Origin of the sequence: Paenibacillus sp. Lou8.1, from assembly GCF_024213565.1 — a bacterium.
Lineage (GTDB): Bacteria > Bacillota > Bacilli > Paenibacillales > Paenibacillaceae > Paenibacillus > Paenibacillus polymyxa_B.
In genome coordinates this window covers 1-57,098 of record NZ_JANAVN010000019.1, presented here as the reverse complement: position 1 = coordinate 57,098, position 57,098 = coordinate 1, and the positions used below count along the sequence as shown (strand labels likewise).

General features: G+C 42.6%; 59 protein-coding genes and 3 pseudogenes (1 of these 62 running past the window's edge). 33 read left to right on the top strand and 29 right to left on the bottom strand.

Annotated elements, in window-relative coordinates:
* Positions 1-737, top strand: the 3' portion of a protein-coding gene (locus NLX78_RS23390; RefSeq protein ID WP_254351668.1) for an aminoglycoside phosphotransferase family protein. Its footprint begins 184 nt before the window's first position; the window shows 737 of its 921 coding nt (coding positions 185-921); its start codon lies beyond the left edge, outside the window; its stop codon occupies positions 735-737.
* A gap of 59 nt (positions 738-796) precedes the next feature.
* Here the strand turns inward: NLX78_RS23390 and NLX78_RS23385 are convergent, their stop codons facing one another.
* The 3 genes from NLX78_RS23385 to NLX78_RS23375 form a co-directional block, all read right to left on the bottom strand.
* The gene (locus tag NLX78_RS23385; RefSeq protein WP_254351667.1) at positions 797-1,681 is read right to left on the bottom strand and encodes an IS3 family transposase; all 885 of its coding nucleotides are present in this window, start codon (positions 1,679-1,681) and stop codon (positions 797-799) included.
* Positions 1,636-1,950, bottom strand: a complete 315-nt coding sequence (locus NLX78_RS23380; RefSeq protein ID WP_238807613.1) for a helix-turn-helix domain-containing protein — start codon at positions 1,948-1,950, stop codon at positions 1,636-1,638. Before NLX78_RS23380 ends, NLX78_RS23385 begins: the two co-directional genes overlap by 46 nt.
* Positions 1,951-2,052: 102 nt before the next feature.
* Positions 2,053-2,484, bottom strand: coding sequence for a hypothetical protein (locus tag NLX78_RS23375; protein ID WP_254351666.1), 432 nt, complete (start codon positions 2,482-2,484; stop codon positions 2,053-2,055).
* 179 nt (positions 2,485-2,663) lie between these two features.
* Between NLX78_RS23375 and NLX78_RS23370 the strand changes: the two genes are divergently transcribed.
* The 4 genes from NLX78_RS23370 (at position 2,664) to NLX78_RS23355 (ending at position 6,293) form a co-directional block, all read left to right on the top strand.
* Positions 2,664-3,113: an Imm63 family immunity protein gene (locus NLX78_RS23370; protein WP_061830167.1), complete on the top strand. Its 450-nt coding sequence runs from the start codon at positions 2,664-2,666 to the stop codon at positions 3,111-3,113.
* A 133-nt stretch (positions 3,114-3,246) separates the two neighbouring features.
* Positions 3,247-4,230 carry an ABC transporter substrate-binding protein gene (locus NLX78_RS23365; RefSeq protein ID WP_254351665.1) on the top strand — a complete coding sequence of 328 codons (984 nt, stop codon included), beginning with the start codon at positions 3,247-3,249 and terminating at the stop codon, positions 4,228-4,230.
* Positions 4,231-4,263: 33 nt separating this feature from the next.
* The gene (locus tag NLX78_RS23360) at positions 4,264-5,289 is read left to right on the top strand and encodes a FecCD family ABC transporter permease (protein WP_235306290.1); all 1,026 of its coding nucleotides are present in this window, start codon (positions 4,264-4,266) and stop codon (positions 5,287-5,289) included.
* On the top strand, positions 5,286-6,293 hold the full coding sequence (locus NLX78_RS23355; protein WP_061830170.1) for a FecCD family ABC transporter permease: 1,008 nt from the start codon (positions 5,286-5,288) through the stop codon (positions 6,291-6,293). Before NLX78_RS23360 ends, NLX78_RS23355 begins: the two co-directional genes overlap by 4 nt.
* 63 nt (positions 6,294-6,356) lie before the next feature.
* Here the strand turns inward: NLX78_RS23355 and NLX78_RS23350 are convergent, their stop codons facing one another.
* From NLX78_RS23350 to NLX78_RS23340, 3 genes are all read right to left on the bottom strand, one after another.
* The gene (locus NLX78_RS23350) at positions 6,357-6,791 is read right to left on the bottom strand and encodes a VOC family protein (RefSeq protein WP_250261433.1); all 435 of its coding nucleotides are present in this window, start codon (positions 6,789-6,791) and stop codon (positions 6,357-6,359) included.
* 218 nt (positions 6,792-7,009) lie between these two features.
* Positions 7,010-8,422 (bottom strand): hypothetical protein, encoded by a 1,413-nt coding sequence (locus NLX78_RS23345; protein WP_254351664.1) that lies wholly within the window; start codon positions 8,420-8,422, stop codon positions 7,010-7,012.
* Positions 8,423-8,465: 43 nt separating this feature from the next.
* The gene (locus NLX78_RS23340) at positions 8,466-8,966 is read right to left on the bottom strand and encodes a histidine phosphatase family protein (protein WP_254351663.1); all 501 of its coding nucleotides are present in this window, start codon (positions 8,964-8,966) and stop codon (positions 8,466-8,468) included.
* Positions 8,967-9,183: 217 nt separating this feature from the next.
* Between NLX78_RS23340 and NLX78_RS23335 the strand changes: the two genes are divergently transcribed.
* Positions 9,184-9,381 (top strand): DUF3934 family protein, encoded by a 198-nt coding sequence (locus tag NLX78_RS23335; protein WP_013310240.1) that lies wholly within the window; start codon positions 9,184-9,186, stop codon positions 9,379-9,381.
* A gap of 114 nt (positions 9,382-9,495) precedes the next feature.
* A complete protein-coding gene (locus tag NLX78_RS23330) occupies positions 9,496-10,188 on the top strand; it encodes a pseudouridine synthase (RefSeq protein WP_254351662.1) in 693 nt (230 codons plus the stop codon).
* Positions 10,189-10,242: 54 nt separating this feature from the next.
* Here NLX78_RS23330 and NLX78_RS23325 read toward each other — a convergent pair whose 3' ends face one another.
* From NLX78_RS23325 to NLX78_RS23310, 4 genes are read right to left on the bottom strand one after another with little or no spacing between them, the layout of a single operon-like run.
* On the bottom strand, positions 10,243-11,337 hold the full coding sequence (locus NLX78_RS23325) for a GerAB/ArcD/ProY family transporter (RefSeq protein WP_254351661.1): 1,095 nt from the start codon (positions 11,335-11,337) through the stop codon (positions 10,243-10,245).
* A 14-nt stretch (positions 11,338-11,351) separates the two neighbouring features.
* Positions 11,352-11,579, bottom strand: coding sequence for a hypothetical protein (locus tag NLX78_RS23320; RefSeq protein WP_061830176.1), 228 nt, complete (start codon positions 11,577-11,579; stop codon positions 11,352-11,354).
* Positions 11,580-11,584: 5 nt separating this feature from the next.
* Entirely contained in the window at positions 11,585-12,793 is a 1,209-nt protein-coding gene (locus tag NLX78_RS23315) for a Ger(x)C family spore germination protein (RefSeq protein WP_302057482.1), read from the bottom strand.
* A gap of 14 nt (positions 12,794-12,807) precedes the next feature.
* Positions 12,808-14,238 (bottom strand): spore germination protein, encoded by a 1,431-nt coding sequence (locus tag NLX78_RS23310; RefSeq protein WP_254351659.1) that lies wholly within the window; start codon positions 14,236-14,238, stop codon positions 12,808-12,810.
* 212 nt (positions 14,239-14,450) lie between these two features.
* Between NLX78_RS23310 and NLX78_RS23305 the strand changes: the two are divergent.
* Positions 14,451-14,564, top strand: a pseudogene (locus NLX78_RS23305) (AraC family transcriptional regulator); the annotation flags it as partial.
* A 245-nt stretch (positions 14,565-14,809) separates the two neighbouring features.
* Positions 14,810-15,652 (top strand): alpha/beta fold macrolide esterase, encoded by an 843-nt coding sequence (gene mle, locus NLX78_RS23300; RefSeq protein WP_235306284.1) that lies wholly within the window; start codon positions 14,810-14,812, stop codon positions 15,650-15,652.
* A gap of 139 nt (positions 15,653-15,791) precedes the next feature.
* On the opposite strand, the gene NLX78_RS23295 is transcribed toward mle, so the two are convergent.
* Positions 15,792-16,394, bottom strand: coding sequence for a TetR/AcrR family transcriptional regulator (locus tag NLX78_RS23295; RefSeq protein ID WP_254327442.1), 603 nt, complete (start codon positions 16,392-16,394; stop codon positions 15,792-15,794).
* A 188-nt stretch (positions 16,395-16,582) separates the two neighbouring features.
* On the opposite strand from NLX78_RS23295, the gene NLX78_RS23290 reads away from it, so the two are divergent.
* Positions 16,583-17,788: an MFS transporter gene (locus NLX78_RS23290; RefSeq protein WP_254351658.1), complete on the top strand. Its 1,206-nt coding sequence runs from the start codon at positions 16,583-16,585 to the stop codon at positions 17,786-17,788.
* Positions 17,789-17,840: 52 nt separating this feature from the next.
* Here the strand turns inward: NLX78_RS23290 and NLX78_RS23285 are convergent, their stop codons facing one another.
* On the bottom strand, positions 17,841-18,008 hold the full coding sequence (locus tag NLX78_RS23285) for a hypothetical protein (RefSeq protein WP_254351657.1): 168 nt from the start codon (positions 18,006-18,008) through the stop codon (positions 17,841-17,843).
* A 260-nt stretch (positions 18,009-18,268) separates the two neighbouring features.
* Entirely contained in the window at positions 18,269-18,487 is a 219-nt protein-coding gene (locus NLX78_RS23280; RefSeq protein WP_250262078.1) for a helix-turn-helix domain-containing protein, read from the bottom strand.
* A 114-nt stretch (positions 18,488-18,601) separates the two neighbouring features.
* Between NLX78_RS23280 and NLX78_RS23275 the strand changes: the two genes are divergently transcribed.
* On the top strand, positions 18,602-18,880 hold the full coding sequence (locus NLX78_RS23275; RefSeq protein ID WP_254351656.1) for a DUF6809 family protein: 279 nt from the start codon (positions 18,602-18,604) through the stop codon (positions 18,878-18,880).
* A gap of 91 nt (positions 18,881-18,971) precedes the next feature.
* Here the strand turns inward: NLX78_RS23275 and NLX78_RS23270 are convergent, their stop codons facing one another.
* Positions 18,972-19,190, bottom strand: coding sequence for a helix-turn-helix domain-containing protein (locus NLX78_RS23270; protein ID WP_044645949.1), 219 nt, complete (start codon positions 19,188-19,190; stop codon positions 18,972-18,974).
* A 545-nt stretch (positions 19,191-19,735) separates the two neighbouring features.
* Between NLX78_RS23270 and NLX78_RS23265 the strand changes: the two genes are divergently transcribed.
* The gene (locus NLX78_RS23265; protein ID WP_250261425.1) at positions 19,736-20,311 is read left to right on the top strand and encodes a hypothetical protein; all 576 of its coding nucleotides are present in this window, start codon (positions 19,736-19,738) and stop codon (positions 20,309-20,311) included.
* 536 nt (positions 20,312-20,847) lie between these two features.
* Here the strand turns inward: NLX78_RS23265 and NLX78_RS23260 are convergent.
* Positions 20,848-21,117, bottom strand: coding sequence for a hypothetical protein (locus NLX78_RS23260; protein WP_254351655.1), 270 nt, complete (start codon positions 21,115-21,117; stop codon positions 20,848-20,850).
* 315 nt (positions 21,118-21,432) lie between these two features.
* On the opposite strand from NLX78_RS23260, the gene NLX78_RS23255 reads away from it, so the two are divergent.
* From NLX78_RS23255 to NLX78_RS23240, 6 genes are all read left to right on the top strand, one after another.
* Entirely contained in the window at positions 21,433-22,635 is a 1,203-nt protein-coding gene (locus tag NLX78_RS23255) for a WXG100 family type VII secretion target (protein WP_250261423.1), read from the top strand.
* Between the two features lie 5 nt (positions 22,636-22,640).
* Entirely contained in the window at positions 22,641-22,892 is a 252-nt protein-coding gene (locus NLX78_RS23250) for a hypothetical protein (RefSeq protein WP_250261422.1), read from the top strand.
* An 812-nt stretch (positions 22,893-23,704) separates the two neighbouring features.
* Complete coding sequence (locus NLX78_RS23245) at positions 23,705-24,397, top strand: ABC-three component system protein (protein ID WP_254351654.1); 693 nt, start codon at positions 23,705-23,707, stop codon at positions 24,395-24,397.
* Between the two features lies 1 nt (position 24,398).
* On the top strand, positions 24,399-24,443 hold the full coding sequence (locus NLX78_RS26935) for a hypothetical protein (RefSeq protein WP_483311693.1): 45 nt from the start codon (positions 24,399-24,401) through the stop codon (positions 24,441-24,443).
* Entirely contained in the window at positions 24,440-24,673 is a 234-nt protein-coding gene (locus tag NLX78_RS26815) for an ABC-three component system middle component 7 (RefSeq protein ID WP_323873418.1), read from the top strand. The genes NLX78_RS26935 and NLX78_RS26815 overlap by 4 nt, the downstream gene beginning before the upstream one ends.
* Before the next feature lie 83 nt (positions 24,674-24,756).
* The gene (locus NLX78_RS23240) at positions 24,757-25,122 is read left to right on the top strand and encodes a hypothetical protein (protein ID WP_254351653.1); all 366 of its coding nucleotides are present in this window, start codon (positions 24,757-24,759) and stop codon (positions 25,120-25,122) included.
* Positions 25,123-25,394: 272 nt separating this feature from the next.
* On the opposite strand, the gene NLX78_RS23235 is transcribed toward NLX78_RS23240, so the two are convergent.
* Positions 25,395-26,141 carry a class I SAM-dependent DNA methyltransferase gene (locus NLX78_RS23235; RefSeq protein ID WP_081112457.1) on the bottom strand — a complete coding sequence of 249 codons (747 nt, stop codon included), beginning with the start codon at positions 26,139-26,141 and terminating at the stop codon, positions 25,395-25,397.
* A 629-nt stretch (positions 26,142-26,770) separates the two neighbouring features.
* On the bottom strand, positions 26,771-27,883 hold the full coding sequence (locus NLX78_RS23230) for an alpha/beta fold hydrolase (RefSeq protein WP_254351652.1): 1,113 nt from the start codon (positions 27,881-27,883) through the stop codon (positions 26,771-26,773).
* Between the two features lie 146 nt (positions 27,884-28,029).
* Between NLX78_RS23230 and NLX78_RS23225 the strand changes: the two genes are divergently transcribed.
* Positions 28,030-28,605 carry a TetR/AcrR family transcriptional regulator gene (locus NLX78_RS23225; protein ID WP_254351651.1) on the top strand — a complete coding sequence of 192 codons (576 nt, stop codon included), beginning with the start codon at positions 28,030-28,032 and terminating at the stop codon, positions 28,603-28,605.
* Between the two features lie 165 nt (positions 28,606-28,770).
* On the opposite strand, the gene NLX78_RS23220 is transcribed toward NLX78_RS23225, so the two are convergent.
* Genes NLX78_RS23220 through clpP form a run of 3 tightly spaced genes read right to left on the bottom strand, consistent with a single transcriptional unit; the run spans position 28,771 to position 30,336 of the window.
* Positions 28,771-29,436, bottom strand: a complete 666-nt coding sequence (locus tag NLX78_RS23220; RefSeq protein ID WP_254351650.1) for an MBL fold metallo-hydrolase — start codon at positions 29,434-29,436, stop codon at positions 28,771-28,773.
* Between the two features lie 49 nt (positions 29,437-29,485).
* Positions 29,486-29,692: a hypothetical protein gene (locus tag NLX78_RS23215; protein ID WP_254351649.1), complete on the bottom strand. Its 207-nt coding sequence runs from the start codon at positions 29,690-29,692 to the stop codon at positions 29,486-29,488.
* Positions 29,693-29,751: 59 nt separating this feature from the next.
* Positions 29,752-30,336, bottom strand: coding sequence for an ATP-dependent Clp endopeptidase proteolytic subunit ClpP (gene clpP / locus NLX78_RS23210; protein ID WP_254351648.1), 585 nt, complete (start codon positions 30,334-30,336; stop codon positions 29,752-29,754).
* A 223-nt stretch (positions 30,337-30,559) separates the two neighbouring features.
* Here clpP and NLX78_RS23205 point away from each other — a divergent pair, with 223 nt between their 5' ends.
* A complete protein-coding gene (locus NLX78_RS23205) occupies positions 30,560-31,261 on the top strand; it encodes an RNA polymerase sigma factor (RefSeq protein ID WP_254351647.1) in 702 nt (233 codons plus the stop codon).
* 185 nt (positions 31,262-31,446) lie between these two features.
* On the opposite strand, the gene NLX78_RS23200 is transcribed toward NLX78_RS23205, so the two are convergent.
* Positions 31,447-31,977: a DUF4303 domain-containing protein gene (locus NLX78_RS23200; RefSeq protein ID WP_254351646.1), complete on the bottom strand. Its 531-nt coding sequence runs from the start codon at positions 31,975-31,977 to the stop codon at positions 31,447-31,449.
* 184 nt (positions 31,978-32,161) lie between these two features.
* On the opposite strand from NLX78_RS23200, the gene NLX78_RS23195 reads away from it, so the two are divergent.
* Positions 32,162-32,665 (top strand): DUF2798 domain-containing protein, encoded by a 504-nt coding sequence (locus NLX78_RS23195; RefSeq protein ID WP_254351645.1) that lies wholly within the window; start codon positions 32,162-32,164, stop codon positions 32,663-32,665.
* A gap of 209 nt (positions 32,666-32,874) precedes the next feature.
* On the opposite strand, the gene map is transcribed toward NLX78_RS23195, so the two are convergent.
* Positions 32,875-33,621 (bottom strand): type I methionyl aminopeptidase, encoded by a 747-nt coding sequence (gene map, locus NLX78_RS23190; RefSeq protein ID WP_254351644.1) that lies wholly within the window; start codon positions 33,619-33,621, stop codon positions 32,875-32,877.
* Between the two features lie 26 nt (positions 33,622-33,647).
* Complete coding sequence (locus NLX78_RS23185) at positions 33,648-34,370, bottom strand: TetR/AcrR family transcriptional regulator (protein WP_254351643.1); 723 nt, start codon at positions 34,368-34,370, stop codon at positions 33,648-33,650.
* A gap of 398 nt (positions 34,371-34,768) precedes the next feature.
* On the opposite strand from NLX78_RS23185, the gene NLX78_RS23180 reads away from it, so the two are divergent.
* The 5 genes from NLX78_RS23180 (at position 34,769) to NLX78_RS23160 (ending at position 43,891) form a co-directional block, all read left to right on the top strand.
* Positions 34,769-35,041, top strand: a complete 273-nt coding sequence (locus NLX78_RS23180; RefSeq protein ID WP_076161227.1) for a CD3324 family protein — start codon at positions 34,769-34,771, stop codon at positions 35,039-35,041.
* 421 nt (positions 35,042-35,462) lie between these two features.
* Positions 35,463-36,452 (top strand): alpha/beta hydrolase fold domain-containing protein, encoded by a 990-nt coding sequence (locus NLX78_RS23175; RefSeq protein WP_250261409.1) that lies wholly within the window; start codon positions 35,463-35,465, stop codon positions 36,450-36,452.
* Between the two features lie 264 nt (positions 36,453-36,716).
* A complete protein-coding gene (locus NLX78_RS23170) occupies positions 36,717-38,783 on the top strand; it encodes a thioredoxin domain-containing protein (protein WP_254351642.1) in 2,067 nt (688 codons plus the stop codon).
* A 399-nt stretch (positions 38,784-39,182) separates the two neighbouring features.
* Complete coding sequence (locus NLX78_RS23165) at positions 39,183-41,183, top strand: methyl-accepting chemotaxis protein (RefSeq protein WP_254351641.1); 2,001 nt, start codon at positions 39,183-39,185, stop codon at positions 41,181-41,183.
* Between the two features lie 146 nt (positions 41,184-41,329).
* Positions 41,330-43,891, top strand: coding sequence for a response regulator (locus tag NLX78_RS23160; protein ID WP_254351640.1), 2,562 nt, complete (start codon positions 41,330-41,332; stop codon positions 43,889-43,891).
* Between the two features lie 5 nt (positions 43,892-43,896).
* On the opposite strand, the gene NLX78_RS23155 is transcribed toward NLX78_RS23160, so the two are convergent.
* On the bottom strand, positions 43,897-44,583 hold the full coding sequence (locus NLX78_RS23155; protein WP_254351639.1) for a response regulator transcription factor: 687 nt from the start codon (positions 44,581-44,583) through the stop codon (positions 43,897-43,899).
* Between the two features lie 591 nt (positions 44,584-45,174).
* Between NLX78_RS23155 and ectB the strand changes: the two genes are divergently transcribed.
* A complete protein-coding gene (gene ectB, locus NLX78_RS23150) occupies positions 45,175-46,437 on the top strand; it encodes a diaminobutyrate--2-oxoglutarate transaminase (protein ID WP_254351638.1) in 1,263 nt (420 codons plus the stop codon).
* A gap of 88 nt (positions 46,438-46,525) precedes the next feature.
* Here the strand turns inward: ectB and NLX78_RS23145 are convergent, their stop codons facing one another.
* From NLX78_RS23145 to NLX78_RS23135, 3 genes and pseudogenes are all read right to left on the bottom strand, one after another.
* Positions 46,526-47,044, bottom strand: coding sequence for an NAD(P)H-dependent oxidoreductase (locus NLX78_RS23145; protein ID WP_028541334.1), 519 nt, complete (start codon positions 47,042-47,044; stop codon positions 46,526-46,528).
* A 170-nt stretch (positions 47,045-47,214) separates the two neighbouring features.
* Complete coding sequence (locus NLX78_RS23140; protein ID WP_254351637.1) at positions 47,215-48,339, bottom strand: GGDEF domain-containing protein; 1,125 nt, start codon at positions 48,337-48,339, stop codon at positions 47,215-47,217.
* A 95-nt stretch (positions 48,340-48,434) separates the two neighbouring features.
* A pseudogene (locus NLX78_RS23135) lies at positions 48,435-48,722 on the bottom strand (glycosyl transferase); the annotation flags it as partial.
* A gap of 192 nt (positions 48,723-48,914) precedes the next feature.
* On the opposite strand from NLX78_RS23135, the gene NLX78_RS23130 reads away from it, so the two are divergent.
* Positions 48,915-49,649, top strand: coding sequence for a thioesterase II family protein (locus NLX78_RS23130; protein ID WP_250268270.1), 735 nt, complete (start codon positions 48,915-48,917; stop codon positions 49,647-49,649).
* 19 nt (positions 49,650-49,668) lie between these two features.
* Positions 49,669-50,523 carry a sugar phosphate isomerase/epimerase family protein gene (locus tag NLX78_RS23125; RefSeq protein ID WP_061831661.1) on the top strand — a complete coding sequence of 285 codons (855 nt, stop codon included), beginning with the start codon at positions 49,669-49,671 and terminating at the stop codon, positions 50,521-50,523.
* A 91-nt stretch (positions 50,524-50,614) separates the two neighbouring features.
* Here NLX78_RS23125 and NLX78_RS23120 read toward each other — a convergent pair whose 3' ends face one another.
* Positions 50,615-50,983: a DUF423 domain-containing protein gene (locus tag NLX78_RS23120; RefSeq protein ID WP_254351636.1), complete on the bottom strand. Its 369-nt coding sequence runs from the start codon at positions 50,981-50,983 to the stop codon at positions 50,615-50,617.
* Between the two features lie 316 nt (positions 50,984-51,299).
* Here NLX78_RS23120 and NLX78_RS23115 point away from each other — a divergent pair, with 316 nt between their 5' ends.
* The 4 genes and pseudogenes from NLX78_RS23115 (at position 51,300) to NLX78_RS23100 (ending at position 56,897) form a co-directional block, all read left to right on the top strand.
* The gene (locus tag NLX78_RS23115) at positions 51,300-54,248 is read left to right on the top strand and encodes a glycoside hydrolase family 48 protein (protein ID WP_254351696.1); all 2,949 of its coding nucleotides are present in this window, start codon (positions 51,300-51,302) and stop codon (positions 54,246-54,248) included.
* A gap of 134 nt (positions 54,249-54,382) precedes the next feature.
* On the top strand, positions 54,383-54,886 hold the full coding sequence (locus NLX78_RS23110) for a ferritin (protein WP_013310291.1): 504 nt from the start codon (positions 54,383-54,385) through the stop codon (positions 54,884-54,886).
* Between the two features lie 288 nt (positions 54,887-55,174).
* Positions 55,175-55,723, top strand: coding sequence for a GNAT family N-acetyltransferase (locus NLX78_RS23105; protein ID WP_254351635.1), 549 nt, complete (start codon positions 55,175-55,177; stop codon positions 55,721-55,723).
* A 79-nt stretch (positions 55,724-55,802) separates the two neighbouring features.
* Positions 55,803-56,897 (top strand): annotated as a pseudogene (locus NLX78_RS23100) (LLM class flavin-dependent oxidoreductase).
* A gap of 96 nt (positions 56,898-56,993) precedes the next feature.
* Here the strand turns inward: NLX78_RS23100 and NLX78_RS23095 are convergent.
* Positions 56,994-57,089 carry an IS3 family transposase gene (locus NLX78_RS23095; protein WP_367988664.1) on the bottom strand — a complete coding sequence of 32 codons (96 nt, stop codon included), beginning with the start codon at positions 57,087-57,089 and terminating at the stop codon, positions 56,994-56,996.
* Positions 57,090-57,098: the final 9 nt, after the last annotated feature.

Genomic DNA, 57,098 nt, shown 5'->3' with positions numbered 1-57,098 from the left:
AGCTGAACCACGTGGAGAATCTGTTCATGTCCCGGCCGCTTGAATTTGGGATTTGTCATGATGGTCAATCTGTATATTCCCTGTTCACCTGGATCGAAGGGAAAGATGCTGAAGAGATTATCCCTACGTTGACCGCAGCACAACAGTATCAACTCGGGGTTCAAGCAGGAGATGCATTGAAAAAAATGCATGAGATTCATGCGGAGCAAGATCGAGTCCCATGGGGTGAACATTATAATGGCAAAATAAACAGATATATTACAAACTATAAGTCATGCGGTATTCCCCTAAAGGGAGCAGATCAAGCCATAAGCTTTATTGAGCAAAATCGTCAGCTATTAGAAAATCGTCCACAGACTTTTCAGCATGGGGATTATCATGTGGGCAATATGGTGGTTACCCCATCCGGTGAACTGGGTATCATCGATTTTAATAGAATGGATTATGGTGATCCTTGGGAGGAATTCAATAGAATTACCTGGTGTGCAGCGTTAAGTCCTTTATTCGCTTCGGGCCGTATCCACGGTTATTTTAATAACCATGTACCTGATTTATTTTTTAGATTAATGGCTCTGTATATTGCAAGCAATCAGCTTTCATCGGTTCACTGGGCCATTCCATTTGGCAAAAAAGAGGTGGACGATATGGTGCAACGAGCTGAAGAGGTTTTGGAAGCGTATGATTACTTTCAAACCTATATACCGAAATGGTATGTGCCCAGTTACCGCGACTTGTAAAAGCGAAGACCGCCCCTCCTGTGGTCAAGACCCCATTTTATAGACACTAAAAAAAGACCCTAGGCTATAAGCTGCTTCCGATACTCTTTCGGAGGCAGCTTATTTAACTTTCGTTGTGGTCGACACTGGTTGTAAAATTGGATATATTCTTTTATTCTCCTTTGTGCCTCGTCCATATTTCGGATATCATATGGGTAGAGCCCTTCCGTTTTGAGATGCGAGAAGAAGCTCTCCATCGAGGCATTATCATAACAATTGCCTCGGCGAGACATGCTGATTCGGGCGCCAACCTTTGGCAGCATGTCGTGGTACGCATGGGACGTGTACTGGAATCCCTGGTCGCTGTGAACGATGAGGCCAGTCACGTCTTTTTGCTGTTTCCAGGCTTGTCGAAACGTCTGTAAAACCAGTTCGTTATCATTTCTATGGCTCATCTGGTACGCGATAATTTCGTTATTGAACAAGTCTTTAATCGCAGACAGATATAGCCAGCAATCCCCCACACGATATTGCGTGATATCTGTGACCCATTTTTGGTTAGGTTTGTCCGCCTTGAAATCCTGATTTAGCAGATTTTTCGCCACACGACCTTCTGTAGAAGAAGCATAGTTACAGCGATGCTTCCGGCGAATTTGTGAGCGGCTCCCCAAGACCTGCATGAGCCGGAGTACCTTTTTATGGTTCATCCAGACTCCATGATCGTGCTGCAAAAATAGTTGAATTTGGCGATAGCCGTAGACTCCGTTATACTGCTCATACACTTTCTTCACAAGAGCTTTCGCGTCCTGATCCCGATCAGTTCCTCTCCGTTTTAAGAAGGAGTAATATCCACTTCTAGAGACCTTAAACAGCTTACAGAGTTCGCTAACTGGATACTCTTTAGCGGCCTTCTCAATCGTTACATACTTGTGCTCCTCATCTCCTGCATCCAGATTTCCAAACACTTTTTTAGCATATCATTTTCCCGTTTTAACTTTTGGACGTACCTGTCCTGGTCCATATATTCCTTCCGTCGTCCTCGTTGGTCCATAAGTCCGAATTCACCGAGTTCCTTGTACTTCCGCATCCATTCTTTCAACCGATGTCGATCTGCAATCCCGAACTTCTCCATGAGTTTACGATATGTCCAACCTTCTTCGATATGAAGCCGTATGGCCTCTACTTTGGTTTCAAACGTATATTCTTTAAACTTCTGTCCTTTTTTCGCTGGCATAAAAAATGCACCCCCTAGAAATTCATCGGATAAACCAGGGGTTTATTCCAATGTCTATTCTAAGGGGTGCACTTCACTGGGAGTGACGGTCTATTTTTTCTATTATTGTTTCTTAATCTTATACGTAAATTCCCAAACGGCTTGATGACCTGAGTAACGTCCACGGTTTTCAGTAACCGTCACTCTTAGCTTAACGGTAGAACCTTTGGCAGAAACAGAGGAGACCTTTACATTCTTGGTGGCTTCACCATCATCAGGAATTTTGTCTTGTTCTTCGGCATACGCATACAGCTTAATGCTGCCCCCTGATTTGACCTTTACCTTTACGCTGTTGCCTTCACTAATGGATTGGCCCGCCACCTGGGCAGCAATGGCCCATTCGTTGCCTACGTGATCGTTGGATACCAAGGTTGCTTGTTGAAACGTAACGATATACGTTGATGTTGCTGAAGCTGCGAGCGCGTACGTTCCATTGAACATCAGGGATATTACTACCAATAGAATAGCCGATGCTTTCGTCCATACTCTATTCATTCGCCTGTCTCCTTCAGTTGGATATATTGAGGGAAATCCCTCTATTCTAATTATCGTTTGCATCAAACAAAATTGTTAATGGTTGGTAAAAAAAGAGTTTGACTTCTTATTGCATCACTTGTGATCTAATTTAACTATGACTTGAATTTATTTAGCAGAGAAAGGCAAGGGAAAATCTGATGAAAAAAATATACAGTGAACAAGAAATCATAGATATGACTATTAAGCTGCTTGAACAAACTTCAATATATGAAGAGCAGTATGAGCAATATGTAAGACGACCTTTCCGTACGGATTTTTATGATGATCTTAGTCCGTATGTGCAAGTAGGCAAGCGGGGTTATACGCTCCAGATGTATGAAAGAGGCATACAGATGCTAAACAAGCTTACGAAAGATGTAGAGGATGTGATTTATTGGATTATCGAAGATACGATTCACATCATTGCTCATCTAAATCTGCTTCGCAAATATAAAGTGGATAACATAAATACTCATTTAAAATATACCAAGGAGATCATGAAGGAGCTGACAACTGTAATGAACAAAGCCTTTTATGAAATTGGAGGAATCTATCAGGAATGGCATGAAGCAAATAGAAGAGGGGAGCTGGAGAACCCATTAAAGTAAAACATAAAACTTAAAGAAACAGTTGACAATCAGTGAGGTAAAATTTACAATTTGATATTAGTGATAATGATTATCAATATCACTAATTTTAAGTATGTTTTGCACTTACTATATTTCAAAGGAGATTTACAACATGCATCGTATGATGAATAAGAAGTTTCACATGATTTTATGTGCACTATTCGTAGTGATTTTCGTTATTTCAGGTTGCGGGAATGCTGGCAGTTCCTCTGATTCATCTGCTAAACCCGCGTCGTCCGCGAAGGAAGAGGCAAGCAGTGATTCTGATACGCGTACAGTCTCTACGGTAAAAGGAGACGTGAAGGTGCCCGCTAATCCTCAACGGGTAGTCGTGAACTGGTATGTTGGCGATGTATTTACACTAGGGATTAAGCCGGCCGCAGTCATGGGGTGGAAACAAGAAACGATGCCTTTTTACGATAAATTTAACGACATCCCCAATATTGAAAAGTGGGAAACTGAGGAAATTATGAAGTATGATCCTGATCTCATCATTACATATGATACAAAGGATTATGATAAGTTGTCTAAAATTGCGCCTGTTCTTGTGATACCTGAGGATAAAATGACCTCTATAGAACGTTTGAAATTCCTTGGTCAGGCCACAGGACATGAAGCAGAAGCAGACAAAGTGATTTCACTGTTTGAAAGCAAGCTGAGTCAGGCCAAAGAAAAACTAAATTCCGACATATTCAAGGACAAAACGTTTAGCATTTTCGAGGATTGGGGCAGTGGCTCTTACGGAATATATTATGAAACAGGCTCACGTGGAGGAACGTTGCTTTACAATTATCTGGGACTTCACAAACCGGAAAAGCTCAACACATTGGTTAAAAATTCCGGAGAGAGTCGGGGTTCTTTATCCTACGAGGTAGCTGCTGAATACTTTGGAGATTATGTCCTTTGGTTTAAGCAGGAAGGCAAGGAATCTGAATATGCGAAGACAAAAATCTGGAGCAGTATTCCAGCCGTTAAAAACGGACATATCATCGAAATTCCAGCGAAATATGCAGGACTGTTCTATTATTCGGACGTTGCTAGTATGACGGGACAGCTAGATTATATTATTAGCAAATTGCTGGAACAGACTAAGTAACGATGCATAATTGACCAACTAAGGGTGTAATCGATGTCTACTCACAAAGAACCAAATAAAAAAGGAATATTTCATTTTGTAAGCTACATGATCGTGGGCGTGTTCCTGCTCCTGCTGGTTACCGCAGCATCTATTACCTTTGGTGCTGCGGAAATGAGCCTGAAGCTGGCATGGGGTGCTATATTTCAGTTTGATCCCAACATTACAGAACATCAGATTATTCACACCTTGCGTTTTCCACGAACCGTGGCAGATATCATTGTAGGGTGCAGCTTGGCTGTGTGTGGGGCAATTATGCAGGGAACCACTCGTAATCCACTAGCGGATTCGGGACTCATTGGCATAAGTTCTGGCTCGACATTTGCTATTGCGTTATGTATGGCCTTTTTGCCTGGTCGCACCTACGGAGAAACCATGCTGTATTCTTGTCTAGGTGCAGCAATCACTACAGGCATTACGTATTACATCGCATCTATAGGCAAGCGAGGAATGACGCCTCAGCGACTGGTGCTGGCAGGAATGTCCATCTCCATGCTTTTTGGTGCGTTTAGTACGTTTATCGCTATTAAGTATGAGATTGGCCAAGCCCTTGATTACTGGTCTGCTGGTGGTACAGCCAGTGCCAAGTGGGGTGAATTAGCTTTCATTGCGCCACTGTTTGTAGTGGGTTTGATCTGTGCCATCGTGCTTTCTCCCTCGATTACGATTTTGAGCTTCGGGGAGGATGTGGCATCAGGCTTGGGTATTCGTGCAAACAGGATTAAGTTGTTTTCAACCTTAATTGTATTAATTCTAACGGGGTTATCGGTTATTGTGGTCGGCCCTGTTGGCTTCGTTGGTTTGATCGTGCCACACATTATGCGCCATCTGGTCGGAACGGATTATCGGTATATTATCCCGGCCTCAGCTTTGTATGGAGCAGTCTTTCTGTTGGCGGCGGATTTACTCGGACGTCTGATCAATCGTCCTCACGAAACACCCCTTGGCATTATTTTTGCCTTGGTGGGCGTACCCTATTTTCTCTACCTTGTGCGCAAGCAGAGGAGGGAGTTTAGTTGAAACTGTCCCGTAATACCAGGGGGATTAGCATTATTTTACTGTTAGTAGTGCTGACGCTGCTAGTGGCTGTACTTAGTATGAATGTTGGGAAAATGAACCTAACTCCACTCGAAGTTTTCAAGGTCATCATTGGCGAAGGAACGAGCAAACAGAACCTGATCGTGTTTGACTTTCGACTGCCACGTATTGTGCTTTCTATATTGGTAGGTATTGGCATGGGGATATCAGGCTGTATTATGCAAAGCTTGCTCAAAAACGACATGGCCAGTCCGGGAACACTCGGCATCAGCTCAGGCTCAGGGTTATTTGTACTTATGTATATTACGTTGTTCGCTAGTGAAGGATTGCTATCGCCTATTCTTCTTCCTGGGCTGGCTTTTGCAGGCGGCCTTACGGCAGCATTTTTGATTTTTATGTTTGCTTTCAGGCGGGGAAGAGACATCTCGCCTACAGGCTTAATTTTAACTGGTGTCGCTATGGGCAGTGGCTACAGCGCATTATCTCTGATGTTGACACTCCGGCTAGACAAGCAACAGTATGACTTTGCTTTGAGATGGCAGGCTGGAGACCTGTGGGGGGACGACTGGAGCTATATTATGGTGCTGCTCCCGTGGGTGCTTATCATCTGTATTTACGTTTTTTACAGGTCTAACACACTCAATACGTTGAATTTGGGGAATCAGACAGCATCGGGCCTCGGCGTAGCAATTAAAAGGGAGTTTATCGGCTTGACGATTGCTGCCGTTGCGCTTGCTTCTGGTAGCGTGGCACTTGGCGGAAATTTCTTTTTTGTAGGCATGGTCAGCCCCCATCTAGCGCGCAAGCTAGTAGGGCCCAATCATAAGCTATTGCTACCTACGACGGCATTCGTTGGTGCACTCGTCATTTTGATTGCTGACACACTTACTCGGACGATTAGTTTTGGGGCAGATATTCCAACCGGAATTATTATCACCATACTGGTCACCCCTTATTTCCTTTACTTACTGTCGAAAGCCAGTTAAATGCAGATAAATGAAAAGACGCTAACCCATGTCCATGCAAAATATGGCTGGGTTAACGCTTTTTTATTTTTCTTTGAGCGATTCTTCATTGTCATAGCTTAATTGCCATTCAATTCCAAACTTATCTTTAAGGCTACCGTAACATTTGCTCCAGAATGTTTCTTGAAGTTCCATGCTTACGGTTCCTCCTTCTTTTAACTTATGAAAGTACGATCGAATTTTCTCTTCGTCCTTATTGACGATGGCGAGGCTGATGTTGTTTCCGGCTACGAAAGGCATACCAGGAAAAACGTCTGAGAACATGACATTACTACCATCAATTTGAAGCCGCGTATGCATGACCAAATTTTTGGCTTCTTCAGGGAGAGGATAATCGGGATTGGGTGGTGCTTCACCGAACGTCATGATTTGTGGTTTCTCAGTCCCAAATGTCTCTGCGTAAAACTCCGCTGCTTCACGACAATTTCCATTAAAGTTGAGATAAACATCAACAGACATGTGTTTCACTCCCTTATGGCTGATTTTTTTACTTGCAAATTCTCACCTATCATTATTAGCCTGTGCAGAAGCAAAAATACCAAGTGTTCATGGACTTTCTAACGTGTAGCCGTTGAGGGGGATGTTAGCGTCTTTTTAAGGGATTAGAATTAAACTAACCCGCAAAAAGGCTGCTTGTCCTTAAGCAAACTATTTTGCGGGTTCTGATTATGGCTTGCTTAGAGGGAAATCAGGTTTGAAGTGGCAGGGTGATAGAGCAGATGACGTGAAATATCGCCGGGATGCTGTACGAAAAGTGGTCCCCAAGCAGGATTGGTATCGTGCATCAGCTTTAACAGCGACAGCATCCGATTAAATATAACCTGCAGATCCGCTTCCCGGGAAAGTCCCTCAGTAACAGCAGCAGCTACCACATGCGCGGCGTAGAAGCCAGAGCGGTGCTCGTCGGTAAGGGAACCGGTGGTTTGCAGCAAGGTACGTAAAAGTGCGGCGACGCTCTCATCCTCGTTTCTCCAGTTTTGGATTTCATCCAGACTGTGATTTTCAAGGCTTGCAAGTTTAGTCTTCATAATGGCTTCAGCTACAATTCGTGCAGAACGTTTTGCTGTATTAGCGTCGATGGCTCTGCCGTTAAGCTTAATATTTGTCAGATCCTTGTCGGTTTCCGATTCAATGACTTCTGCCCATGCTCCAGCTTGGTCGAATTCCAAAAGGGCAGTGGCGTAGGCACCCAAATATCCCCGTAAAATATCTGCGGCATGTGGATCACGGGTAGGTCCTTCATTTCGAAGTTGAGTTCTTCCCGAAAAGGCGGCATTCATACCCCGGAAATAACCGATTAAGCCAATGGCAGCTGCTGGTCCCAGATTAAGGACACCCAATACATCCGACGCGGTTTCATCGATGCGGGAAGCCCAGTAGTCCGGTAGTCCTTGTCCGATGTTTTCGCTGTTTAATCTGTTTCTAACGACATTGGCCAACTCTTGAAGTAGACCCAGATCAGCATGCAAAATGTCATGACCACATACTTCATGCGGGATGCTGGACCAAGCCAGTAGTCCATTTGTCGCATGCGCAGGAGGAAGACTGACAATCGCTGCTTGCACTTTAAATACTGCTGTGGCATCAGCGGGCCATGTGTACGGGCCATTTTCCGGCTCTCCCCATTTAACAAGTGCTGGAATAATACTGAGATCCGGTTCTTTTATTCCTTCACGATCTTCTGCGCTAAGGAAACCGTCATACAGGTCACTCACAATCTCCTGAAAAGCATCGGTCGCAAGTGCAATGTAGCCTTCTCCGTTTTGCAAAATGCTCTGAGCGATATCCAGCATGAGTCCGGCAGCTCTAGTTCTACTTGGGTCCTGAATCAAAATTTCAGTAAAGCCCTGTTGCCCAAAATTGTCCAATTCCTTAATAAACGGAATCGCGACCGTTTCCTGATATATTTTCGGCAGTTTGGCTTTTGCCGCATGGAGTCTTCCCATCAATTGGTGATAATCCGTAGGCGCTGGCGGCCCCTGAAGATTGGAGAGCACAGCCTTTTTCACATTTTCGATACAAGCAGACATGTTGGATACATCCGGTTTGGTAATAGCGGTGATGCGATTTCTTTCCAGCATTCCTTGCATAATTAGATGACCTCCCAGTTTTTTTGAATTAAATTACAACAGTCTACTCTGTACTCCACAAATGCTTTGCCTGACATTTTCCATCACTAAACGTTAAAAGATAAAGATCCGGATTCGTGATTTCCTCCAGAATAAAATCTGGAGCATAATGATGCAGCATGAGTGTTATGATCAAGCGATGGGTGACTAACAGAAAGGTGTGTCGACCGCTCTGCAGCAATTCTTCCGTTAAGGCAGTGACCCGGGTGTTAACCATTTCTTCAGACTCTTCATCCGTAACTTCGGGCACCCCTCGTTCTCTAAGACGATCTTCAGGTGGATCAAGTCTGATGTTTAATCGTTCTTCAATGATTTCCGCTGTCTGCCAAGCTCGTTTATACGGACTGGAAATCAAACGGTCTACATGCAAGCCATCCATATGCAGTAGAAAATCGGCCACCTGCTTGGCTTGCTCGAAGCCCTCTGGAACTTTGAGCGTAGCATCCGGCTCATTACCAGTCCCAATACCGTGACGAACCACAAACAGCCTTACTTCATTATTCATCCTGTATCCTTCTTTTCTAGAGGAAATTAGCCGTTTAAGTGGGGAGAATGAAAGCTTTTTTCGCGGCCTACAATAACATGTGTGAGCTCTCACATGATTATGTGCTCCTTTATTTGGCACAGTTTATACTTCAATTTTTAAAAGAAATGGGCATGATGATCAAAGTAATGGTATGATAGCTTAGTTAAATCTGAACGACTAGTAATGGAGTGATCATATGGGTGGAAAAAGCAAGGGCGGCGGAACCGGCAGAGGTACAGGTAGTAAGGGCTGGACACGCTGGAACAAAACTGCGAAGCCAGTAAGGACAAAAAGCGCTTCTACAAGCGCACCGGGAAGCAAAGCGGCAGGTGGCACAAAAGGCGGCACAGCCAAACCAACAAGGAATAAAAGCGGCGGCAACAGTAGCAAATAAGCGGGAAAGTATAAGTTGTCGTAAACGTCGAACATCTGATTAAGCAAGAACAATCAGGTGTTTTTTTAATTATTTTACTTAAACTCGCATATTATAATCAGAAGCAGGTGAATTGTGAGAATTAACAAGTACATCAGTGAGACAGGATTTTGCTCACGTCGGGAAACCAACAGGCTGATTGCAGCAGGACGAATTACAATTAATGGGAATGTTTGTGAAGCGAGCGCGGAAGTAGAGCCACAGGATATCGTGCTGATTGATGGAGAAGCTATTCCGCTTAATTCCAGTGAACCTGTATATTTGGCTCTGAATAAGCCTATAGGCATTGTTTGTACCGCAGCGGAGCAAGTGGCTGGCAATATTATTAGTTATGTCAATTATCCTTCGCGGATTTTTGCCATCGGCAGGCTGGATAAAGCGTCAGAGGGACTCATTCTATTAACCAACGATGGAAGCATTGTCAATCAAATGATGCGTTCCGAACATGGTCATGAGAAGGAGTATGTAGTGACTGTAGACCAACCTGTTACAAACGAGTTTACGCATGCCATGTCTTGTGGCGTTGAAATATTGAACGTCATTACCAAACCGTGCAAGGTTGATCGTACGAGCGAATACGAGTTCCGCATTATTTTGACGCAGGGTCTGAACTTGCAAATTCGCAGAATGTGCAAGGCCTTGGGGTACAGGGTGCTAAAGCTGGAACGTGTTCGAATTATGAATATTACCTTGGATCATCTGGAACGTGGGCAATGGAGACATCTTGAAAGGGAGGAATTGGAGTTGCTTCTTGCTAAATTGCAATAATGAGTACAACAAAAGTTTATTTGAGAACAGTATGTTCATATAGCCAACGCAACTTTAGTGATACTTTTTACGTAAATTCAACGATACCTTACCCACCAGCCATAGCACAATAGGAAACACGATACCGAAAATCATGGCGTAAAAAGGCCATACTGAAAAAAACTTGATTAAAAATTGCATATTTGGCCAAATAGAATGAACCATTGCCAATGCGATTAGGATCAGAGGAACTATGAGAGAGTTAGCGCTTCGAAGACGAAAAGCATCTGCAAGCCCTTGCGCTGAAACATATAAAAGCAGTGCGAGTCGGAAAAAAATGGTGACAAACCAGAACACTGCAACGAAAATTTCAAACCGTTGAAGAAACTCTCCGTTACTGATTGTTCGGTTAATAAAAAAAGTAGGAAATGTCAAATTAGATACAACACCTTCACTCATCACGGCGATTATTTGTAGAACCATGAAAAAATACATGCCGCCGCTAATCAAAGCACAAGTTATCACTGTCTTTCTCCACTTTTTTGGATCGGGGATGTACTGTGCAAAAAAAAGATACAGAATTGCCTCAAGGTAGGGAAAGGCAAACAAATTGAACGAAGCGAGAACGATAGGGTTCAAACCATACTCAAAAATAGGGAGCACATTATCTATGGTGGTATCAGAAAGAAGGGTAAACCTGACCAAAAGATACAGAACCAGAAGGAAAAAAAATAGGATTTCCGCACAACGGCCAATTACAGCAGGGCCTGATCGAACGGCAAAATAAATGACTATAAGCATGATGAAATATATCGCGTCGGAGGGAGTTTCCGGCATAATAGCTATCGTGATAAAGTCGCCCAGATTTCGAAGTGTCATAATGAACACAAGAAAGGGAAAGAAAAAAATGAAAACGATGCTGATCGTCCCGCCCAAGGGACCGAAGAGGCAACGGAGATGCTCTACGAAAGATTTCCCCTGCATTTGCCTAGCGATGGAGGCATATAAAGGTATCAATAACAGATGGAAACCTAAGGAGACTGGGATGGAGAGCCAGGCATCTTGTTTAGCGACAGCGGTAATTACCGCTGGGAGCACCAGATATGCGCTTCCTATTTGATACAATGCAAACCACAAAATAGCTTGTCGAACCGTCAAATTGGAATTCATTCCAATACCCCCCCTTAAGATAACATTTCTGTAAGTAACCGACTTATTGGTTGAAATAGGATTTGAATGCCCGTCAGTGGAGTCGGCAGTTTAATGTTGGCGATCCGTAGGATAATCAATATAACGCCTATAATCAACAATATCGAGCTGAATACAATTTCACGCACATATTGTTTCTCCTTGAATTTTTTAAACTCATACAAAGATGTTAAAATGGAAGTTACGAGAATCACATAAAGCATTGCATTCACTCCTGATTGTGTATTCCCATATCGATTGGACTGGTAATGTCTCCGAACCGGACTAAACGATAATTGAGCTGAATATCCACTTTAAGCGTTTGAAATTTTTGTGGCCAATCCTCTTTCCATTTATGCCATTCACGTGGGAACTTGCGGTGAAAAGCTTCTCCAAACCCGAATATATCGGAACCGATTTGTTGTGCGTACGAAATGCCTTCCTTCAAAGACTGTTCCAGATGCTCTTTAGCTGATTCTTGAAGATCTCTAAATGTCTCTTCATTCTTAAGGTTGGCATTGCACGAGACTGTTCCGATATTGGATTCTGTATCCACAATAAGAGAAATGTGCGGCTCATGGTCTATTATTTTTGGACGCATCTTTACTTTGGAACGGATTACTTCAACAACAAATTTTCCTTTGGAATTCGGACAATCGATGGAAGCAACGGTGCTGGAAACACGGTTGGATATATAGGTAAAGGCTTTACTTTGTGAATCATCCATCCAATTGATAAGTCGGTCGCCCTTGAAAACACCAATTCCAGTAAAAAAATATTTAACATGTTGGGGCGACTTTGTCACATTATCAATAGTTAGACCTTTTTCTAGGTTTGTCAGTCGAATACCGGTGAGCACCGGTTCAATGCCATCATCTGTGAAATTCTGTAAAATATCTTTCACATTGACCGCGGAAGTTGGAGCCCATGCTTTTTCAGAAAGCCTTAATGCCTTATACATATCCATTGCAGGCAAGACCTCGGTTGGAGTTACAAAAGTAACGGCCTCCTTTGCCGTGTTTCCTCTGACAACGGCCAAATAGAAATCAGGCCGAACTTCATGATCACGGAACAGAAAGTCCAGCGGCTCCTTTATTCCTTTTTTTGCTGTTTTTTCATCAAAAATGACAAACTTTAAGTGAGACATATACATTTTTCGGGACGATTCCGTTGTTAATTTTCGAATAGCTTCAAATATGGTATCGGCGCGTTTGGAAAAAACGATCGTTGGCGTCCGTTCCATGGGGGAGTTCTGAGACATTTGCGATGGGTCAACCACTTGTAAACTGACTTCATATTGGTCATCAACTGCATCAATGCCCAGAGCCATCACGACGGAAATTGCGCTCAATTCCTTACTGTTCCAGCAACCCGTAAGAAACACCATTAGCCAGATGCACATAATCAGTAATAAAATGGTGGATCGATACGAGTTCATGATGGTCTACTCCTTTAGTTTTTGCGATGTTTTTTGTTAGTTCTATATGGAAAACGCAATATGGCGTCCCTCTGCTCAGACGATTTGTAATTGGCAAAGGGACTTAAATACGGTACACCGAATGAATGAAGCCCATTGAGATGCACAAAGAGCATGAGAATACCAACAGTCAATCCGTACACACCAAACATAGCGGCTATGCCTATGAAAGCGAAACGTAATATCCGGATTGGAATGGCAAAGGTGTACGAGGGAATGACAAAGCTCGAAATGGCAGTTATTGCAACAACAATGACCATAACAGCCGAAACGATGTTTGCTTCTACAGCAGCCTGGCCGATCACTATTGACCCGACAATAGAAACAGCTTGACCGACCGTCCGTGGCATACGAAGCCCTGCCTCCCTCAGAATTTCAAAAACCACTTCCATGATCATCGCCTCAATAAATGCTGGAAACGGAACTCCTTCACGTTGCGCGGATAAGCTTAATAACAAAACTGTTGGAATCATATCCTGATGGAATGTCGTTAATGCGACATAAATGGCCGGAGCCAACATACAGATTGCCAGGCATATGTACCTTAATATTCGAATGATACTACTGTAAATAAAGGATTGATAATAATCTTCTGCGGATTGAAGAAAATCTACAAACACCGCAGGTGCAAGGATGGCGAAGGGAGATCCATCCACAAATATCGCAATTTTCCCCTCCATAATTCCTGCTGCAATAGAGTCTGGGCGATCAGAATTATAAAAGATCGGAAATATCGTGAGTTGTTTATCTTCATGGAGACATTCTTCCAAATATTCGCTTTCAAGTACGCCTTCTACATGCATGTTCTTTAACTTGGATATCATGTCCTGCACCTTTTTTGGGTCAGCGACCCCATGTAAATACATGACCGATATATCGGTCTTGGTTTTTTCGCCAACTTTTATGGTAGTTAGACGTACTCTTGTATCCTTCACCCTTCGACGAACCATAGTTGTATTCGTACGTAAAGTTTCTGTAAACGACTCTTGCGGACCTCTGACCACAGGCTGTGTCTTCGAATCTGTAATGCTGCGTTCTTCCCATCCAGGCAAAGAAATGATCAATCCTTCATCCATATCGTCCAGGAGTAGGAGAAGACCACCTGAGAGGATCTGTTCCAAAGCATCTTCAAAGTTTTGAGTAAAGCTTGCTTCACCAATGTCCAAAATTGCGTTTTTCAATAACGGTAAAGTGATCTCGTCAGAGGAGACACGATCATGCAACGGACGGATCACATTGTCCTGTACCTTTTGCATGTCAGTCATTCCGTCCAAATAAAAAAGTGCGGCGTGTTTATGGCCAGCTGTGATTTCACGAACAATAAAATCCGAACTGTTTCCCATGAAGTCACAAATGAGATCGATATTCCGGCATAATTGTCTTGAAAATTTGGTATGTAACTTCATTTTCACCCTCCTCAGATACGTAGTATTAACAATAATCCAAAATAATACCACAATAATCCATAAATGTGTTTGTTGTCGGTAAGGTCAATGACATCTTAACGGTGGAGGATTCGGGCTAAGTAATTTTTAAAAGACAGCTGCGGATAACAAGAAACTCTTGGATAAGGGGAATTTTGATATAGCAAACAGCGTGAAAGAAACCAATTGTGTGAGATATTTATTCAGCAGTTGCAGAATGTGGCTTAGTTGACTTAACCCATTTAAATAAACACTTTAAAAGTGTATATGGAACAACAGCATTTGAATATATGTCCCATTTAAATTGAGGAGGAGGGCATTGAATCCGTTTATATTAGAGTCCATTCAAGCTTAAACTGCTGATGTAGAAAATAAACGTTTTCCTGAAGAAAAACATACATTTACGATGAAGAAGAGGAACTGAAAGTACTTTATGGAGGTAAGTGATGAAGATAATTCGCATTCATTTCTAAATTATTTTTCGATTACTGTAAACATAGACTAATATTCTGTGTTTTTTTGTTTTATATATCATTGAGGGGAGGAATTCTACATGAACGAACAACTCATAAAAAGCGATGGAATAGTAATTTGTACTGACAGTTTTGGAAAGCAAGTTAACCCGGCAATATTACTGATTATGGGGGCTCAATCCTCACTGGTCTGGTGGGAGGAAGAATTCTGCCAGCGTTTAGCAGAGACAGGTCGCTTTGTCGTTCGCTATGATAACCGAGATGTTGGACGTTCTACAACCTATGAACCTGGGCAACCGGACTATACTTTCGAAGACATGGCAGATGATGCTATTCGAGTATTGGATGCGTATAAGATTGAGCAAGCGCATATTGTGGGCATGTCCATGGGCGGCATGCTGACTCAAATGATAGCTCTGCGATATCCAGGCAGAGTTCTAACCGTTACCCTCGTATCAACGTCCAATTTTGCTCCCGATCTTCCACCGATGGAGGAAAAGGTTATGGACTATTTCTCGAATATGGGAGCAATAGATTGGACGAACGAACAATCGGTGGTCGATTTTGTGATAGGTAGATCAAGAATTCTAGTAGGTTCAAAACACGCTTTCGATGAGAAAAAAGTTTATAAATTAGCAAAAGAAGAATGGAAAAGAAGCAACAATATAGCCAGCATGAACAATCACGCAATGCTGTCAGGTGGAGAATCCTATCTGTCTAGGACAAGGGAAATAACCGTCCCTGCTCTGGTTATACACGGTACTGAAGATCCGATTATCCCTTATGAACACGGAATCAATCTTGCTAACGAAATTCCAGGTGCGGTTTTACTGACATTGGAAGGTACTGGACATGAACTTCACTACGACGATTGGGATTTAATAATCGATTCTATTTCAAATCACACTTCGATACCCAATTAAGTCAAACTGATGTGTAGGATAGGCTGAATAAAGCCCTTTTTGAGAGAAGCAATCTTACTGAATAAAAAGGCAATCTCCTTTTTTAGGAGGATTGCCTTTTCTATTTGTATGCCCTTATTTCATGAAAACTGAGCCAGTCTCAGGCACAAGTATCCCAAAGCTCCATCAATTTGGTTATGGCTGCATCAATGTTGTCTAGGGGCACACCATCTCTGGCTTCCGTAGATATACCTTCTAGAAAGGTAACGAATAGTGTGGTTAACATGCTAACATTTGTGGATTCTTGAAGTTCTCCGTTCTTGGTAGCTCGCTCAATACGAGCATGGAACTTGTTCCTAGTCACTGCTCTTTGCCTGGTCAATAGTTCTCGAATATGAGTGTTTTCCGGCGAACAAGTATTTGCAGAGAATATGACTAAACAACCCAAGGGATGGGTCTGCTCAGTCTGCATGATTGCTGAACATCTTAAGGCTAATTCAATAGCTGTGCGCGATGAAAGTGAATAGTTTGTAAGGCTTGTCGATACTTGTCCGTATGTAGCCAAATACTGGTCCAGCGCTTCTTTGAATAATGCGTCTTTTGATTCAAAAGCTGCATAAAAGCTGGCTGAGGAGATGCCGCCCATCGCCTTTTTGAGCTGAGCCAAAGAGGTTGATTCAAATCCATGCTCCCAAAACAACATCATAGCTTGGGAGATCGCTTCGTCGCGACTGAATTTACGTGGTCTTCCGGTTCTAACCATGGAGTCGCCTCCTTTTATCTTGTACTTATATACTAATCGATCCAAAAGTAATTGACAAGACCGAGAGGCATCTTTAAAATATGGAATGATTGATCCATAATTGAAATAAAAGGAGGGCAAATCATTGGTATATGTGCTTGATTTTTCGCTTGAACTTGTTTTGAAATCGATATTAAGGAGCTGCGCTAATGTCCAGCAATAATTCTTCTACTACTGCAAAGATTGCTTCTTCCGTCTCATCTGAGCGCTTTCCCTGGCTTGGCCTGCTCGCTTTGGCTATGACAGGATTCATCTGTATTATGACGGAAACGATTCCGGCTGGTTTGCTTCCGCAAATAAGCAAGGGACTTTATATTTCAGACGCAATGGCTGGTCAACTGGTCACTGTCTATGCCATCGGTTCTTTAGTGGCTGCCATCCCTGTAGCTATAGTTACCCGCCAATGGCGGAGGCGTCCGCTGTTACTTCTGGCTATCTGCGGGTTCCTGGTTTTTAACAGTGTCACCGCAATTTCCTCCAGCTACATACTGACGCTGGCTGCCCGTCTGCTGGCAGGAGTTTCGGCTGGAGTTCTATGGGGTATGATCGGCGGTTACGCTCTCCGCATGGTCTCTGCTACATTGAAGGGGAGGGGGATGGCGGTTGCCATGGTTGGAACGCCCATCGCCTTGGCTATTGGTGTCCCGGCGGGAACGTTTCTGGGGAACCTTATGGGTTGGCGTTCTGTTTTTGGAATCATGTCGCTACTGACTGTTATACTGATCGCGTGGGTGCTTTGGAAGGTGCCGGACTATCCGGGACAGTCCTCCGATAAGCAAGCTTCGATCTATGCAGTCTTCCTTACACCGGGGATTCGGCCCATACTATTGGTTGTACTGACCTGGATGACAGCCCATAATATTCTTTACACTTATATTGTTCCATTTCTTGCGGCCAATGGGATGGGGGAGAGAGTGAGTCTGGCGCTGGCTTTCTTTGGCATTGCTGCTCTTGTAGGTATATGGATAACTGGCGTATTCATCGACCGTTGGCTGCGTAAGCTTGTCCTTATTAGTCTTATTTCCTTCGTCTTAATTTCTATTGCCATGAGCTTTAGCAACTCCAATGTCCTTATCATCTATATCATTGTTACGGTATGGGGTTTAACTTTCGGCGGCGCAGCAACGCTATTGCAAACGGCGCTTGCTCAGGCTGCAGGGGAGAGCAAAGTGGATATGGTGATGCCGATTAACACGACCGTATGGAATCTGGCTATCGCTGGCGGCGGGATGGCTGGGGGTATTTTGCTTGAAACTTTTGGTGCGGGATCATTTTCATGGGCATTATTCACGCTCTTATTCCTTGCGCTTCTCGTGGCTTGGGGTGGCAAAAAGTATTCGTTCCCTCCACAGTAATCTGTAATTAGTGAGGCTTTTTTAAAAAATTCGCTTGTTATGACTTCTAACGTTAATGAGTAGAAGATGCTGTCCCCTGGGCAGTTGCTATAAAATAAAGAGCATTGTCCAAGCCGATGTTATCGACAGGGCAATGCTCCTTGTGTTTGAATTCGATTTTACTATAAAAATTAAGTGCATTCCGCACCAGACTGGCAGCCTGTAAGTTCGACTTTACCATCCTCCAGAACTAGGAGCAAATGATGCTCTGTGTCTGCGAACGGCTTGTCGCCTAAGGGAAGTTGGGTATGTACATAGACTATACTATGATGGTCCCTCCTCGTTCCTTCGTAAAGCCAATAAAATGACCCATACTCTTGGTGTAAAACTGATTACGGAGGATGGGAAATCTACAATAAGAGAGAATTTTACGTTGGTTGAAAAACATTTATTGAAATAATGCACAATTAGATTAAGCCTAATATTTATTTCTTAGAAATGTTATCCCGCCGGGTAGGGCTTTATTTGTTTCGTTCTATTTAGTAAATAGTCTGTGCTTGTATGGTGGAAATTAGCTAGTCTAATTAAAATCTCCGTTGGAATGTCTATTTCCCCACGTTCATAATTGCTGTATATCCGCTGGCTACAATTCAGATAATCCGCCATTTGAGTTTGAGTCAAATCTTTATCTTCACGTAAATCTCGAATCCGTTGATACATCATATTCACCTCGAACTAAGAATATCTTAGCGAAATAATCGCTATTGATTTTTAGCGAATAATTCGCTAAAATTAGTCAGAGGGTTAATAATACATATCAAGAAGGAGTAGATCATGAGTATCTTGGAGAACTTTTATTACGGAAAATGTAACCCAAGTGAACGAATCAAATCGAAAGACACTGAGTTTGAACTGGTCTCTCAGAGAATAGCCGATGCTGAGGAAGCCCTCAAAACAAAATTGCCAGAGCAGGATTACAAATTAATTGAAGAACTTTCGGATTTACAAGATGTTTTAATTTCCTTATTGTCCGCTTCGGCTTATATTGAGGGTTATAAAATGGGGGCACTAATAATGATTGAAGTATTTGACGGGAAAGAAGGGTTAAAATAGGTAGTTCAGAAGATTGAAGAGGGCGATTATAAAAAAATTTGAAAGGTAGCTCCTTCTTCATGGAGTTACCTTTTTTATTTTCTAAAAGTAGCTAGCCTGCCGGATAAGGTTTTTTTTGTTTCGTTCTGTTTAACAAGTAGTCTGTACTTGTGTTATGGAAATCAGCTAGTTTAATTAGAATCCTCGTGGGAATGTCAACGTCACCGCGTTCGTAATTGCTATATATTCGCTGACTGCAATTCAAATATTCAGCCATTTGGGTTTGAGTCAAATCTCTATCTTCACGCAAATCTCGGATTCTTTGGTACATCTTACTCACCTCCATACCAAGAATATCTCAGCGAAATAATCGCTATTAATTATTAGCGATTATTTCGCTACTTAGTCGGAGGATTTCATTTAGGTTTAGAGCAAGAAGGGAACAGACGTATGCGCATCCATTTATTGTTTGAAGTATATGATTTTGAGACTCAATATATTTACCACCGTTTCTTACTGCGCTTGCTTCTGTAGACATGATTTATGTTCCCTAATATGGTTTGTTGAAAAATCAAAAGGCCGGCACATTGGCCGACCTGGTTCACCGAGGCTCGAAAGCTGTGGTGTGTTCCTTATTTGATTTTCCATGATACAAATATATCACGCTGAAAGTCTAACGAAGGCCATCATTCGGTCAAAATTATTCAATAAACAGTCTCTTTTCACAGGTTATAATAACCATTTATTATCCAAATCCTATGAATAGATATTATTACAGGAAAAATCATCTACTATATCCCTCTATTTTACAAGTATATATAATTCATGTTAGTATATTGATAGAAATACCAAATGTATGAAGATAGCATTGATTTTATGCAAAAGTTTAAGCAATTGGGTATCACGTCATTATCAGCTCTTATGTTATCATCGTTTACACTTCCTGCTTTCGCTAATGCTCAAGCTGCAAACAACGTAGAATCTTCTATAACTTCAGAGACTAAGATAGACTTGGAAAATGGAATTGTTGATGAAAGAGTAGAACAAGAATTAAGACAAGTTGATTATGATGACCTTTTCAAAACTGTAGGCACTAATCTTGGAATGGTCGATACTCAACGTCCATCTGGGGAAGTAAGTACACAAGGCTGGAGATCAAAGTTCGCAAAAGAAGTAGCGTTAGAATTAATTTCTAAACTAAAAAATATTGGATCATGTGCTTGGAATGAACAGATAAAAATTTATGTAGATAAGATACCACTTTTGACCGACGGTGCAAAAGAAACTTTGAAATATTATCTTGGTTATCAAGTAATAATGCAAGCTTTGGATATCATGGTAGATTTCACAGGCACAGCAGAGGACGGTCTTGCTTACGCTTTAAAATATGTTGGATTACCTGCATGGTTGGCCGAACCCGCATCCAGAGCTATTGTCTTCTTCCTGCTGTAAAACCGAACAAAAGGGGGACTAACGTGTACATACTCGCATTGATTATACTTATTACTACAGGTTTGGTATCCATAGCTGATATTCTGTTTGATATAAAAGATTCCGGTGAAGGAATCCGGTTGATGGTTAAAACTTCACAGGCTCTATTCTTCTTATCATTGTTGTTTTTCACAGTAAAAAGCGGTACCAAGAAAAGAGACTGAACTCGTCACACAGAAAAAGGGTGGAATTGATATAGTTTATCAATTCCACCCTTTTTAGTTATTCGTCGTACGTGTTGATATAACCGCTGCTTCTCCTGGCTTAGCAAACAACTTCACTTCCATAGTTTGTTTGTTCTTTACTCATTTCCAGTCTCAATGCAGTAGCTAAAATACTCAATACCTCGATCTTGATCCTCTTAAACGTGCTCTCGCTAATCCCCATTTCCCCGCAACTAATGTAATCAATCTCCCTGATCATCCAAATAACTGCGCTGGATAACCTCTCGTTGTATACGGGACAATTTGCTCATTGCAAGCTCCAGCAGCCGAACTTTAGCCTTGAAGCTTTGCCTCCCTGTCCACGTTGTATGTGGCGATGTTCTCCGTCTGCTTGGATATTTCATTTGTCGATTGATGCTCTCTATATGAATATGCCTGAGTAATTGCAGCTTCCCGACGTACAAAGCCAATCTGACGATTCTGCCGAACTGTTTCCAAATATTCCTCCACCGCAAGGCTGGTTGATTTTTCGTCGACTGGCAGAATATTGAACGTTAATTGTAAAAACTCCTGCCATTCAGCTTGCAGTCTTCCAAAGTCCATCCGTCGACTAAGTCCTCCGGGTAACCATATTCCAACAATAATTTTCGATAACCCTTAGTCATAGCGTGCTGCTCCTTAGGGAGATTACCTTGATTGTGAATTGACTAAAAAAAGATATATTTTTACGAATATTTGCTGATGACGAGGCATTAAAAAGGTACTTATTTATAATGAAGGGGGAGCTGTATTTATAAATATAAGTCAGAGGTCGTAGGGATTAAGTCTTCTAATTCATATAACAATTAGTAATAAAGATGGTTTTCCATAAATTTGAATAATGTTATTATGTCTTAATGAACTCAACCGAGGTAAATTATGACAACAATTAAAGTGACACCTGAACAACTTATAACTGTCTCTAAGAAATTTGAGCTTGCGCAGCAAACGGCGATGCAAATGAATAGTCAGTTATCGCAGCAAATTTCGTTTATGGAACGATTTTGGGAGGGGATAACAAAGGAGCAATTCTATTATAGATTCCAAACATCTCAGAAGAATATGGCTGACTTTGTTACACTAACAGATTCGATTGCTAGAGAACTACGGCAGCATGCAAATAAGTTTAGATTAGCAGATATGGTGGAGGACGGGAATCTAGACCCAGGTTGCTTGCCACCTCCACCGAATACTTGCGCAGTTCCTGTTGCAGATACACGAAATGCGCTCCAGAAATCGGCGGATAGCTTAACGGAGCTTGGTCAGGATTTTGTAGCAGCTAATTCAGAACGATATGAGAAAAAATTTGATTCAGTCTGGAGCTTCCTAGATTATATGTCGTACGGCATTCCGAAGGGAATGTATCAAGGGTACATGGAACGGGCAGCTAAACAAAACGATTCATGGAATGACATGCTCAATTTCGGTACATTTGGAGTATCGGGCATGATTCAGGGAGCATTTAATCCCACAAATGCATGGTCAAAAGAACATATGGCAAATTTGATTGGTACAGCTGGTTTGATGATAGGTTCTACGACAACTAAAGCGCTGATTAAGCCCAAAAATATTTTGGAGGGGTCTGTAAAGTTTGAATCGACTCAGAGTAAAGCGAATATTTTAAAAGAAAGCGAACAGCGCTTTTCTAATATAAAATCAGACGATTTTAATTATGCTGAAACTGGTGCTCGTAATATTTCTCCAGAGCAATTTTTTAGAGAAGAAGCTATTGCAGAAGAGTTGTATGAAAAATTTAGGAATTTAGGAAATCAAGACGTGGAAGCCATTTCTAAAAATACTGGTTTTTCAGAAAATAGAATTCAAAGAATCAAAGACCATGTTTTTAACGATACCCACATTAAAGATCATGGAATCGGGAGATTTGACCCAGACTTTGAGTTATCACAAGCGTGGGAGAGATTAATGGATGGGAAGTATGTGGATTCTGATGTACAATTACTACATCATGAGCTTTTTGAATCGAGATTTGAAGGCATATTCCATACGAATTACAGAACAGCACATGATAAAACTATAGAATCTGGAAGACCATGGAATTGGGAAAAGATTTATGAGGAGTGAGAATAATGGCCGTATATATAATCATGTTAAAAGATTACGAAGATGAGGAAAGAGTTGTATATAGTTATGGACCGAGTGAAGATGTAATGGGGAAAATAGAATATGACAAAAAAAATGAGGTTATAAATCAAATTTCACCGATAGTTTCAGAGAATTATGCTGACGAATTTTTCTTTAAGAGAGCGGGACGAAGGTTGGCAAGAATGATTATTAAAGAGAATGGAAACTTCGTAGAAAAAACTACTATTGAATCGTAAGTGAAATATATAAACTATCTTTACAAGAATCGTAGAAACAAATGGCGATGCCATTTTAGTTTTTTAAAGTAGCTCTCACATTAGGAGTTACTTTTTTTATTACAAGAGGTGCAGTACGAGGCTTGGGAAATACGTGTAGACAGAAGGCTTTCTTTATAGATGAGAAAGTTTGCTAGTGAAATCGAAGATATTGTAAATTAATTCTAGTTAAGGGGATTACATCTAATTCAGATTATGTTAACAATCAATAATATTAAGGGGAGTACGTAAAGAGGATTTTTGAGAATGGAAGCATTTATTTTACTTTATAAAGAAACAGTATGATGAGACTGTGGTTGTGTATAGATAAGGTCCAAAAAAGAATTCATGAGAGAAAATCCTATTGAATAAAGATACTAAGTTATTTTCTGAGATTGAGCCTATACAAGATTCAAATCATTCAAACACATTTTTATTTTGACAGAGCAGCACAACAAATGGCTCGATGCTTCATTAAAGAAGGGGAGTATTTCCTGATAAAATGACAATTGGATCATAACTAAACTATAATACAATGATTATAACCAGAGCTTTCTCCTTAATTTACTAGAGTGAGCTTTTAGCTTAGTTAGCCAATTACGAAGACTAATGTAATATTTTTTTTCGAAAATGGCTCTTAAGTAATAGGCAAAAAGATCAGGTAACATCGACCAATAGTTCATTTGTATGATACTATAAGTACATAAAGTTGAAATAAGGAAGCAAATTCTTTAATTGTATCTTATTACATTTGATTAGTTTGAGGTGAACTCATGCAAGCTAATAGAAAAAGTATGAATGAAAATGATAATATGATCCTTTTTTCTGAGGTAGAAGGTATGTGCCCTTTCTGTTCTAAAAGCTTACTATATGTGAAAGATGGAATTAGGAGGAAGATATTTGAAGCTGCTCATATTTACCCATTAAATCCAACAAAAGAAGAATCCTTATTGTTAAAAAACGTAGAGAAATTATCTCAAAATGTAAACGATTTGAATAATTTGATTGCCTTATGTCGTGATTGTCATAAAAAATTTGATTCCCCACGAACTATAGAAGAATATAAAAAATTACTCATCATAAAAAAGGAGATTATTAGAAGAAATGAGAGGAGAGCAGACTATCATAGTTATCAAATTGAGGCAGAAATTAAAATAATACTAAATAAACTTGTGGAAAACGAAAATGAATTATCTCCTCAGATTCTAAATTTAGATGCATTGAAAGTTGATGAAAAGGCGAATATAACTCTGAATAGACTTACAAAGAGACGAATTAAAAGTGATGTAGCGGACTACTATTTCTTTGTGAAGGAACAATTTATAATGCTGGACAAAGAATGTCAATATTCCTTTGATACAATTGCTTCTCAAGTAAATACATTTTACCTAAAATTGAAGAAAAATAAACATACACAAGAAGAGATTTATAATCATATGGCTGAATGGTTAAGTAAAAAGACAGAGACGTTCTCTAGAAGCATGTAAAATTATAGTCTCTTTTTTCATACAAAATTGCGAGGTGTTTTCGTGATTATACCAAATAAAGTTATAAACTATAATGATTCGATTATAAATAAAATGTTAGTGCTACTAACCGAACTTTCTCAATCTAATTTCCAAATTAAAGAATTATACTTTAGTACTCAAAATTCTTTTGAAGAGATTGATGAATTTATATATTCTTTGGATGTACTTTATATTCTTAATGCGATTGATGTGGACTTCGATAAAGGAGTAATATTATATGTTGAAACTAATTGAATGTGAGCTATTTCGTAAAAAAAGAATAAAGTTTCACGAGGGCTTAAATGTTGTCTTAGGTGACAACCAAGCATCTAACTCTATTGGAAAATCCACAACAGATCACTGATGAATTTATGGGAGAGTTATTTTATTCTGAAAACTCAAATAATAAAACGATTGTAGTATTGGGTGGATCTGATGGTGAACGAAGTGGTCTTTCGCTTTTGTCAGGACCATTGGCATCTAGAGGTTTTTATGTTTTAACCGTTGGATATTTCAATGAAAAGGGATTGCACGTTTATTATACCTTTAAGCGAAACATTGAACTTAAAAATGGGTGGAGGCGTTTTTACTTGTGGTGGTACTTTAAAAGGAAATTCTTTTGGTCAATCAGATTCTTGGCAGAAAACAATAGAATTTTTTATGAATTAGGGCGTGTCTTCAAACTCAGGCAAGCCAAACCATAATGGTGGCCAAGGCAAAAAAAGACTTGAAAGTACACGCCAATTTATCATAGTGAGTCGCCAGACGACGATAAATTCTTTACTTTATTAAAGAAGCATTCCACCAAATAACGTTTTTTTGTAAACGTCCTGATCATATTTTAGGGTGACTCGGCGATTTTTCTTTCCGGGAATCACTGAAATAGCCAGTTGTTCCTTCAAAAACATGCGAATGACATGGATATCTTACGCGCGGTCGTCAAACACTTGGGATGAACATTCCGGGATTATTCGTTTTAGGCTCCATGTTTTCGACAAACAGTAATGATGGAAGGAGATAAAGGAGTAAACGGTGTTTTATCCCAGTCGGAATATTGATTTTCAATACAAAAGCCGCGGCTCGTTAATAAACGCTGAAGCGTGTCATTATCAGTAAAGCGACATGCAATTCGAGAAATTGTTTTCTCCGATCCCCAATCACGGAATGTGACCCAGTGCATGATCTGGTTACTTGAATCATACGACTGTGTCCCAGATATCTTGACTTTAATTCCATCTTTATCGATAAAATTTCCCCAGATGCTTTCCTCTTGGTTGGATAAATCGGTTCCCAAGGGGTTTCGTGTTTCAAAAACAAATATCCCATTTGATTCTAGGTGCCTGTAGACGGTTTCGAGTAAGGCTCGTTGATCCTCATCGCTCAAAAATGCCTGGAATGCATTTCCTGTCAAATAAATCATGGAAAAACGCTTTTCGGAATCGAATGTACGAGCATCAGCTTCAATAAAATCCACAGGCAAACCTTGAGCTTTAACCCGCGCATATTCAAGCATCGATGAAGAAATATCAACACCTGTTATATGTATCCCCGATTTTGATAAATGAATGGTTGTCAATCCTGTACCACATGCAAGTTCCAGAACCTCGCCTGGGTTCAATCTAGCCATATCAAGATAGAAATTGTATTTATTAGTCTCACCGCCAAATTCAAGATCATAATTAATCGGGTCTCGATACTCTTCAAGATTATCGTGATTTATCAATATGAATCATCCCTTCACTACACTACAGATTTCTTTAAATCATCCTTCATTATACCATCCATTCTCAGTTTTGCTATATATGGAAACCATGTTGATGTTTTATAAAAAAAAGGACTGACGCGCCAGCACTTTTAAAACAAAAAAAGCCGCTAATTTAGCGGATCTGATGAGGCAATATCTTTTTACTGGACGAGAGCGTGTCTTTAAACCTAATTTAACATCACTTGAAGGAATTACACTACTAAGAGATACCATAACCCGTTTAAAAAATGCTGATTTACGTATACGTGATGTTAAGGGAGAACTTTATATTGAAGAACGATAAAGGGGCAACGTTAAAATGGGAAAAATAATGGATGTTAGTTTAACTTTTGAGTCAAAAGATGAAGGTACAATTATAGTAGGAACAAACAAAGGATTAGATCATTTAACCTACCCAGAAATAAAAAAATTATAGGTGATAAAATTCTTATTAAAAATGCAGATCAAGATGAGACGTAAAAAAGGCGGTTTCCCCTTTCGGGGAAACCATTCGTTATGCATAATTCTTTTAAATATTTATGAAATATCCGCATTAACCATGCTCTGAATTTTTTATGTGAAATACTTTTAGTATTCATCCAACTTTGTTATAGGAACTTCTTCATTTCATTAAATGCTAACTCTCTGTGACCTGCTTGGCAGTGTTGCTCACCGCCCGTTTCTTTAGTAAATACTTTGGTTGTAATGGACGCAGCATTGATTAATTCTTGTTGGATTTGAGCGAGTCGGCTAATAGGTACGTATTGATCATCTTCTCCAGCTAGTAAAAGAACATCTTGATTAATGAACGCTCCAATGCCTTGCATCGTGTGTTTTTCGAAATTTTTAATGAGATCAAAAGGCGTTGCTTCACCGGTGTTTTCCATCCCTTTGGTAATCTTCCAATGCAAATCAATATTGTGAGTCATCATCTGTTCGAATAATAAATTCACTTGGTCTACTTCATTACGATCAACGAGTTGCATCATGCCCTGGTAAGTATCTTCTGGCATTCCCATTTTTAAGGCATCTAAACCACAATAGAAAATGTTAAAAGCAACTACTTTATCGATTCTCTTTTCGAAGGCTGCTGCACGCATAGCTAAATACCCTCCCCAAGAAGCACCTACGAGACTTACACGATCTAGTTTGAAATAATCAATCACCGTTGATATGGGCTTTTCCCAGTTATGAATGAATTTTAGGCCGTTTTTTAAAGCAGTTCCTTGGCCTGGACCATCAAATACAATAATGTTGTAATTAATTCCCTTTATGAATTTCATCATTTTAAGCATCTCTTCCATATAAGAATCATACCCACCAAAGACAAGCAATGTTTTCGTAGCTCCAGGTGTCAATAATTTTACAGCAGGAAGATAGGAATCTTCATAAGGAATCTTGTAGGATTCATAATCAAAATCATGAAAGCCTTTATAGAATGTTTCTCTATATTTTCGATACATTTTTTCTTTATTGGGGTCTGTGGTTGCAAGATAAAATTCTGCAGCTTGATAGTAGACTGAGGCTAAGTCATAGTCCTTGCTGTCTTCGCGTTTCTTAGCAAAATTGAGCCAAGCTTCATACCAGCTATGGGTATCTTTTAATTTCGGAATTATTTTTTCCAAGTCAGCTTGTGCTCGATCATCTTCTTGATAATAATCATTGATAAAACGATTGATTTGAAGATTGAACTGTTCGTTATTGACATAGGATTTAAACATATATTGTCCTCCTTCAATTTGGGTATGTGCTTACTATAGAGTATAGTTACTACATAAAAAATAATTAGTATCGCATAATCTGTAAGATATCTTACACGGTATATATAAAGTGTTCGAAAACTTACACATAAGGAGCAAGTGGTTAAATGAATGAAGATATCAGAATTTATAAAACAAAAATAGCTATTGAGCGAGCTTTCATTGAATTACTCCAACAACATAATTTTAAAGATATTACGATCAAAAAAATCTGTGATCAAGCTCTTATCGGACGTTCTACCTTTTATAGTCATTATTTGGATAAGTACGACTTGCTAGAAAAAGTAGTTAAACAGTATGCTTCTGATTTTAAAGTTGAAATTCAGCAGCGTTTTGATTCCACGGAAGATGGCAAGGTGGCAAACGCCATAGAACTTGTAACCGATAATATGATTAAAAATAAGCTCGCAATTTCAACATTGTTAACCGTTCATGAAGTATCCGCGGATTTACGTAAAGAATTTGAACAAATTTTGTTTCGGACTTGTTTAGATTATTTAAAGCAACAGAATTCTTCAACTTCGATCGCATTGGAGTATTTAGCTGAACTATATGCTGCTAACTCAATGACATCTATTCAGTGGGTTTTGAAAAATGGCAAAGATGCTAACATCATTCTTCTTTTAGATCAAATGCAAGAATATATTTTTTCTCAGTTAAAGTCTGATCTATATACAAGTTAGCACGCGTAGAGTATGGGTTGCAGGAATAAACAATGAAGATCTATTTTGTGAAATGCAAAATAACACTTTGTTAAAGTTCAATAACGAATTAACAAAGTGTTATTTTAAATAATCTTCTCGATCACAACATCGTTTCACCAAAGGTAACTTGCTGGAACTTTAACTTTATAATCCTTGGGTAAGTCCTAATATCTGATCATTCACATGTACATTACTTAATCCCCCGTGATAACAAACTACGGATGCAATGTCGAGATCTAAATACTTTTTCAATGAGAGACAAGCTGCATCCATATCCGGTGTGGTCGGGATATGAATTCCCCCGAGAATCCCGTTAACACTGTACATCGAATCCCCGGCAATAAGAGTCTTACTTTGCATTAAATAAAGGCTGATATGACCAGGAGTATGCCCAGGCGTATGGATGACTCGAATTCTGCCGCAATACGGCAGTTCCTGACCATCTATTAAGGTATCGTCCACTTTGCCCTTCGGGGGATTCTCAAGGTGACTATCTTTTAAAAGGGGGATATCCCCCTGAATATACGGCTTATCTAGTTCGTGTGCATAGACTTTGATATGATGGCCACACTCCTGCAAAATCTCAGGAAGACAACCTATATGATCCACATCTTGATGCGTCAAAATCACAACTTTTAGTTTGTCAAACGACACGCCTACCTTTTCCATAGCCACGCGTAAATCTTCCATTTGCCCAGGAAATCCTGTGTCTATTAAAACAGCCGTTTCTTGATCCCACAAAAGAATGGGGTGAATCATATTCCCATGAAAATCTAGCTGAAGCATTTCTACTCCCTGTGAAATTTCCATAATATCGGGCCTCCGCAAAATGAAATTGCCACCCCATGCTAAAATAGGTTCAAGGGGCGAATCCAACTCTGTGGCGTTGCCGTTCCTTAATGTCAATGGATACGGTGCGAATGGATGTAATAGGAATAACAAGCGTCTGATATTGCGTAAGGTATTTAACGAACTTGTCGTCAATCTGATCCAGTACCCCGTCGCATACATGGGTCCCATCTATAAAATGAATAGTTACTTCCTGGCCTTGTAAGCTTGCTAACATGATATCACCTCGTATTATTTCTTGAAGTTTCTTGCAGATCATTAGGTTTTGAGCATACTCTACAAAGAAGTTATCACTTGATCAATAACACCATATTCCAGTGCCTCCTGAGCGGACATGTAAAAATCCCGGTCCATATCTTTTTCGACTTTTTCAAAAGGTTGCCCGGTCCGTTCAGCTGTGATACGGGTTGCCTTTTCACGAGTCCATAAAATTCGTTTTGCGCTGATCGCAATATCGCTGGCCTGACCTTGTGCGCCGCCGTGCGGCTGATGGATCATGATTTCACTGTTCGGCAACGCCGAACGTTTCCCTTTGGCGCCCGCCAGCAACAGGATCGCGCCAAACGAAGCAGCGAATCCCGTACATATCGTGTGTACATCGGGTTTGATGTACTGCATCGTATCATAAATGGCAAATCCTGCGGAAGTAGAGCCACCCGGGCTGTTGATATACATGTAAATTTCTTTTTCCGGATCTTCTGCCGCCAGGAACAATAATTGAGCAATAATACTGTTAGCCAAATGATCATCGATGGCTGCCCCGACAAACACAATACGATCCTTTAAGAGTCTGGAATAGATATCGTACGATCTTTCACCTTGAGCGGTTTGCTCAACAACATAAGGAACATAAACACTCATTTTGATACCCCCAATTTCCCGTTTTCAGTTGATTTCTCCTTGTAAACGAACCGAGGCCGTAAAAAGATACGGAGGTTTCAATGGGAAAACGATTTGCGTAAATGGTGTAACTTTTACAACCACTTGTTCGTTTACATTGGAGGTAACAAATGGCTTTGCTCTAGGAAAGGGCAGAATAAGACTGTGGAGGAGAGGACCTATGCGCATAGATGATTCTATACAAATGACAGATAATACAATAAACATCGAGAACTTGGAGGAATTACAGGCGGTCCTGAAACGTTACTGTCTGTCGCTTACGAAATCAAATTGGGATGCGGAAGAACTGGCTCAGGACACTTGGATAAAAGCATTAGGTAAGTTAAATAGCTTCGAGCATACAAACCCCAAAGCGCTTTTGCTACGAATTGCTAAGAACACCTGGATTGATGATATACGGAGAAAAGCAGTCTACACTCGAATATTGAATAGGGAACAAGCGAAAGTAACTGTACCGGATCATGGATCTTTTGAAATCGAGATAGCGTTGCAGTCCTTAATGAAACATTTATCTCCGCTTCAGAGAACTGTTTTTTTGCTGCGAGATGTGTTTGGATATTCGATTAGCGAGACATCCGACATGCTCGAAACAACGGAGGGAGCGGTAAAAGTTGCACTCCACCGGGCACGAAAATCGCTTGAAGCAGTCAAGAAGGATATCCTCAAAGGAGAGTTATCCTTACCGGAAAGTGAAAACTCGAAGACTTTTCTAAGGGCGTTGACGGCGGCATATCAGATGGGAGATATTGCAGCAATGGTTATGCTCTCCCATCAGGATGAAATGGAGCCGGACGTGGTGATCGGAATCGTCAATCACAAGCTGCACCGGAGTCTCGCATTAGTAAAACAAACGGATTCCCATACCATGAGTATGATAGCGGCGTAGTTTGCGAAGAGAAATGCGGGGCTGATCATAGTAGTTGTTTCTGACCCGGGGGTAGTGTCAGCTTCGCTAGTACTACCCCGTGTAGATCAAGAGGGTACTAGCGATACATAGGACAAGCACATTGCGAATTTGTCTAGCAAAGCAACCTACCTAAACGAAATGAGTGTAATATTCCAAACGCACTTTTATTGATAACGATGCAAGAAGCCATCAACTAATTTGGCGTTTGTCATCTGAGTTACGGACTGATTTTCCAGTTCCACGGCCATATCATCATCCGTCATGGACACGAAAAAAATAATATCTTCTTTGGATTGGCAGAATTGATTAAAAAGTACATCGTCTGTTTCCTTAACTACCTTGGCCATAATTTTTATCATTTCATCTTTATAGTCAAACACATTTTCGGTTGCATACAGAAATTTGCTAATATGATTGAGATGTGTTGTATCGCCATATTGATATTCGCTTAATCCCCATCTATAATCATTTTCATCTTCCTTGCTGTTGCACAGGTCTTGGGCTTTCATGTTTGTGATATGTCTAACAAGTGATTCCTCCGTATTAACAGCAAGAAACAAGGTGATAAAATCGCTGTCTGTGCCAAAAGCACAAGCGTAAACCTGCTCATTCTTCACTTCTTCCAGTATGCTTTTAAGATCATCCAAAAATCCTGCCCTAAATCTTTCCTCAAATTCATTTAGAAAATTGTTCATCTGGTTCATATACTCCTTTATCAGTTTTATACTTGCTTAGAAAACCCTTTTATTTGTTTTAAAAAAAGTTGTTATAATTGTTAGATCAGTGTGTAGAGATATTGGTACTAGTTTTAATGACCAAAAATACATGTCGCATGATACGTCTACCATCTGAAATATTATTATTTCGGAGGGAAACAATATGTATAAGGAAGAAAGACTGCCTCAAAACGCAAAAGAAGGTATATTATTTTTATTGATTATTTCAATTATTTCAGTAAACACGATCGCCCCCATTATTATGGGATTGGAACGAGGCTTTAGTAAAGAAAACTATTTAGAAACGCTAAAGATTATTCCGTTTATGTGGATTATCGTTGTTTTGTTAGTAAGATTGGTTGCAGGACCGTTAGTGGGTAAAGTGATACCCAAATTCGTAGGACAAACAGATGGATTTAATGCTAGAGTTTTATTGAATACTTTATTGAATGTTACAGTCTTATCTATGCTTCTAACCATTATAGGAACTTGGGTTGGTACGAAACAAATAAGCCTAGAACCTTTTCAGAACTTCTTTCACAGTTGGTTTAGAAATTTTGGTGTAGCATTTTGGATTGAGCTATTGGTCGCTCAGCCAATAGCAAGATTTGCAATGAAAAAAATACACGCAAGACAGGCTAGCAAAGCAGAGAGTGTAAATCCGTAATACGATACCAAAGGCATAATAAAAAAACCGTATAACAACGTGGTTTTTCGTAAATCGGTAAAGTTACAAACTATATAAAACAAGCGCTGGTCCCAAGCTGGAACCAGCGCTTTTTCGCGTTTCGGATTACGAACTTTCGTCAGGCCAAGGAGGGCGGGTGGCGACTTATTTTCCTAAAATGACGCATTGCTGTCCGTTCTCCTCTATTCTTACTGGGCCGTTAAAATCAGTGGTCCGTCCGCAGTAACTGCGATCGTATGCTCATATTGCGCCGACAACTTGCCGTCGGCCGTTCTCGCCGTCCACTGATCGTCGTCGATCGTGATACGGAACGTACCTTCGTTGAGCATCGGTTCAATCGTAAACACCATGCCTTCCTTTAACCGAATGCCTTTGCCGGCTACGCCGATATGCTCGTAGCTCGGCTCCTCGTGCAGGCTCCGCCCGATCCCATGCGCCAGCAGATCGCGTACGACTGAATACCCGTTCGCTTCCGCATGTTGTTGAATCGCCGACGTTATGTCGCCGAGCCGGCCCCCCGGGAGTGCCCGGGCGATCCCCATATCCAAGCATTCCTTTGTCACCTTCATTAATTTTTGCGCTTCCGGCCGGATATTGCCCACCGCATAGCACCAGCACGAATCGCCAAACCATCCACCGTATTCCACGACGATGTCGAGCTTCAGCAAGTCACCGTCCATAAGCGCCTGGTTCGAAGGAATGCCGTGGGCCACCACATCGTTGACCGAAATGCAGGTTTCGGCGGGGAAACCGTTGTACCCTTTCGTAAACTGCTTGCCACCCAGCTTGGTGATGTGTCTGGCAACAAAGTCATTGATTTCCCGGGTGGTGATCCCAGGCTCGATCAGTTTGGCCACCTCGCGGTAGCAGTCCGCAACGATTTGGCTCGCCGGCTTCATCTCTTCGATTTCCCTAGGTGATTTTAAAATGATCATTTTTGTCTATTCGCTCCTTATCAATTCTATAATTTTAAAAACCGGACGATATCTTCGGCCTCCTCGTGCAGCTTTCCGCGGCGAAGCGAAAGCGACGCGCAGCCGACCAAGGCGGCCAGCAGCATTTCCGCGCGCTGTAGCCGATACGGTGGCTCAGCCGCGTTTCCGCCGGAAGCGGCAGCCCCGTCCGCCGCACGACCGGTTTCCAGCAGCGCGGCAAGCGGCGCGAGCACCTCCCGGCGAAAGGCAGCCGAGAGTGGGGCAGAGCGCGCTTCAGGCAGCGAGGCAAAGCCCTCACCGGCCAGCTTATGCAGCAGGTACAAGGCGTGGTCCTCCGCCCAAAGCTGCAGCAGCCAAATGCCGGCGACGGCGACGGAGCCAAGCTCTGTGGAAGCGGCCGTTTCGCGGCTGCTGCTTTGGGAATCCGCGGCAGCCGAGTTCCCGGTGTCCGCCGCCGCAGCCAAGCCGAATTGCCCGCCCGCCGGTGCCTCCCCCGAAGCCGAAGCGCGCGGGGCCTCCAGCCATCCCCCGGCCCGCTCCAACGCGTCCCAAAGCAGATCGTGGAGCAAATTGCCCTTGTTGCTGTAATAATGGTATACCGTGCCATAGCCGAGTCCCGCCTGCACGGCCACATCGCGGATTTCCAGTAAAGGCCCTTTATTCAAAAACACATCGGCAGCGGCTTTTCGGATTTGCGCCAGACGCCGCAGCCGGATCTCTTCGTTTTGTTCCTTCGTACGTGGAGACATCTCGTCCGTTCACCTCTTTTATTTTTGACATACTCTTATGTCAATATAAAACATCGGCTTGCGAATAACAAGAGTCGGGCAAACAAAAGTCCCGGCAACACCTCATAAACGAATGAAGATCAGTTATTTATCAGCTCAATTTTAATGGTTTGATTGTACTGATATCATTTAGCTGGTCCCAGGTGAGCAGAAGTTATGCTATACTTGCGAAGTAAAAGGGGGTGCCTACTGATGGAGAATCTATTGGGATTGTCTGTGACTTCTTACACTCATGCAAAGCCAATTATTAGGAAAGCGTTACTTTGTATGGGGCGAAACAATTTTTAACGCTACAAGCTTTTTTAATATTTTTGGCTTTGCACCTTATTTTAAAGAATCAAAATAAGGGGCGAGCAAAATTGAGATATACGAATGCTACAAAAGTTTTACCTCAAAAATTAATTATGGAAATCCAAAAATATGTTCAAGGAGAGACGCTGTATATTCCTAAGCCAAAAACGGAATATATGGATTGGGGAAGTTTGAGTGGCGGGAGAAGGTTGCTTGAACAGCGAAATGCTGCAATCAGAAATGCTTTTCAAAATAGCAGCAGTATCGAGCAATTAGCTAAGGAGTTTTTCCTCTCTACCGAAACCATTAAGAAAATTGTGTATTCACATAAAAATACCTAGTTTGCAAAGTGGCGTGGTGCTATACTCGCGTCAATGAATTTAATTTTGGCCTCATAACATGGTGAGCTTAGGGCGTGACCGGATGATCGTGGTGAAAAATCAATCCGGTCACGTCTTTTTGTTTGGCAAAAGGTTTGATGTGTGTTCGCATTTCATTTTCTCTCTTGAGCTTTTTTACATACCGTTCTTGATCCCAAAATTCCGTTCACCCTCCCCGATGATCCAACAGACCCATTCTATTTCAAAGGCTGTACTTCATTTTTTCATTATTGTTTTTATGCCAAAAATGATTCTAAATCGTTGTTTTCATTTATTAAGCTTATTTTAATCTTTAAAATATGAATATAAACAACAGCAACAATTAAAGGGAAAAATGTATTGATTCATTGTCTTAAAACAAGAAAGTGAGGAAACGATTACTATGGGAGAGCAAAAAAGTAGAAGTAGACATCTGATTGATCCGGAAATTATCAGTGCAGTTGATTTAATACCAACAACCGATCTTACCGAATCTACACTAATGGAAGCACGTAAAAATCAATCTCAAATGATGCAACAAATAGATGTAACGCAGATGTTCCCTATTACATTAGAAAAAAAGGTTGTGCCAAGTTACTTTAGTGGTCCAGATATTCAAATAGAAATCATTAAGCCCAAACATTCAAAGCATCATAAGATGCCTCTATATTATTCGATACACGGAGGCGGGATGGTCTTAGGAAGTCCAGTCGTGGATCGTCCTGCTAATGCATCTCTTGCTGCACAACATGGTTTCTGTTGTGTATCCGTGTACTATCGCCTAGCACCAGAGCATGTGCAGCCAAGTCAGTTACAGGATTGTTATTCGGGCCTAAAATGGTGTATTGAACATGCGGAAGAGTTAGGGATAGATACTCAGAAAGTTGCCGTAGGGGGCAGCAGCGCTGGCGGCGGTCTGGCGGCTGGCCTAGCCTTGTACATTCGTGATCAGAAGGAATTCGAAATCCATCATCTAAGATTGATGAGGCCAATGCTAGACGATCGGACAAGTACTGCACCAGAGCATCCATACGCAGGAGAGTTTATTTGGACAAAACAAAGTAATTATTTTGGCTGGAAATCTGTATTGGGGGAAGAACCGGGTCAAGAGGAGGTAAATGAGTATTATGCGCCGGCCCGTGCTAAGTCATTGGCCGGGTTACCACCGACTTATATAAATATAGGTACCATTGATTTATTCATTGATGAAGCCTTGGTTTTTGCAAAACAACTGGCTTTTGATGGAGTCTTAGTGGAATTACATGTCTATCCCGGATACCATCATATGTCTCCTGCGTTTCCGGATGCACATTTTTCAAAAGAAGGGGCCAGAACAAGTGAATACGCCTTACTGAAAGCGCTGGAGATCTTTGATATAAATACTAATGAGTAAAATGCTAAACTCTAATAAGCTCCGACTGCAGTAAATAAAGCACTGATGAAGAATATCCATCAGTGCTTCAGTGTTTATTCATGCCTACTTATGATCTGAATAAACAATTTATGGATAGATACGGTTGAGAGTCATTGATACTTCGTAACAATATATTAATTCTAATCTGATATCATCTTTTTTTCACCTCTTCCGACTTTTACCACCCATTTAGGGTAAAATAGTACCAAGCATAAAATCCAACTACGGAAGTGGTGATGTCCCATGACAACGAGCAGCAAACCGAATAGACTATCCAAGGAAAAATCACCGTATTTGCTACAGCATGCTCACAATCCGGTAAATTGGTTCCCTTGGTCAGATGAGGCCTTTGGAATTGCTAAACGTGATAACAAGCCTATTTTCCTATCTGTTGGCTATTCTACTTGCCATTGGTGCCATGTAATGGGGAGAGAATCTTTCGAGGATGAAGAAGTGGCTGAGCTATTAAACAGGGATTACGTATCCATTAAGGTGGATCGTGAAGAACGTCCAGATGTGGATCATATCTATATGTCCATCTGCCAGACGATGACAGGGCATGGAGGCTGGCCACTGACAATATTGATGACGCCGGATCAGAAGCCTTTTTTTGCGGGGACGTATTTGCCCAAGGAGCAAAAGTATGGCCGTGTCGGACTGTTGGAGCTGCTGAACAAGGTGGGCGCCCGGTGGAAAGAACAGCCCGAAGAGCTGGTGGAGCTGAGTGAGCAGGTGCTAACCGAGCATGAGCGGCAGGACTTGCTTGCAGGTTATCGCGGTGAACTGGATGAACAGAGCTTGAATAAAGCTTTCCATGAATACAGCCACACCTTCGATAAGGAATATGGCGGCTTCGGGGAAGCTCCTAAGTTCCCTTCTCCGCATAACCTGTCTTTTCTGCTGCGATATGCACAGCATACGGGGAATCAACAGGCACTGGAAATGGCAGAGAAAACGCTAGATGCGATGTCCCGTGGCGGAATCTACGACCACGTAGGCATGGGGTTCTCACGATACTCCGTGGACGAGAAATGGTTGGTGCCGCATTTTGAAAAAATGCTGTATGACAATGCTCTGTTGGCCATCGCGTATACAGAAGCTTGGCAGGTGACAGGCAAGGAACTGTACCGACGGATTACAGAACAAATCTTTACATATATCGCAAGAGACATGACGGATGCAGAAGGTGCCTTTTATTCGGCGGAGGATGCGGATTCCGAAGGAGAAGAGGGGAGATTCTATGTCTGGGACCACTCTGAGGTAAGGGCTATACTAGGCGATGAGGATGCCGCCTTTTTCAACGATTTGTATGGGATTACACCTTACGGCAATTTTGAAGGCCACAACATTCCAAACCTGATTGATATCAATCTGGAAGCCTATCGGATCAAGCATGACTTGACTGAGCAGGAACTGGAGCAGCGGGTTAGTGAGCTGCGCGCCAAGCTGTTTGCTGCCAGAAAGCAGCGGGTTCATCCTCATAAGGATGACAAGATTTTGACCTCGTGGAACGGGTTGATGATTGCTGCTCTTGCGAAGGCGGGACAAGCTTTTGGAGACACAAGATATACAGAGCAAGCTCGGAAGGCTGAGACGTTTTTGTGGAACCATTTGAGACAGGAGAATGGACGGCTGTTGGCACGTTATCGGGACGGAGAAGCAGCTTATCCCGGTTATGTAGATGATTATGCTTTTTATGTGTGGGGCTTGATCGAGCTGTACCAGGCGACCTTCGATATAGAGTATCTGCAACGGGCGTTGACGCTCAATCAAAATATGATCGACTTATTCTGGGATGAGGAACGGGACGGATTATTCTTTTATGGGTCAGATAGTGAGCAGCTAATTGCCAAGCCTAAAGAAATCTATGACGGTGCGATTCCGTCGGGTAACAGCATTGCGGCTCATAATTTTGTGCGGCTTGCACGGCTAACGGGTGAATCCCGATTGGAGAATTATGCAGCCAAGCAGTTTAAGGCTTTTGGCGGCATGGTTGCTCATTACCCGTCAGGCTGCTCAGCCTTGCTCAGCGCGTTGCTGTATGCAACAGGAACGACAAAAGAGATTGTGATTGTAGGTCATAGGGACGATCCGCAGACCGTACAGTTCATTCAGGCGATTCGAGCGGGGTTCAGGCCGAATACGGTCGTTATTTTGAAGGATGAAGGACAGTCGGAGATTGCAGAGACGGCTTCTTATATCCGTGATTACGATCTTGTGGAAGGCAAACCAGCTGTATATGTGTGTGAGCATTTTACCTGTCAGGCACCTGTTACCAGGCTTGAAGATCTGAAGGTGGTGTTGGATTGAACTGAATAAAGCGATCAAACCTAATCCCCTTGGGGGTAGTAAGCATAAGGTGATTTTCGAAAATGACCCTATGTTTGCTACCTACAAGGGGATTATTTTCATATTAAGAGGTAGGTATAGTGAGATGAAACTAATATTTTCTTAACATATGCTATGCATTTTTTTTAATATTTTTTAGGTATATTATATCAAAGAACCGGTTCCGACCAGCCTTGCTGTTTTCGAAAATAAGTACATATACCTATTTAACTAGCGTGTTTATATCTTTTATGTCCAAGCGTTTTAGCAGCAGATGTGAAAAATGTGAAAGTGAGTCTGTCGGGTGATTGTCGTCATCGGCAAACGAAGAGGTTCGCCATAGGTTAGGAAATCCAGGTAGTGAAATGGAGATGTTTATTAATGAAGAAGTTATCGGGGAAAAAGCGGCTAGTCGCAAGGGTGCTCAGCAAAAATTTTAAAACGAAGCTAATGGTCGCCTTTATTGCATTTCTGATTTTACCGTCCATGATCGTGGGGGCTTTATCGTTTATAAGCGCGAGTCAGCAGATTCGAAACCAGATTGAAGAAAGTGCCGAGCAGGCTATCATCCGCACTAATTTTATTATTGATAGTACTATTGAACCCAAGGTACATGACGCAGAATATTTTGCAGAAAGACTAAAAGGCAATCGGGTAGAGACGGAGGAACAAGCGGCCAAACTGGAAGAGTTTTTCAAGCAATATGCTGCACTTCATCCTGAAGCAGAATCCATTTTTTATGGTACGAAGGACGGTAAATTTACAACCTATCCACAGAAGCAATTACCGGATAATTATGATCCACGAGTCAGACCTTGGTACGATAAAGCGATAAAGGAGCAAGCAAAGACAGCGATTAGTTCCCCCTATCTTTCGGCAAGCTCGAAGCAAATGACGGTTACGGTGTCCAAGGCAACGTTAGATGGATCGGGTGTTATTGGCATTGACCTGAAAATAAGTGGTATTAAAGAGACGTTGAACAATATTAAAGTAGGTCATGAGGGTTATGCTATATTGCTGGACAGCAACCATACTTACATTGTACATCCGACGAAGGAAGCAGGCACCAAAATTACAGATATTGAATCACGCATGTTTCAGAGCGATACTGGTGAATACGAGTATGAGTATGAAGGACAGCCCAAATATATGAACTATGCGACTAACAAGCTAACTGGCTGGAAGATAGGCGGAACGCTATATTTGTCTGAAGTCGATGAGGCAGCAGGACCGATTTTGATCAGCACTTTACTAACCATCATCGGTTGTCTTGTGATTGGTATTATCATCGTTTATTTCCTGATCCGTTCCATCATCAAACCGATTTTAAAGTTAAAAGAACAAGCGGTAAATGTGAGCGCCGGAGATCTGACACAGGACATTCAAGTAAAGAGCGAGGACGAGATCGGAGAATTAGGAGTGGCTTTTCAAAATATGCAGAATAACTTGCGATCTGTCATTCAGAACGTAGGGAACAGTGCAGATCATGTGGCAATTTCTTCGAATGAACTGACAATAAGCGCGGAACAAACCAGTGCTGCAAGTGAGCAGGTGTCCCAGGCTGTGCAAGAAATAGCCAGTGGTGCAGAGAAGCAGACTACAGGGCTGGAAAATAATTCGGTGGCCCTCGATGAAATTGCACAAGGAATCACCCAAATCGCTGAACGCTCGATTTCGGTAGCCGATTTGGCCAAACGATCTGCCTTGCAAGCCGAGGAAGGACGAAAGTCTGTTGAGCAGACAGGTGAGCAAATGAATTCCATTCATCAATCAGTAGAGCGTTCCAACCAGATGATTCAAACCTTGCAAGCCCGCTCTCATGAAATCGGTGAAATTACGAAGGTTATCGGCGATATCTCCAATCAGACAAACCTGCTGGCATTGAATGCAGCTATTGAGGCAGCCAGAGCGGGTGATCATGGAAAAGGCTTTGCCGTCGTTGCTGATGAGGTGCGCAAGCTGGCAGAGCAGTCTCAGACATCCGCCACACAGATTGCCACCTTGATTGCCGAAATTCAGCATGAAACCGAAACAACAGTGAAGACGATGGACAGGGTTACGACTGAGGTGCAGGATGGACTGCAGATTTCCAAAGCAACCATTGTCAAGTTGGGTCATGCGATGGAAGGCATTCGAGAGACAACACCTCAGGTAGAGGAGGTCGCTGCGATTGCACAGCAAATATCAGCCAGTGTACAAGAGATAGCAGCGACAGCCAACGAACTGGCGACGATTGCAACCGGTAATGCCGCCACATCTGAGGAAGTTGCCGCCTCCTCACAAGAGCAGCTGGCTTCCATGGAGGAAATATCAGCTTCTGCACAGTTGCTTTCAACCATGGCTACTGATTTGAAGGTGATGATCAGTCGTTTCAAATATTAAAACGAGCTTGAACCCTATGGAATCTATAGTACAATGAATGCTCGGGACAGTTCTTTAAGCCTTATGGCATAAGGAATCTGTCCTGAGTTTTTTTATATTTTCGATTTATTGTACAAAACATGGAAGATTATAAGGGGGGCGAACACTTGGTTCGAGATTTAATGCTATGTGCTATCGTGATATTATTGTTAGTTTTAATTTTTCAGCGTCAGCTTGTTCGTCAGACGATCACAGGTGTATTTTATGGAGTGGCAGGAATTCTGCTCTTATGTATTGGTATAAGTGATAAAACACTGCTGACCTGCTTGCTGGAGCTAGGGATTGGTCTAATGTTCATGACTCTGTTTGTGCACACTTTAATGACCGCTAAGTATACATATGGACAACGTTTGTTAAACAAAGACCGTGATCTGCTGAATTTACTTCGGGTCCAACCGGGTTTTACCTTCAGGCTGGAGAAAAGTGGTGATGAATTTTATTATAGGCTGCTTGAAGGGGAATTGCTGGAGCGCGTAGGTCTGAATCTGCAAGTCAACTACAACAAAAGGGAGCATGTGAAGCGTCTCGGGGACATATTGGAGCTTTCCTCTGAAACGATGGAGCAGCTTAGTCAATACTACAAGCAAGCCTGGTTTGGTGATCGAACCGTATTTGAATTGGAGTTTTGGGAATATTCGGCTCTCATTACCTTACATCCGGTTATGGAGGACGGGATTACTGGGTATGTTATCGGTCACGTGTTGGATATTACAGAGTATAAAGCCTCCGAGCAGAAGAGAATGGAGATGGACGAGGCTAACCATGCGAAAAGCATTTTTTTGGCTCATATGAGTCACGAAATCCGCACCCCGCTGAATGGAATCATCGGTCTGTCAAAGCTATTGAATAAGACTGAACTGACTGCCGTTCAAAGAGATTACCTCCACAAGCTTCTTGCCTCCTCGCGTACCCTTTCATCCATGCTCAGTAACGTATTGGATTTTTCCAAAATGGAAGCCGGCAGTCTGGAACTGGAAAAGGTAGAATTTGAGCCGGAAAAAATGCTTCGGCATCTCGCAGATACCGTTGGAACTTTGCTGGAAGATAAGGAAATAGAGATCGTATTTATAACGGACCTGGCGTTACCGAAAAGGTTTAAGGGAGATCCGCTTCGAATGGAGCAGGTGCTTTCAAATCTTCTGACCAACGCCATCAAGTTTACGGATCAGGGACATGTATTGTTACAGGTAAAAATGCTCAGTCAGCAGGGCGGACGAGTAGGCGTTTCTTTTATGGTAGAAGATACGGGAATAGGAATTTCCGAGACGTGTATGGACAAGCTATTCGTCCCTTTTATCCAGGCGAGTACCTCAACCAGCCGCAGATATGGGGGCTCTGGGCTGGGTTTGGCCATCAGCAAGCATTTGGCTGAAGCTATGGGCGGGAAAGTAGAAGTGAAAAGCCGATTAGGAGAGTACAGTCAATTTTACTTTAATGTCGAGTTGGATACCGGGGAATTGAATGCGGGAAGCACACGAATAGAAAAACAAATCAAAGGCAAAGCCTTAATTGTTGCGCAGCATGAACTGGTGAGGTACAGTTTGAACGAATTACTGCAAGATTTGGGGCTAAAACCATTCACTATTTCATCCTTCCAAGAAAGTATGGACGCTTTTCAAAAGGGTGAGCATTTTGATTTTGTTATCATTGATATGGGGATGGAAGGTTTTAGAGAACTGGACTCCCGGAGGCAATGGCTTCAAATGCTGGATAGGCAGATAACTCAGATCATTGGACTTACAACCGTGTTTCAGATGGAAACCATAGCTGCTGGGGACATGGATCATAGGATCGATGCCTTTTTGTCCAAGCCTGTTACCCGGAACGCTCTGCTGGAGGTTCTCTGCTGGAAGAAGGAACAGTCAGTGCCTGCAGATGGTAATACTCTGGAGACTCATGTGACCATGAGTTCCCGCAATGAGATGGGGGATACAACACAGAAGTATCAAATTCTCATAGCAGAGGATAACGAAATTAACCAGGTGGTGATTACTGAGTTTTTAGCAGAGCGTAACTTTGAGGTAACGATGGTCACGAACGGAAGAGAACTAATAGCGTTACTGGAACTGCGTTACTGGGATATGGTGTTGCTTGATCTGCATATGCCAGAGATGGATGGTTTTGAGACGGCGAGACATATTCGGAGAAACAAAGCTTTTAACAGACTTCCCATTATCGCTTTTACCGCTGATGCTGTGCAGCATGAACAGGAAGTTTGTCTTCGTGCCGGTATTAATGCCGTGCTTCTCAAGCCTATCCATGAGCTGAACGCTGCTAGAGTGTTAACTAGCTGGATTAACTTAGCGTGGCTGCAAGATTTACATGGTATTCACGCAGAGCAGGCGATAGCCGCTATGGATGGCAAGGTGTATATTTTTCAATTTGCCCTTTATAAATGGATTCAAGAATACCAGCATCTTGATAAGAGAGTACAGAAAAAAATGGGCAATGGGCAGTTATCTTCTGTTCTTCGATTAATCCACTCGCTTAAGGGAGGAACGGGGAATCTATGCGCGCCAGAGCTGCTGGCAAAGGTGATAGACCTGGAAAAGGCATTGAAGCGCAGCAATGAAACCTCAACAGGTGAACTGTATCCAGACTGGAAAGAGCAACTCAGTACGGTTCAGAAGGAGATTAATCAGATCAAGTCATCACTTCCCTGGAGCTGACCGTATTATTGCATAAATTTGTAGCCGATTCCCCAGATGGTCTTGATCAATTGCGGTTTCTTAGGGTCTTTTTCGATTTTTCTGCGTAAATGGTTAATATGTACGTCCACAGCCCTCTCATTAATAAAGGAGTCTGTGCCACGGAGAGCCTGAATCAAAGCATACCTGCTGAATACAATTCCCCGGTTCAAATAAAAAAGCTTCATGAGCTCAAATTCTGAATATGTTGTCTCCACATTCTGTCCGTTAACGGTAATCATTCTTTTCGCTAGATCCAAAGTAATGCCCGTTTCAGGTTCAGGTGCTCTGCCTCTTCCTTGCAAGCGTGTGATTTCAATACGACGGAAAAGAGCCTCCATCCGTGCTTTTAGCTCTTGCATACTAAAAGGCTTGCAAATATAATCATCTGCTCCCAACGTAAGTGTACGAATGCGCTCTGATATGTTGTTTTCTGTAGAAATCACGATGATGGGCACGTCCGTATGCTTGCGTATCAGTGGGCAGGGATTCATTCCATCCAAATCTGGAAGCAACAGATCCAGCAAAATAATATCGGGCTGTACGATCTCAAGCCTAGCAATACCCTCAGACGCTTGTTCCACTCGAGTAACGTTGTAGTCTTCTCCTGTTAAATACAAGGAAAGGGTATCTCCCAGCATATTGTCATCTTCAATAATTAAAACATTAGACATGATCATATTTCCTTATCTTTCTATCAAATTCGAGCCAAATAGTTAGGATAGATGCAATGTTTACAACAAGTTTTTGGCAGGTCCTGTTGATAGAGTAAACTCCTTTGGACAGTCTGTCAAAAGATCAGGCTTGTTGTGGCAATCCTGTGGACAAATAGTACAGATGTATATCTATTTGATATGGAAATGTACTATTTTTGAGATTTATTTCTATAATACGACAATTTTCGTTTTCTTATAACAATATACTACAAGCCGTTGATGATAAATTACAAAAATTTAACAAAACACCTCAGAAACATGCATTGACTTAAATGAAAATTATGGTATTTTATTACATAGGAGTTGACATCCTCTGATAGGCCTCTTAGAAAAACCCACTATTTAATCTTCTACTAACTTACTCTCAATGTGCTATCTCTGTATTTAATTTTCGTACTTTAATTGTTCTTGCGATCATACTTATGATTCTTTGGTGTGGATATCCCACTGTGAATTCAGACTGTCTACTCTTTTAGATTACATATTTACATTTTTTTGCTTTCCATGCTTGTATTTTTTAAAATCAGGTCAGCGGGAGGACGAGAGATCATGAACACATTCGAAGTGCTGGAGTCCAATGTAAGATCCTATTGCAGAAGTTTTCCAGTTGTTTTCAACAAAGCTAAAAACGAAGTACTGTACACGGAGGCAGGCAAGGGTTACATTGACTTTTTTGCCGGTGCAGGGGCTTTGAACTATGGGCACAATAATGATTTTATGAAAAACCGGATATTGGATTATTTAACTTCCGACCGGATTATGCATGGTCTGGATATGTACACGACGGCCAAGCAAGAGTTTATGGAGTCTTTTTCAGAGCGTATTCTCCAGCCCAAGGGCTTGAATTATAAGCTGCAATTTTGCGGACCGACCGGAACTAATGCAGTGGAAGCAGCACTGAAACTTGCACGCAAGGTGAAAAACAGAAATGGTATTTTTGCTTTTATGGGTGCGTTCCACGGGATGTCGCTGGGCAGTTTATCTATTACCAGCAACAACTCCATGCGAGAGAGCGCAGGGGTTCCCCTGAACAATGTTACCTTCATACCTTATAACAGCACATTTAACGGAATGGATACCATTTTGTATATGGAGCAGCTTTTAACAGACACCCATTCGGGTGTGGAAAAGCCTGCCGCGATCATTTTGGAAACGGTACAGGCTGAAGGCGGTATTCATATTGCAGAGACCGAATGGCTGCGTGATTTGCGACAGCTGTGCGATGATCATGATATTTTACTCATTGTTGACGATATTCAAGTCGGTTGCGGCCGGGTTGGTTCGTTCTTCTCATTCGAGCGGGCGGGAATCGTTCCTGATATGGTTGTTTTGTCCAAATCGATCAGTGGATACGGATTGCCAATGTCTCTGTTGCTACTCAAGCCAGAATTGGATATATGGAGTCCGGGTGAGCATAACGGCACCTTCCGTGGAAATCAGCTTGCTTTCGTCGGGGCAAAGGCTGCGCTGGAGTTCAGAGATACGGTAGAGCTGGAAGCACAAGTGAAGGAAAAAGAGGCTTTTGTTCAGCAGTTCTTACGTGAACATATCCAATCGATAGATCCTCTTATTGAAATTCGTGGCATGGGATTGATCTGGGGGATTGATGTGTCTCATCTGGGAGAAGTGTTCGCCAAGGAGGTAGCCTCTCTCTGCTTTAGTAGGGGACTCATTATTGAACGTGCTGGGCGTAACGATACGGTAATTAAAATTATGCCAGCGTTAACGATAAGCTTGGAAAACTTGCGTAAGGGCTGCGAAATTATTAAAGAAAGTATGGCACAGGTAACCAGTACCTTGGTTACGATGTAAATCGATCGGTAAAGCCCCTTGGCTGGAGCTGCCGTCTGCTGTAAAGCAGGTATGGCGGGCGCCGTCCAAGGGGCTTTCTAGTAAAAAATTAAGAAATAACCGTTTGGGCGTATTTTTGTGCGGATTGCTCTAGTTGCTCATCGGTCAATACTGCAGCACCATATTGTACGAAATAAGGGAGCAATTTGACACCAATCATATGGCCTGTAGCTTCCAGAGGTCTCAACAGCTCTTCGATCGTATACCTGTTCCGTCCGTCATGTTGATAATTTTCCTCAACGCTGGCAGCAGACAAGGCGATCAACAACTCTTTGCCCTGTAGCTTGCCACCTTCGCTTCCATAAGCCCAGCCGTAGGTTAGAACCTTATCCAGCCATTTTTTCAGCAGGGAAGGAGTGCTGTACCAGTAAAAAGGGAATTGCAAAACGATACGGTCATGCTGCTCTAGCAGTTCCTGCTCCTGGGCGACATTGATTTGCTCATCTGGATATACTTCATACAGGTTGTGAACGGTCACGCCGGATTGTTTCTTGAGTTCTTGCACCCATCTTTTGTTAATGCGAGATTCCGCAAGATCAGGGTGAACGACAATAACGAGGGTTGACATTTAAAAAACCATCTCCTTCGAACTTATTTATTGTAAGTAAATAACCAATACATATGTAACTATTTTAGTTTCAACTTATGGAATTGTCAACTCTATTACATTTTAAGCTCTATATTCAAAAGACTCCGGCAAGCTCATGCCGGAGTCTCAACAAATGAAGTGTTTTTACATTAAGCGATATGATTAAGAGCAACAATTTTGTTTTTCCCGGAGCGCTTAGCTTGATACAGATAGTCATCTGCTTGCTGAAAAAATACATCTTTATCTTTGTTCATTTCCTCTGTATAGCTTTTCAATCCGATGCTTACGGTTACGGAAACAATTTGCATTTTCTCCTGAAAGGTCATCTTCTCCACTTCACGCCGGATGTTCTCGACGATCTGATAAGCTTCCTCGAAAGTATGCTCGAACATCAAAATAGCAAACTCCTCACCGCCATAGCGGGCCGCAATGTCATTTGCGGTAATCTGTTCTGTAATGATTTGCGAGATGCCTTCCAAAATTTTATCTCCGAACTGGTGTCCGTAAGTGTCATTGATCTTCTTGAAATTATCAATATCCACTAACGCCAGATGGATGATCGCGCCTTGTTCGGCATATTCGAGTGCTTTTTCATAAAAGTTTTGAAAGGACAAATGATTGTACAGCTTTGTCAAACCATCAGTCATTGACATTTTGCTGATAATCGCGTTACTGATCATTAATTCCTGTTGGGCACGCTTTGTTTTATACAAATCCACTAACAAATCGCGGCCGCTGGCCTGAATAATGAGAGCAATAAAGGTGGACATAATTAAAAAGGTTGGAATCGCCACGATATCAAAGTCTGACAAATAGCTGCGGAATGATCCATCTGCTGCCAGCAACAGAAAAAAGACGACCACTTGCAATACAAAGGAAAGCCATATTAAGCGACGATTGAAGAACAGAATAGAAGAGAAAATAGGCAACAAACATAGCGCAGGAATAATCCGAATATCATAATTTAGGCGAATAATCATCCAGCAAATGACGGTGCTTGCCATAAACAGGATCGCAAAAGAATACCTGTTAAATTTAAAATGAGCCAACTCTGCCAGTAAGTTGGAACCACTCATGATTAGCGTGGGAACAATAAGGGTTCCGACGTAAAATTCATAAGGCGAAGCGTGGTAATCAAGAAATAAGTAGCTGCCCAGCTGGACGATAAAATGTACAGCTATAATCATCCAATACAGTAATAACATTTTGCGTACCCAGCGGGCTTGCTTTGTTTTGTAATCCATGGTTTGAGTAAGCCGTTTTGTCTTGTTCATGATGTCACCACACTTAATGTATCTTTAGCCATTCTCGTATTATAAGATACTATGTGATGAAGTTGAAGCTAATTTTTTTGAAGGCCATGAACTTGTTAGCCTAGCAACACTTTTACTTGGTGGATAGCCCCGTCCCCTGCAACCGGCAGGATATTATTCGTAAGGACGGTGCCATCTAAGGTAACTGTAACTACACCCTTGGAGACATGCTGTGGATTCGTGATATGAATCACGTAGTTATCACCGCGGAAGACACGGGTGACTGTGAATTCGTCCCAGGCTGTAGGAATGCACGGATCAATACGCAGACCATCCCATTCGGGCTGAATACCGAGAATGGATTGAGTGATAGCTATAAAGTTCCATGCCGCTGTACCCGTCAAAAGGCCCAACACATGATTATATTCAAACATAAAGCCGTTCTTTCTTTAGAAAGACATTTCCTGCCTTATACAAAATGTACTTGATTTTCTCAACCATTCTTCTGGAATTTGCAAAATATCCGAAATGGGTAAATATACCTTTTTATGCTAAAATGAAAAAGTTAGAATTTAGCAAGGCAGGAGGTTGCAAGAATGGCACCTATCACATTATTTTTCATCCCGTATGCAGGCGGATCGGCGTCGGTCAGCTTCAAATGGAAAAAGTTGCTGCTTCCGCAAATTAAGCTTGTTCCACTGGAATTAGCGGGCAGAGGTATTCGTTCTGGGGAACCGCTAAAGGAAAGCATTGAGGAGATGAGCGAGGATCTGTTGCACAAGATCAGCGAAGAGATAGCCCCGGGCGATCCTTATGCCATATACGGACACAGTATGGGGACGATGATCTCATTCGAGCTGTACTACAAGCTGGTGGCGAGTGGATATGGAAAGCCTGCTCATCTGTTCGTTTCAGGTGGACGGGCACCGCATGTCCCAAGAAATTCCCCATGGTTACACGATCTGCCCGCAGATCAGTTCAGGACGCATTTGCAGCGGTACGGTCAGCTTTCGGAAGCGATTTTTGACAATCGGGAATTATACGACTATTTTATGCCAGTGTTAAGAGCGGATTTCAAAGCTGTCGAGTTGTATAAGTACATGGCTAAAGCCGCACCTTTACATTGTTCTATCACCGCTTTGACGGGAATGACCGATAACACGGTGACCTTACAAGATGCGGAGGCATGGGCACACCATACGGATCAGCAATTTCGTATGTTTACCTTTGAGGGAGGACACTTTTTTATTCATGATGAAGTGGAACGGATTACGCACATCATCAATGAGACCTTTGAGCAGAGTACGGTAACAAGTAGCATACAACAATAAAAATAAGAGGTGATTTTTAGTGACAGTAGGTGTATTGGCACATTTGTTTGGCAAGTTGCCTTATCGTGAATTGGCTGCAAAGGTAGGCGCAGCGGGCTTTACTCATGTTCAGCTGGCTCCGTGGAGAGCGATCAGTGATGTAGATTTTAATAAACCGGGTAAGTTCAATCCGGGATTGGCACTGTCTATCGCAGAAGAATTTCGTAAGCATGGTGTATCCATATCGGTGCTCGGGTGCTATTTACATTTTTTTATACAGGATGAGGAATTGCTGCGTGAAAATGTAGAGCGCTTCAAAGAGCTGATCCGATATGCGGGTCTGTTAGGAGCACCAATGGTTGCAGCTGAAGTCGGACGTAATGAGGACGGTACCGCCTATACGGAACGTGACTGGAGAGTTGTAAGGGAAGTAGTGCGTGAATTAGCAGATGAAGCGGAGAAGTGGGGCGTATTCGTAGGATTGGAAGCTGCAAACGATCACTTGGTCGGAACCGCCGTAGAGTTGGCTACCTTTCTGGAGGAAGTACCTTCTTCACACATCGGTGTTGTGATTGATCCGGGTAATCTGCTGAAAACGGAAAATCTGGCGCAACAGGATGAGATCATCCGCGAAGCTTTCCAACTGCTGGGCCCCCGGATTATCGCAGCGCATGCCAAAGACCGGCGGTTGTCATCGTCAGGTGAAATTGAGACGGTGCCGCCGGGTTTTGGAGACATGAACTATGGCCTCTACATGGAACTGCTGGAGCAGTACAAGCCGGGGGTTCATATTATTATGGAAGCTGCTCAGGAGCATGAGATGGCTGAATCCAGACGTTATATCGAAGGTCATCGGATAGCCGCTCAGAAAGCGCAACAAGTGCAGACGAGATAGTGCATTCTTTCATATAATCAGGAATGCTGCGTTAATAATTGAGAGACTTGGAAGCGCCTCCTTTTCCAAGTCTCCGTTCCTTTATCCTTCTTTAACCTTGCACAACCGCCACGATTACAATGACCCAGCTTGCCAAAAAAGCCAACCCGCCAAGGGGAGTGATTGCCCCAAGCTTTCTCGCACCGGATATACTAAGGGCATACAGACTGCCGGAAAACAGGAGAATACCCACCAGCATAACCCAACCTGCGGTTACGATGAGAGAAGAATGGACAAGGCTGTCAGCAAGAACTCCAAGCAGTAGCAAACCCAGTCCATGAGCGATTTGATATTGAATTCCTGTCTGGAATATGCTGAGCATGTCTGCGGAAAGTCTTTTTTTCAATGCATGCGCGCCGAACGCTCCCAGAGCTACGGCTAAAAACATCACGATACAACCAAGCAATAGCAAAATTTTCATGTTTTAACGCCTCCCTGTGAAATAGTACCGATTCCAATCGATTTCGTCAATTTTCCTTGTGAATCTCTAAACTTATAGAATTTTTCGACTCTCATTTGGCGCCTAGTATGATATATTTTTTCCAGGGCCAATGCGAAGCATTTGGAGCAATAGACAGCGTGTCCTCCACCTTTTTTATGGGAAAGTGAGGTGATGATGCTGTCTTTTTGTGCTGTCGTTTTTCGGAATAAAATCTTGTGTAAAGCCAAAATTGATAATGGAGAGGATGAATGCCAAAGTGATCAGCAGAAAATCCGTGTTCAGGAAATCTGTCTCTATGGTCATGTCAGCCATTTTGGTACTTCCGTTAACCTTGGGCTTATTTCAGGCAGGACCCGACCGTGCATCAGCCGCAACACCGGAATCGACACGTTTTCTACAACTATATAAACAGCTGAAGGATCCGGCTAGCGGATACTTTTCAAAAGAAGGCATCCCTTATCATTCCGTTGAAACGCTCATGAGCGAGGCTCCGGATTACGGACACTTAACGACTTCGGAAGCGTACAGCTACTGGATGTGGCTGGAAGTGCTGTATGGTCATTATACCGGGGATTGGGGGCATTTGGAATCCGCATGGGACAACATGGAGAAATATATCATTCCTGTTAATGAAGGCGACGGTAAGGAAGAACAACCGACAATGAGTAACTATAATCCGACCAGCCCCGCCACTTATGCCGCAGAATATTCGCAGCCGGATCAGTACCCAAGCCGCCTGAGTGGTCAGTATGGTGCTGGCAAGGATCCACTGGACTCTGAGCTGAAGGCAACCTATGGCAACAACCAGACTTATCTGATGCACTGGTTGTTGGATGTGGATAATTGGTACGGCTTCGGCAATCTTCTGAATCCGTCGCATACAGCTGCCTATGTAAACACCTTCCAGCGTGGGGAACAGGAATCAGTCTGGGAGGCTGTACCGCATCCATCACAAGATAATCATAAGTTTGGCAAGCCTAATGAAGGATTTATGAGCCTGTTCACTAAGGAAAATAATGCCCCGGCACAGCAATGGCGCTACACGAATGCCACCGATGCAGATGCACGGGCAGTTCAAGCGATGTACTGGGCTAAGGAATTGGGATATGACAACTCCGTATATTTGGATAAAGCCAAAAAGATGGGAGACTTTTTGCGGTACGGCATGTACGATAAATACTTCCAGAAAACCGGAAGCGCTTCCAATGGAAGTCCTATTGCTGGTACGGGGAAGGATGCCAGTCTTTACCTGATGGCATGGTATACGGCTTGGGGCGGCGGACTTGGCCAAAGCGGCAACTGGGCTTGGCGAATTGGTGCCAGCCACGCGCATCAGGGCTACCAAAATGTCGTCGCAGCGTATGCGTTGTCCGATCAAGATGGTGGATTAATACCGAATTCACCAACGGCGGGACAGGACTGGGCGACCTCGCTGAAGCGCCAACTGGAGTTTTATACTTGGCTGCAATCCGATGAGGGGGCCATTGCAGGCGGAGCGACGAATAGCTGGGATGGTGCCTACAAGGCTTATCCATCTGGCACAAGTACCTTTTATGGTATGGCTTATACAGGGGCTCCTGTATATAACGATCCACCGTCGAACAACTGGTTCGGGATGCAGGCTTGGCCTGTCGAGCGGGTTGCCGAGCTGTACTACATTTTAGCCAAGAAAGGGGATACTTCGTCCGAGCAGTTTAAAATGGCTAAACAAGTGACGGAAAACTGGATAGCGTGGTCCAAGAGCTATGTATTTGCCAACGAACGGCCTGTGACTGATGCACAGGGATACTATTTGGACGCTCAAGGTAAGCGTATTCTGGGTGGCAAGAATCCGAAAGTGGCTACTACAGCAGCTAAAGGGGAATTCTGGCTGCCGAGCAATCTGGAATGGAGCGGAAAGCCTGAAACCTGGAGCGGATTTGCCAATCATAAAGGGAATACCAATCTCCATGTGGTAACAAAGAATCCAGGGCAGGATGCCGGAGTGCTGGGCAGCTATGTTAAAGCACTTACTTTTTTTGCTGCTGGAACGAAAGCTGAAAAAGGAGACTATTCCGAGTTAGGCAAGGAAGCTAAGGATCTGTCTAAAGCTTTGCTTGATGCTGCATGGGGTTATAACGATGGTATAGGCATTACAACGAAGGAAGGGCGCGAGGATTATTATCGCTATTTCACTAAAGAAGTGTATGCTCCGAGCGGCTGGAGCGGTAAGACTGGACAAGGCAACACGATCCCTGGCACCGACGCTACGGCTTCTGATCCGTCCAAAGGCGGCAATGGTACGTATTCCAGCTATAGTGACATCCGGCCTAATATCACTAAAGATCCGCAATGGTCTTATCTCAAAGATAAATACACGACTTCTTGGAACAATCAGACCCAAAAATGGGATAAAGGTGCTCCAGAATTTACATATCATCGTTTCTGGTCCCAAGTGGATATGGCAACGGCTTATGCCGAGTATGATCGTCTCATTAACGGTAGTGGACCAACCGAGCCGACAGCTCCCAAAGCTCCGGCAAATGTGAAGGCAAATGCAGGGGACGCTCAGGTTACACTGACCTGGAGCAAAGCGACGGGTGCCGATAGCTATACGGTCAAGCGCTCGACAACCAGTGGTGGCCCTTATACCACAGTAGCAACCGTAACAGACAGCACTTACAAGGATACAGGAGTGGTGAATGAAACCACTTATTATTATGTGGCAAATGCAACAAATTCTTTAGGAACCAGCCCAGATTCTGCCGAGGTCAGTGCCAAGCCTACGGCAGCACCCATTCCAGCAACGGGAGATGTGATTGCACAATATCGCGTGGGCGACACCAACCCGGGAGATAACCAGATTCGGCCACTGTTCCGTGTAGTAAACAAGGGTAAAGAGGCAGTTGATCTGAAAAATGTCAAGCTGCGATACTACTACACCGTAGATGGCGACAAGCCACAGGAATTCCATTGTGACTATGCACAGTTGGGCAGTAGTAACGTTCAGGGACGTTTGGTGAAACTGGATAAGGCCGTTACAGGCGCAGATTATTATCTGGAAATCTCCTTTGGAGCTGGTGCGGGAAGTCTGGCAGCAGGGGAAAACACAGGGGATATTCAGATTCGCATGAACAAGGCGGATTGGAGCAACTATAACGAAAGTGATGATTTTTCCTATGATCCAACCAAGACATCTTATATGGATTGGGACAAAGCACCTTTGTATATAAACGACAAACGTGTCTGGGGTCTGGAGCCTTGATTGTGAACTGATAGTGGAAATTGAGGGCGGAATGTGAGATCATTGAATTCACTTCCGTCCGTTTTTTTGTGAACGGATTCGTGGTACACTATGATCGTTACATCATTACATACATGACCGAGGTGACCTGAGACATGAACGACAATTTGGCACAGGCTCTGAATGAGCAAATGAACTTTGAATTTTACTCTGCTCACGTATATTTGGCGATGGCTGCTTATTGCTCCAGTGAAAGTCTGGATGGGTTTGCAAACTTCTTCCTGGTACAAGCTGAGGAGGAACGGTTTCATGCCATGAAACTGTATAAATACATTAATGACCGTAGAGGACGCGCCACATTGGCTGCATTGCCAGAGCCGAAAAATAGCTACGATTCCATGCTGGACGTATTTGAGCATGGCTACAAGCATGAGCAGCAAAACACGCAAAAATTTTATCATTTGGCTGACTTGGCCCTCGATGGACGCGAGCATGCAACGATCCATTTCCTGAAATGGTTTATTGATGAGCAAGTCGAAGAGGAAGCTCTGTTCGACAGTGTTATCCAGAAGCTTAAGCGCATTGAAAGAGACAGCAACGCCTTTTATATGCTGGACAGCGAGTTTGCTAAACGCAGCTTTACTGCCCCTGCGGAGTAATACAGCATACATGGTTTGTTTTGAATGCCGGAGCTAAGACCAGCATTTTATTCGTCTAGAAAGTAGAGGAGCCCGATTTTCGGGCTTTTTTGCGTTGACTTTAATTAACGAACTCCCACCTTTCGAGGGGCTATTGTTTTTTTAAATGGAGATATAGAAAAAATTAATTTGTCGCTGAATGGTGAGCATGCTACAGTTATGTTAACTTTTATATCTTATTAAATAGATGGGAATAGTTATATAGTGGTTCACTCGTTTTATAAAAACATTAGAAGGAGGCGGGTTAGTATGAGTGAAATCTATCGTCTGGCACTCCAGGAGGACGCAGAAAGATTGCAGTATGTGACGTATGAGGCGTATGAAACAATTCGGCAGTTGGAGCTTCGATGGCCTGCCGCTGAGGCAGACGTTGCTCTCATTCAAGATAACATTAAAAATAATGATTGCTATGTGCTGGAAGTAGACGGTGTTATTCAGGCTACCGTTAGCCATCTCAAAAATAGAGCCCTTAATTTTATAACCGATCTACCGTTTGTGATGTGGTTTGCTGTAGACCCGGCTGCCCAGGGCAAAGGATATGGGAAAAAACTGCTGAATTGGGTAGAGCAAACGATTATTCGTGACAAGGTCGGTGCTCCTGCTGTGACACTGGCGACTGCGGAAAAGCATCCCTATTTGCTATCCATGTACGAGCGTTGGGGATATGAACGTATCCATGCTTTTGACCATGGAACAGGGGACGGGACGATGCACTTACTGCGTAAAGTGGTGAATCCTGAATTATTCTCCACCTACATTCGTGAAAAAAATGAAGCCGAGACAGCTAATCGAAATTAGACGCGATCATAGGGAACGGGCGAAGCCGATTCGTTCGCAGAAGGGGGGCAGGACTTATGAAGTTTGTATTGTCAGCCTAATGGCTAATCTGCCTAATGCGATAACCGGAGAAGCCTGGAGTTCGCAGCAAAAATTCCAAAATGTAATAAAGCAGGCTGTGCTCGCAGAGGAGCTTGGTTTTGATGCGTATGGTGTGGGGGAGCGTCATGGTGCGCCTTTTTTGTCGTCTTCGCCTCCGCTGGTTCTGACCGCTATAGCAGGGAGAACTGAACGGATTCGTCTGCTGACGATGGTAACGGTGCTTAGTATTCTTGACCCGGTACGCGTAGCTGAGGATTATGCGACATTGGATCATTTATCGGGTGGAAGATTAGAACTGATTATCGGAAAAGGCAATGATCCACGCCATTATCCGTTGTTTGGAATTACGGAGGAAGAGCAGTGGGAGCGCTAGCAGAACGCTATCGTCTGCTCAAACGGCTATGGAGCGAGGAAGAGGTTACGTGGGAGGGCAGCTATCGGTCCCCGCTGTATCAGGTCACGACACAGCCACGCCCGTATCAAAAGCAAATTCCGATATGGCATGGAAGTGCCTCAAGTACATTATCGACGGAGCTGGCTGCACAATATGGAGAGCCTTTATTTTCCTCAAATGCTTTCCATCCTCCAGGCCAAGTATAAAACGCTAATTGATCATTACCGTGAACGGCTCGCTTATTACGGTCATGATCCTGCTCAGGCCGTAATTGGTGCCGGAGCCGGGAGTTTGTATCTGGCGGATACAGACGAGGAAGCGATCAGACGCTATCGCCCGTATTATGATGCTTACCACTCGACGGCGGCGGCTCAGCATAATCAATCCCCGTTTACAAGTTTGGAGGACAATATCCGCAACGGTCCAGTTCTGATTGGTTCTGCGGACAGCGTACTCGAAAAAATACGGAACTATTATACTGCGTTCGGCCATCAGGTACTCAGCATAAGCGTGTATGGGCTGGAAGAGCAGGAGCAGCTTGAACAGCTGCATCGGTTTGCCGAGGATATCATCCCTGTGCTGCGGCGAGAGATTCCCAGCACTATTTGGCAGCAGGTGCCGAACCTACACAAAGAAAATGGATCACGGGCTGCTATTCCTAAAGGTACTCCCTCCATTTCTCCTATTTTTCAGTTGTGATTGATGAATAACGTTACCCTCTCTCATGAAAGCAACCGAAGTAGCGGTGTTTTCGGGTTGGTCAAGACCCCATTTTATAGACACTGAAAAAAGACCCTAGGCTATAAGCTGCTTCCGATACTCATTCGGAGGCAGCTTATTTAACTTTCGTTGTGGTCGACACTGGTTGTAAAATTGGATATATTCTTTTATTCTCCTTTG

Coding starts and splice junctions, on each gene's coding strand:
- NLX78_RS23380 (WP_238807613.1), bottom strand. CDS start 1,950: ATGCCAGCGAAAAAAGGACAGAAGTTTAAAGAATATACGTTTGAAACC.
- NLX78_RS23375 (WP_254351666.1), bottom strand. CDS start 2,484: ATGAATAGAGTATGGACGAAAGCATCGGCTATTCTATTGGTAGTAATA.
- NLX78_RS23370 (WP_061830167.1), top strand. CDS start 2,664: ATGAAAAAAATATACAGTGAACAAGAAATCATAGATATGACTATTAAG.
- NLX78_RS23365 (WP_254351665.1), top strand. CDS start 3,247: ATGCATCGTATGATGAATAAGAAGTTTCACATGATTTTATGTGCACTA.
- NLX78_RS23360 (WP_235306290.1), top strand. CDS start 4,264: ATGTCTACTCACAAAGAACCAAATAAAAAAGGAATATTTCATTTTGTA.
- NLX78_RS23350 (WP_250261433.1), bottom strand. CDS start 6,791: ATGTCTGTTGATGTTTATCTCAACTTTAATGGAAATTGTCGTGAAGCA.
- NLX78_RS23345 (WP_254351664.1), bottom strand. CDS start 8,422: ATGCAAGGAATGCTGGAAAGAAATCGCATCACCGCTATTACCAAACCG.
- NLX78_RS23340 (WP_254351663.1), bottom strand. CDS start 8,966: ATGAATAATGAAGTAAGGCTGTTTGTGGTTCGTCACGGTATTGGGACT.
- NLX78_RS23335 (WP_013310240.1), top strand. CDS start 9,184: ATGGGTGGAAAAAGCAAGGGCGGCGGAACCGGCAGAGGTACAGGTAGT.
- NLX78_RS23325 (WP_254351661.1), bottom strand. CDS start 11,337: ATGAATTCCAATTTGACGGTTCGACAAGCTATTTTGTGGTTTGCATTG.
- NLX78_RS23320 (WP_061830176.1), bottom strand. CDS start 11,579: ATGCTTTATGTGATTCTCGTAACTTCCATTTTAACATCTTTGTATGAG.
- NLX78_RS23315 (WP_302057482.1), bottom strand. CDS start 12,793: ATGAACTCGTATCGATCCACCATTTTATTACTGATTATGTGCATCTGG.
- NLX78_RS23310 (WP_254351659.1), bottom strand. CDS start 14,238: ATGAAGTTACATACCAAATTTTCAAGACAATTATGCCGGAATATCGAT.
- mle (WP_235306284.1), top strand. CDS start 14,810: ATGAACGAACAACTCATAAAAAGCGATGGAATAGTAATTTGTACTGAC.
- NLX78_RS23295 (WP_254327442.1), bottom strand. CDS start 16,394: ATGGTTAGAACCGGAAGACCACGTAAATTCAGTCGCGACGAAGCGATC.
- NLX78_RS23290 (WP_254351658.1), top strand. CDS start 16,583: ATGTCCAGCAATAATTCTTCTACTACTGCAAAGATTGCTTCTTCCGTC.
- NLX78_RS23285 (WP_254351657.1), bottom strand. CDS start 18,008: ATGGTAAAGTCGAACTTACAGGCTGCCAGTCTGGTGCGGAATGCACTT.
- NLX78_RS23280 (WP_250262078.1), bottom strand. CDS start 18,487: ATGTATCAACGGATTCGAGATTTACGTGAAGATAAAGATTTGACTCAA.
- NLX78_RS23275 (WP_254351656.1), top strand. CDS start 18,602: ATGAGTATCTTGGAGAACTTTTATTACGGAAAATGTAACCCAAGTGAA.
- NLX78_RS23270 (WP_044645949.1), bottom strand. CDS start 19,190: ATGTACCAAAGAATCCGAGATTTGCGTGAAGATAGAGATTTGACTCAA.
- NLX78_RS23265 (WP_250261425.1), top strand. CDS start 19,736: ATGCAAAAGTTTAAGCAATTGGGTATCACGTCATTATCAGCTCTTATG.
- NLX78_RS23260 (WP_254351655.1), bottom strand. CDS start 21,117: ATGGACTTTGGAAGACTGCAAGCTGAATGGCAGGAGTTTTTACAATTA.
- NLX78_RS23255 (WP_250261423.1), top strand. CDS start 21,433: ATGACAACAATTAAAGTGACACCTGAACAACTTATAACTGTCTCTAAG.
- NLX78_RS23250 (WP_250261422.1), top strand. CDS start 22,641: ATGGCCGTATATATAATCATGTTAAAAGATTACGAAGATGAGGAAAGA.
- NLX78_RS23245 (WP_254351654.1), top strand. CDS start 23,705: ATGAATGAAAATGATAATATGATCCTTTTTTCTGAGGTAGAAGGTATG.
- NLX78_RS23230 (WP_254351652.1), bottom strand. CDS start 27,883: ATGTTTAAATCCTATGTCAATAACGAACAGTTCAATCTTCAAATCAAT.
- NLX78_RS23225 (WP_254351651.1), top strand. CDS start 28,030: ATGAATGAAGATATCAGAATTTATAAAACAAAAATAGCTATTGAGCGA.
- NLX78_RS23220 (WP_254351650.1), bottom strand. CDS start 29,436: ATGGAAATTTCACAGGGAGTAGAAATGCTTCAGCTAGATTTTCATGGG.
- NLX78_RS23215 (WP_254351649.1), bottom strand. CDS start 29,692: ATGTTAGCAAGCTTACAAGGCCAGGAAGTAACTATTCATTTTATAGAT.
- clpP (WP_254351648.1), bottom strand. CDS start 30,336: ATGAGTGTTTATGTTCCTTATGTTGTTGAGCAAACCGCTCAAGGTGAA.
- NLX78_RS23205 (WP_254351647.1), top strand. CDS start 30,560: ATGACAGATAATACAATAAACATCGAGAACTTGGAGGAATTACAGGCG.
- NLX78_RS23200 (WP_254351646.1), bottom strand. CDS start 31,977: ATGAACAATTTTCTAAATGAATTTGAGGAAAGATTTAGGGCAGGATTT.
- NLX78_RS23195 (WP_254351645.1), top strand. CDS start 32,162: ATGTATAAGGAAGAAAGACTGCCTCAAAACGCAAAAGAAGGTATATTA.
- map (WP_254351644.1), bottom strand. CDS start 33,621: ATGATCATTTTAAAATCACCTAGGGAAATCGAAGAGATGAAGCCGGCG.
- NLX78_RS23185 (WP_254351643.1), bottom strand. CDS start 34,370: ATGTCTCCACGTACGAAGGAACAAAACGAAGAGATCCGGCTGCGGCGT.
- NLX78_RS23175 (WP_250261409.1), top strand. CDS start 35,463: ATGGGAGAGCAAAAAAGTAGAAGTAGACATCTGATTGATCCGGAAATT.
- NLX78_RS23170 (WP_254351642.1), top strand. CDS start 36,717: ATGACAACGAGCAGCAAACCGAATAGACTATCCAAGGAAAAATCACCG.
- NLX78_RS23165 (WP_254351641.1), top strand. CDS start 39,183: ATGAAGAAGTTATCGGGGAAAAAGCGGCTAGTCGCAAGGGTGCTCAGC.
- NLX78_RS23155 (WP_254351639.1), bottom strand. CDS start 44,583: ATGTCTAATGTTTTAATTATTGAAGATGACAATATGCTGGGAGATACC.
- ectB (WP_254351638.1), top strand. CDS start 45,175: ATGAACACATTCGAAGTGCTGGAGTCCAATGTAAGATCCTATTGCAGA.
- NLX78_RS23145 (WP_028541334.1), bottom strand. CDS start 47,044: ATGTCAACCCTCGTTATTGTCGTTCACCCTGATCTTGCGGAATCTCGC.
- NLX78_RS23140 (WP_254351637.1), bottom strand. CDS start 48,339: ATGAACAAGACAAAACGGCTTACTCAAACCATGGATTACAAAACAAAG.
- NLX78_RS23130 (WP_250268270.1), top strand. CDS start 48,915: ATGGCACCTATCACATTATTTTTCATCCCGTATGCAGGCGGATCGGCG.
- NLX78_RS23120 (WP_254351636.1), bottom strand. CDS start 50,983: ATGAAAATTTTGCTATTGCTTGGTTGTATCGTGATGTTTTTAGCCGTA.
- NLX78_RS23115 (WP_254351696.1), top strand. CDS start 51,300: ATGGTCATGTCAGCCATTTTGGTACTTCCGTTAACCTTGGGCTTATTT.
- NLX78_RS23110 (WP_013310291.1), top strand. CDS start 54,383: ATGAACGACAATTTGGCACAGGCTCTGAATGAGCAAATGAACTTTGAA.
- NLX78_RS23105 (WP_254351635.1), top strand. CDS start 55,175: ATGAGTGAAATCTATCGTCTGGCACTCCAGGAGGACGCAGAAAGATTG.